Origin of the sequence: Pseudomonas sp. KK18 (assembly GCF_037094675.1) — a bacterium.
In the GTDB taxonomy this organism is placed as follows: Bacteria; Pseudomonadota; Gammaproteobacteria; order Pseudomonadales; family Pseudomonadaceae; genus Aquipseudomonas.
Window position 1 is genome coordinate 3,189,619 of record NZ_CP146605.1, and the last position, 54,114, is coordinate 3,243,732.

Here is a 54,114-nt window from a genome sequence, read left to right on the forward strand (position 1 = left end):
CCGACGAGGATGGCGATGATGCCCCACACCAGGTTCAGGCCGAACAGTTGCACGGCCAGCGCGCCGGTGACGATGGGCAACGGCGCGATGTTGCCGCCGAACCACAGGGTGAACAGGTCTCTTACCTTTCCGTGGCGATCTTCCGGGGGCACGTATCCAATCGTGTGTTTTTCGATAAGCGGGGCGGAGGATGTTGCAGTGGTAACCATGACGAGCTCCAAGGCAAGGTGAGTACGTTGACGTACTTCGCTGGGCGGCGCGTGTGCGTCGCTTTTGTTGTTGGAGTGATCATGTGCAATGGTCACAGGGAGGTAAATTAGTAAGTTTGTTGCTATAGACCTTAAAAATAATATCTCGCGGGTTTTTTTGCTCCGGTATGTTGCATGCACTTGAATCAGTGTGAAAAAGCCGATTTTCACGCACTTGTTTGGGGCGAAATCCCACGTTTATGGAGGTCCCGATGGCTGCCTATAACCTGCGCCAGCTCAGATATTTTGTAACCACGGCCGAGTGCGGCAGCGTGGCAGAGGCCTCGCGCAAGCTCTATATCGCGCAACCGTCGGTGTCGACGGCCATCAAGCAGTTGGAAGACAGCTTCGGTGTGCAGCTGTTTATCCGCCATCACGCCCAAGGGGTGTCACTGACGCCGAGCGGTGCGCGGTTCTATCGCAAGGCCCTGGAGCTGCTGCGGGTGGCCCATGAGTTTGAGCAGAACGCCCTGGCAGACAATGACGTGGTGGCGGGGCAGATCGATATCGGTTGCTTCGAAACCGTGGCACCGCTGTATTTGCCGCGGTTGATTGCCGGTTTCCGGGAGCGTTGGCCGGGGGTGGAAATCCGTCTGCGCGATGGCGAACAGCAGGAACTGGTGCAGGCGCTGACGGCCGGCAGTATCGATGTGGCGATGCTGTTTGAGCATGACCTGGGCAGCGCCATCGAGACCACGCCGCTGATGCCGCCGCAGCAACCCTATGCGTTGCTGCCGGCGGATCACCGGTTTGCGCAGCAGGCCAAGGTGTCGTTGGCGGACTTGGTGCTGGAACCGATGATTTTGCTGGATGTGCTGCCGAGCCGGACGTACTTCGTGAGTATCTTTGAAGAGCGTGGGCTGACGCCGAATATTGTCTTCAGTTCGCCGTCGATCGAGATGGTGCGCGGGATGGTGGGGCGCGGGTTCGGGTTTTCGATCCTGGTGACCAAGCCGTTTTCGCCGTATTCCTATGACGGGCAGAAACTGGTGTGCGTGCCATTGGCGGAGACGGTGACGGGGTCGGGGTTGTCGGCGGTGTGGTTGCGGCGGGCGCCGTTGACCAAGCCGGTGCAGTTGTTTGTGGAGTATTGCCGGGAAGAGCTGGCGCGGTTGTTAGGTTAGACACAGAACTAAAAATGTGGGAGCGGGCTTGCTCGCGAAAGCGGTGGATCAGTCAATACATCGGGTGACTGTCACACCGCATTCGCGAGCAAGCCCGCTCCCACATTTGGCCCGCGTTTCAGGCGCGAATCGAGTCGAGCATGCGCAACAACATGGCATCGCAAGCCTTCAGTTGCGCAACACTCACAAACTCATCCGGCTTATGCCCCTGGTCCATGCTCCCAGGCCCGCACACCACCGTCGGAATGCCCGCCGCATCAAACAACCCACCCTCGGTCCCGAACGCCACGGTGCCAAATTCCCGCGAGCCGCAAAACGCCGCAATCAGCTCCGCCGCCTGGCTGCGCTGGTCGGTAGCCAGCCCCGGGTACGCCGACAACTCACTGAAGCGAATCGCACTCTGCCGGCTCACCGCCTGCATCCGCGGCAACACCTGCTGCATCGCATAGGCTTGCAGCTCCTCGGCCACTTCACCCGGGTCCATCGAGGGCAGGGCGCGCACTTCAAAGTCAAAACGGCAATCGGCAGGCACGATATTCAACGCCTTGCCCCCGGAGATCACCCCGGTTTGCACGGTGCTGAACGGCGGGTCAAAGCGCTCGTCCTGATGCACCTTGAGGCGCTGGCCGATTCGCCCCAGCTCACCAATCAACTCCGCCGCATACTCGATCGCATTCACGCCCTGGGGCGCATACGCCGAATGGCAGGCCTCGCCATGCACTTCACAGCGCATGGCGAGCTTGCCTTTATGGCCCAGCACCGGCTTCAGCTCGGTGGGCTCGCCGATAATGCACAGCAGCGGTTTCACCGGCCATTGTTCCAGCACCTTGAGCAGCGAACGCACCCCAAGGCAGCCGACTTCCTCGTCGTAGGACAGGGCGATGTGCACCGGCATGCGCAAGTCTGCGCTTGCCAAGGCCGGCACCAGCGCCAGTACACAGGCGATGTAGCCCTTCATGTCCGCCGTGCCCCGGCCAAACAGCTTGCCGTCCCGTTCGGTCAACTCAAACGGCGGCAACGTCCACGGCTGGCCATCCACCGGCACCACATCGGTGTGCCCCGACAGCACAATCCCGGGCACATTCGCCGGGCCGAGGGTGGCGAACAGATTGGCCTTGCTGCGCTCATCGTTGTAGATCAACTCGCAAGGCACGCCGAACCCTGCCAGGTAATCGCGCACGAACTCGATCAGCTTCAGGTTGGATTCGCGGCTGGTGGTATCAAACCCCACCAGCGCCTGCAGCAGTTCCCGGCTGGTGCTCATCGGTCGTCTCCGGCCACGCCGTAGCCAGGGGAGCGGTCCGGGGCGAGGGCGCGGTCGATGTAGTCCTGCACCTGTGGACGGTAGGCGTCCCAGAGCTTTTGCAGCTCGGCGATCGGCTGCTCGTCGGCCCAATCCACCCGCAGGTTGATGATCGGCCAGGTCAGCTCGCCCACCACCACCAGCGCGGCGGAATGCACCGGCCCGGCTTCGCCCCCGGCGGCAATGGCCGCATGCATCGCGGCCAGCAGGCGGTCTGCCAGTTGGCCTTCGCCTTGCTCGTAGGCCTTGACCATCGCCTCGATCACCGCGCGGTCGGCGAGCATATTGCCGGCGGCCACGCACTGTTCGCCCGACACCGCATTGTGGGTGCCAAGGGTTTCGTTGCCGCTGAAATGCACCGTGCGCCCGAGGTGATCAATCGCCGTCAGTTGCCGGTATTGGCTGTAGCCGTTGCGGGTCAGGGCCTTGTCTACGGCATCGGCAGGGGCAAGGCCTTGCTCCAATAGATCGAGTACGTCCGGGCCGAGGGCGGGCAGGGTGATGTTCTGGGTCGAGACCGCACCCACGCCGGGCCGCAGCCATGGGCAGCGGGCGCCTACGGCGATGCTCGATGAGCTGATGGCAATGCCCAACTGGCCGGTTTCCGCGCAGCGGGCGACGATTGAAAAGGTCATGTCGTGCCTCCTTGGGTTACTCGGGGATAACTGCAATCACGTCGATTTCCATCAGCCACTGTGGCTGGCCCAGGGCCGAAACCACCAACCCGGTGGAGATCGGGAACACGCCCTTGAGCCACTTGCCGACTTCCTGGTACACCGGCTCGCGGTAGCGCGGGTCGATCAGGTAGGTGGTGGTCTTGACGATGTGGCTCAGGTCGCTGCCGGCCTCTTCCAGCAGTTGCTTGACGTTTTTCATTGCCTGTTCGGCTTGCGCGCGCGGGTCGCCAAGGCCGATCAGGTTGCCGTCGAAATCGGTGCCCACCTGGCCCCGTACATACACCGTGTTTCCGGCGCGTACGGCCTGGCACAGGTCATTGTCCAGGCTCTGGTTAGGGTAGGTTTCCTTGGTGTTGAACATGCGGATGCGAGTGTGAGTAGGCATCAAAAAAACTCCAGAAAAAAGTGATCAGGCGCTGACAGGTGAGGTGTGAACAACCGGTGCCGGTTCGCGGTACTCAAGGTATTGGCGCTGGATGGCGATATGGTCGGCCACGTACTTGGCGTCATGCCACACACCCCAGATAAACGACGAACCCCGGCGCGACTGCCATGGCAAACCGAGGAAGTAGATGCCCGACTCGCTGGCCACGCCGCGCTGGTGCTGCGGCTTGCCGGCGGCGTCAAATGCATCGACCTTCAGCCAGCTGTAATCCACGGCAAAGCCGGTGGCCCAGATGATTGAAGTGATACCGGCCTTGGCCAGGTCCAGTTCCAGGATCGGGTGCTTGATGCACTCGGCATCGGGAAACACACGACGCGCTTCGGGCTCTGGCGGCAGGTCGAGGCCGTTGCGCTCGATATAGGCATCCGCCGCATCCAGCAGGGCCAGGTAGTTCTCATCGCCGCGGGCCAGGTTTTCCACCAGGTTGGGCTGGAAGCTCGCAACGCTGCCGTTGAAGGATTGGGTCAGGCCGACCAGGGTCATGCCTTGCTGGGCCAGCTCGCGGAAGTCAATGGTCTTGCCGCCGTGGGCGCCGCTCACCGCAATGGTCACGTGCTCGCGGCCGGGTTTCATCGCGGCCTGGTCCCACTCACCCAACACGCCCAGCCACCAGCAGAAATCGCGGTTGCGATAGGCACGCGGTGGGCGGTCGTGAGCACCCACCGACAGGTACACCTGGCGCCCGGAGCGTTGCAGTTCGTCGGCGATCTGCACCCCGGAGGAACCCGCCCCCACCACCAGCACCGCGCCGGCCGGCAGTTGCGCGGGGTTGCGGTAGTCGGCGGAGTGGATCTGGTGCAGCGCGCTGTCTTGAGGGGCAATCGCCGGAATCACCGGCTTCTGGAACGGCCCGGTGGCCGCCACCACGCGGTTGGCTTCGATCACGCCTTCGCTGGTGTGGATGGTAAAGCCAGGACGACCGACATTGCGCACCACCGAGGTCACGTCGACGCCGGTGCGAATCGGTGCATTGAACTTGCGTGCATAGGCTTCGAAGTAGTCCGCCACGCGCTCTTTCGGCGCAAAGCCATCGGGGGCGACGTTATCGAAGGCCAGGCCCGGAAAACGGTCATGCCAGGCCGGGCCGTTGGCGACCAGCGAGTCCCAGCGGCCGGTGCGCCAGCGCTCGGCGATACGGCTGCGCTCCAGCACCAGGTGCGGCACGCCTTGCTTGCTCAGGTGCTCGCTCATGGCGACGCCAGCCTGACCGGCTCCCACCACCAGCGTGTCTGTTTTTGTTATTGCTTGAGTCATGTGTCTGTCCTTGCGTAATGCAGTTGGATTCAGCTTGGGCATGGCTTCAAGGCTAGGGGGAGGGCGGTTTTTAATAAAATATTATTAAGCTGGGAAGTGAGCATAAATATCGGATGCAGGCTCACCCTATCGGGTGATTTCGAGGATGGAGCGGGTGTGCAACCATCCTTGCAGTTCTTTCAGCGAGTGTTTGAAGTGGAAAACGACCGGCTTTCTTCTGCGCAATGGTTCGAACAGATGGCCCGGGTGACCGATAGCATCGGGCAATCGGGGTTCGCCGCGACCTTGTTCGAGGCTCTCGGTTATCTCCAGCCGATCCAGGCCACCACGCTGTATTTCTACCCGCGCGGCGGCATGCCCAGTGCGCTGTTCGAGCTGGACGGGCCATGGTTGCCACAAGGCAATGTGCGCCAGTACCTGTCGGGGTTTTATCTGCTCGACCCGTTTTACGGGGCCTGTGTGGAGGGCGTCAGCTCCGGGTGTTACGAGCTGGCCGAGGTCGCCCCCGATCACTTCGAGCTCAGCGAATACTTCCAGTCGTTTTACCGGCACTCCCATCTGGAGGATGAGCTGAACTACATCCTGCAGTCGAGCAACGGCTCGAGCCTGGCGGTGTCGCTGGCCTTTACGCAAAAGCTCGACGCCACCATCACCGGCCAATTCAAACGCATCGCGGCGTGGGTGCTGGCGGTGCTGGGCAAGCATTTCGTTGGCCTGGATGCCCAGGGGGCGCGTTTTGAAAACCTGCTGGAGCAGCGCATTCACTCGGCGCTGAACAACTTCGGCTCGTCGATATTGACCGAGCGGGAATGCCGGATCGCCCAACTGATCCTGCGGGGGCATTCCACCCGTTCGCTGGCCGAACGCCTCGACGTCTCGGAAGACACCATCAAGTCCCACCGCAAGCACATCTACACCAAGCTCGATATCGGCGCGCAATCGGAACTGTTTGCCCTGTTTATCGATTCGCTGGCCGAAGCCCAGGGAGTGCTGAGCAAAGATCCCCTCGAAAGCTACATGAGCAAGCACCGCTGAGCGGCGTTGCTCGCCCTTGCGTCATTACTAATAAGAGAGAAATACCATGAACGTACCCGCCCAACTGAACCGCCTGACCGAGGACTACCAGAAGTCGGATGCGGCCCACCACATCCATGCATTTGTCGATCAAAAAGCGCTGAATGCCGAAGGCCCGCGGGTGATGGTGCGCGGTGAGGGCCTTTACCTGTGGGACAGCGAAGGCAAGCGTTACCTGGACGGCATGTCGGGCCTGTGGTGCACCCAGCTGGGTTACGGTCGCAGGGACTTGACCGCTGCCGCTGCCGCCCAGATGGACCAGTTGGCGTACTACAACATGTTCTTCCACACCACCCACCCGGCGGTGATCGAGCTGTCGGAGTTGCTCTTCAGCCTGTTGCCGGGCCACTACAGCCACGTGATCTACACCAACTCCGGCTCCGAGGCCAACGAAGTACTGATCCGTACCGTGCGCCGTTACTGGCAAGTGGTCGGCCAGCCGCAGAAAAAAATCATGATCGGGCGCTGGAATGGTTATCACGGCTCCACGCTGGCGGCGTCTGCCCTGGGCGGCATGAAGTTCATGCACGAGATGGGCGGCCTGATTCCCGACGTGGCACACATTGACGAACCCTACTGGTACGCCCATGGCGGCGAGCTGACGCCTGCCGAGTTCGGCCGCCGCTGCGCCTTGCAGCTGGAAGAGAAAATCCTCGAGCTGGGCGCTGAAAACGTCGCCGGGTTTATCGCCGAGCCGTTCCAGGGCGCGGGCGGCATGATCTTCCCGCCGGAAAGCTACTGGCCCGAGATCCAGCGCATTTGCCGGCAATACGATGTGCTGCTGTGTGCCGATGAGGTGATTGGTGGCTTTGGCCGTACCGGCGAATGGTTCGCCCATCAACACTTCGGTTTCGAGCCCGACACCCTGTCCATCGCCAAGGGCCTGACCTCCGGTTACCTGCCGATGGGTGGCCTGGTGCTGAGCAAGCGCGTGGCCGATGCGCTGGTGGAGCGCGGCGGCGTGTTTGCCCACGGGCTGACCTATTCCGGGCACCCGGTGGCGGCGGCGGTGGCGCTGGCCAACCTCAAGGCGCTGCGGGACGAAGGCATCGTGCGCCAGGTGAAGAACGACACCGGACCGTACCTGCAAAAAATCCTCCATGAAGTGTTTGGCAATCACCCGATGATCGGCGAGATCCAGGGCACGGGCTTGCTCGCGGCCTTGCAGTTCGCTGAAGACAAGAGCACCCGCAAGCGCTTCGAGAACGAAAACGACCTGGCCTGGCAGTGCCGCACGTTTGGTTTCGAAGAGGGCGTAATCATTCGCTCGACGCTGGGCCGCATGATCATGGCACCGGCACTGGTGGCCACGCGCACTGAGCTGGACGAGCTGGTTGAAAAGACCCGCATCGCCGTGGATCGCACCGCACGGATCGCGGGAAAACGCTGAAGTGACCAGCGCGCCACTCCAGGCGAGGGGTGGTGCGCAACCTCCATCAGGCAACGCTGAACGGCATCGATGCCATCGAATGCCGCGACGCCCTGCACCCCCATTTCCAGGAGTCACCCATGAATACAATAACAAACGTGACCGATACACCCGCTCATCAATCCTCACCCAAAGCCGCCTCGTCCCGCCGCTTCCGTCAGCCGCTGGGTCTTATCGGGCTGGTGCTGTTCGGCCTGGCGTACATGGTGCCGCTGGCAGTGTTTACCACCTACGGCCTGGTAACCCAAATGACCAAGGGCCACTTGCCGACCGCCTACATGCTGACCCTCGCCGCCATGCTGCTGACGGCCTACAGCTATGGGCGCATGGTCCAGGCGCATCCCTATTCGGGCTCGGTCTACTCTTACACCCGCAAGGCGTTTGGCGCCTACTTCGGCTTCATCGCCGGGTGGACCCTGTTGCTGGACTACATCTTCCTGCCGTTGCTCAGCTATTTGCTGATCGGCATCTACATGTCCGAGTATTTTCCCGGGGTGCCGACCGCCGTGTGGGTGCTCGGCTCGATTGCCCTGGTGACCACGCTGAACCTGGTGGGCATCGAGTCCATCACCCGGGTCAACTGGATACTCATCGTCGCTCAGTTGGTGTTCATCGTGGTGTTCGTGGCGTTGTCGGTGCACACCCTGAGCGAGCAGTCCGCACCCGTGTCGCTGCTGGCGCCATTCCACCATGAAGGCTTCAGCGCGCCGCTGATCATGGCGGGCGCCGCGGTGCTGTGCCTGTCGTTTCTTGGCTTCGATGCGGTGTCGACCATGGCCGAGGAAACCCCCAACCCACGCCGCACCATCCCGTTGGCGATCATGGTGGTGTCGCTGTTCGGCGGCCTGCTGTTCCTGCTGGTTTCGTATTTCGCGCAAATGGTGTTCCCGCAATGGAACAGCTTCGTCGACCCGGATGCCGCCTCGGTGGATGTGATGCGCCGGGTGGGCGGCGAACTGCTGGTGACCGCCTTTACCGCAACCTATGTCGCCGGTTGCTTCGCCTCGGCGATGGTCTCCCAGGCCAGTGTGTCGCGGGTGCTGTTCGCCATGGGGCGTGACGGCGCGCTGCCCCGCGTGCTCGGCAAGCTGGTGACGAAAAAGCGGGTGCCCGCCACGGCCATCGTGCTGGTCGGCCTGTTCTCGCTGATTGCCTTGTTCATCACGCTGGATACCGTCGCCAACATGATCAGCTTCGGTGCGCTGTTTGCGTTCTCGGCGGTGAACCTGGCGGTGATCAAGCACTACCTGGTCGACCAGAAGTTGCGCGGCACCAGGAACTACTTGCTGTACGCGGTTGTGCCGGCGCTTGGGTTCCTCAGCACGATCTGGCTATGGAGCAGCCTTTCCAGCCTGTCGTTCACCATCGGCCTGTGCTGGATGGGGCTTGGGCTCCTGTGCCTGCTGGGCATCACGCGGGGGCTGCGCGTGAAGATGCCGGAACTGCAGATCGCCGAGTGAACCCCTCGTCTATCCATCGCCATTCATTGGGAGTACAACGTGTTCGACCTTAACTACTGGCAACAGCGTGTTGCCCGCCAGACGTTCATCAACACCGCCCTGATCGGTGGCCGCTCAGTGAATGCGGCATCCGGGGCGACCTTCGATGCCATTAACCCTGCGACCCAGCAGTTGCTGTCGCGGGTTGCAGCCTGCGGTGACGCAGAAGTCGACCTGGCCGTGCGCAGCGCACGCCAGGCCTTCGAGACCGGCCCCTGGCGACGGATGCCGCCGGTGGAGCGCAAGAAAATTTTGATCAGGCTCTCCGAATTACTGATGACCCACCGCGAGGAACTGGCGCTGCTCGATTCGCTGAACATGGGCAAGCCGGTGATGGACGCCTACAACGTTGACGTGCCCGGCGCCGCCAATGTGTTTGCCTGGTACGGCGAAGCCCTCGACAAGCTCTACGATCAAGTCGCGCCCACCGCTCACAACGCGTTGGCAACCATCACGCGTGAAGCACTGGGGGTGATCGCGGCGGTGGTGCCGTGGAACTTCCCGCTCGACATGGCCGCCTGGAAACTCGCGCCGGCGTTGGCGGCCGGTAACAGCGTGGTCTTGAAACCTGCCGAGCAGTCGCCGTTTTCTGCCCTGCGCCTGGCCCAGCTTGCCCTGGAAGCCGGTGTCCCGGAAGGTGTGTTGAATGTAGTGCCCGGCCTCGGCGACAGTGCCGGCAAGGCCCTGGGGCTGCACCCCGACGTGGATTGCCTGGTGTTCACCGGCTCCACTCAGGTGGGCAAATACTTCATGCAGTACTCCGCCCAGTCCAACCTGAAACAGGTGTGGCTGGAGTGTGGCGGCAAGAGCCCGAACCTGGTGTTCGAGGACTGCCAGGACCTGGACCTTGCAGCGCAGAGGGCCGCCTTCGGCATCTTTTTCAACCAGGGCGAAGTGTGTTCGGCCAACTCCCGTCTCTACGTGCAACGCTCCATCCATGACGAATTCGTCGAGCGCCTGATCGCCAAGTCGCGCGCCTGGATGCCGGGTGATCCGCTGGACCCCGGCAGTGCGGCCGGTGCCATCGTCGACAGTCAGCAAACCGCACGCATCATGCACGCCATCAGCCAGGCCCAGGGGGAGGGCGCCAGGCTGTTGTGCGGTGGCGAACAGTTGACCATCAATGGTTCAGCAAACTTCATCCAGCCAACCATTTTTGCCGGTGTGACCCGCGACATGGCCCTGTCCCGTGATGAAGTGTTCGGCCCGGTGCTTGCCGTCAGCACTTTCGACACGGAAGAGCAGGCGATACAGCAGGCCAACGACAGCCTCTACGGCCTGGCGGCCTCGGTCTGGAGTGATGACCTCAATCGTGCGCACCGCGTGGCCCGGGCGCTGAATGCCGGGACGGTGTCGGTCAACACCATCGACGCCCTGGATGTGGCGGTGCCGTTCGGTGGTGGCAAGCAATCCGGGTTCGGGCGTGATTTGTCGCTGCACGCTTTTGACAAGTACACGCAGCTGAAAACCACCTGGTTTCAGCTGCGTTGACTCAAGCGGTTATCCGGTCGTGTATTTATGCGTGCGCGGCCGGCACAACTACAGGCAAAATCAGCGCGAACTCAGAGGGCTTTGAACACCATGGTCACTATTCGCGTAATGAGCACTGCCGACTACGACGCCGTGCTCGAACTGATGCAGAAAACGCCTGGCATCTCCCTGCGCGATGCCGACTCCCGCGAGGCCACTGAGCGTTACCTGGAGCGCAATCCAGGCATGAGTTTCGTCGCCGAGGTCGACGGGGGGCTGGTTGGGTGCGTGATGTGCGGGCACGATGGCCGGCGCGGGTATTTGCAGCACTTGCTGGTGCTGCCCGCGTATCGGCGCCAGGGTATTGCGAACGCGTTGGTTGAGCGCTGCCTCACCCGCCTGGCGCAATTGGGCATCCGCAAATGCCACCTGGATGTGTTCAAGACCAACGACAGCGCTGCCCGTTATTGGCAGGGCCAGGGCTGGCAGCTGAGGACCGATATTGATCGCTATTCGTTTACCCGACCGGGTGACGAGAACGCCTGACGTCCATGGAGGGACAGATGCTCGAGATACGACGCGCCACGCTGGAAGATGCACAGGCAGCCCTCGACATTCGCCTGTTCGCCATACGCAGCCAATGCATCGGCGCCTATACGTCCGAGCAGATGATGTTGTGGACGCAAGGCGCAGCCAAGGACGGTTACGACACGCTGATGGACAAGCATTTTTACCTGGGCTGCCTAAACGGTGAACCTGTGGCCACCGGCATGCTGGATCTGGCGAACAACGAAATCGGTGCGCTGTTTGTGCTGCCCGGGTTTACCGGACGCGGGATTGGCAAACAGATACTGGCGTATCTGGAAGCGTTGGCGCAGGAATTGGGGATCGAGGAAGTGATCCTGGACGCGACGTTGAACGCGGCGGATTTTTATCGACGGTGTGGGTATGTGGGCGATGAGCAGGCGATCTACCACTCGCCATCGGGGTTGCAGTTGGCCTGTATTCCTATGCGCAAACACCTGCGCCGTTTGCGCTGACACGGAAAAACTGTGGTGAGGGCGCTTGCTGTGGCGAGGGAGCTTGCTCCCGCTGGGTCGCGAAGCGGCCCCAATAAAGCCAGCGCAATCTGACTGAAAGAACTCGCTGACCTTCTTGGGGCTGCTGCGCAGCCCAGCGGGAGCAAGCTCCCTCGCCACAGGTCATGTGTCGTCCTGGGTATTGAACTCCGTACGCAAACACCTGATCACCTCGCTCACCGAAGCTCCTTGAACCACCGGCGGCGTAGGGCTCTCACCAAACTCCCGCCAGATAAAAAGCGTCAGCTCCGCACCGTCGGTAGCCTTCTGCTGCGTCCCGAAATTCTGCAACACCCGATAGCGCTCATCCTGCCAGAACAGCGCTTCAACCCATCCATACACCGGTATGAAATGAAAGTGCAGCGGGAAGCCCGGCATATGCCCGAACCGGCTGATGTAAAGCCACTTGGGCTTCAACTGAGCCTCCATGACCCGCTGGGTTTTGGCCAGCAACCCACCCAACTCCGCGAGCGCCGCATCGGGCATCTCGGCCAGTGAGTCAACCGGCGCCTTGGCACCCAGCATCAGGTAGCCCGGCAGTGCGGATGACAGGTGATGATTGAGCAGCCAGTGCTCGGTCTCATGCACAACAAAGGATGGATCGATCTTCATCGACGGGCTTCCATGCGAAGAGGCTTGGCAGAATACCAAGAGTCATCGCCCTGTATCCCGCAAATGCAGCGGATCTGTCTCTATCGCGGCATTCACCTTATAGATACGGTTCATCCATACCTATTCAATGCCGAGAAAACCATGGACCTGACCGCAATCCCCTTTGGCACTACCGACTGGTCGACCCTCGAGCCGGTGATGCATCCCGGCGAAACCGGCAGTGCGTATTGGCGCACTTGCCAGTTCGGTTCAACCCGCGTGCGCATGGTCGAATACAGCGCCGGTTACCTGGCTGATCACTGGTGTTGGCGCGGGCATATCCTGCTGTGCCTGGAAGGTGAGCTGCACACCGAGCTGGAGGATGGCCGGCAGTTCACGCTGACTGCCGGGATGAGTTATCAGGTGGGCAATGACATGGAGGGGCATCGGTCATCGACTACCGTCGGGGCGAAGTTGTTCGTGGTGGATTGAGGCGTCAAGCCAGTCGCACAATCAACTTGCCGAAGTTGCGCCCCTCCAGCAGCCCGATAAACGCCTCAGGCGCTTGCTCCAGGCCCTCGACAATGTCTTCGCGCCACTTCAGCTTGCCCTGATCAATCCACTGCGCGGCTTCCTGCAAGAAGTCGTCCTGCTGCTCGTCAACAAACTCGGTCTGGATAAAGCCGCGCACTGTGAGGCTCTTGGCGAGGATGTCGTGCATAGTCGCCGGCAGTCGGTCGACCTGTTGCCCAGGCATCGAGCGGTCGTTGTAATGGGCGATCAGCCCACATACGGGTATCCGCGCAAAGTCATTGAGCAGCGGCCTCACGGCATCCCAAACCGCCCCCGAGACATTTTCGAAGTAAACGTCAATTCCATTGGGGCAGGCTTCGGCCAACTGCTGGGCAAAATCCGCCGCGCGATGGTCGATGACGGCATCAAACCCGAGTTCATTTTTCACGAATGCGCATTTCTCCGGCCCACCCGCGATACCCACCGCGCGTGCGCCCTTGATGCGGGCGATCTGGCCGACCACCGAGCCCACTGCGCCACTCGCCGCCGCCACTACCACGGTGTCACCGGGCTTGGGTTGGCCAATAGTGAGCAACCCCGAGTACGCGGTGAACCCCGGCATTCCAAGAACTCCCAGCGCTGTGCTGGGGTGGGCGATGCCCGGATCCAGAAGCCGCAGATCGAGGCCGTCCGAGAGCGCAAATCGCTGCCAGCCGGCATAGGCAAGCACGATGTCGCCCTCTTGCCACAACGGGTTTCGTGAATGTTTGATCCGCGCGACCGTGCCGCCCACCATCACCTCGCCGATGCCCACTGGCTCGGCATAGGATTTGGCCGCACTCATGCGCCAGCGCATGTAGGGGTCGAGGGACAGATAGAGGTTTTCCAGCAACACTTCGCCTTCGGCAGGCTCGGGAATCGCGCTGTACTCCACGCGAAAATCGCTGGGTTGCGGGCGCCCGTCGGGGCGGGCGGCCAGTACGATGCGTTGGTTCTGGAGCTGGGTCATGAGGCTCTTCCTGGTTGATAACGTTCCAGCAGGGTAGTCATGCTCAAGCTATCGAGGTAGGGTGATAGCTGTTGATTCAGAGTTAACCCAAACATGATATCTGACGCGTTTGAACCCTATCTGCTACGAACCTTTATCTCGGTATGCCAGCACGGCAGCCTGAGTGGCGCAGCCCAGCAGGCGGGCAGGGCGCAATCGGCCCTAAGCGCACAAATCCGCCGGCTTGAGGAGTTGCTAGGCCAGCGGCTGTTGCGCAGAACAGGTCGGGGCGTGGTGCCCACTACCGAAGGCGAACTGCTGCTCACCTACGCGACGCGCATTCTGGCCTTGGGCGAGACGGTAGCAGCGCGCCTGAAAGAGCGCACGGTGATGGGCAATGTGCGCGTCGGGCTCTCGGAAGACGTGGCGGTATCGGCGTTGCCGGCAGCGCTCGGCCGGCTGCGGCGCGCCTGCCCGCATGTACACCTGGAGGTCGTTGTTGATCACGGCGACGCACTCGCCGAACGTTGGAATGACGGCGAGCTGGACGTGGCCATTGGCGTCAGCTCATCGTTCAACGCCGACCCTGTGCACGCCTGGAACGTCGAGCTGTACTGGGTGTGCGCGATTGATGAAGAAATCGATGCGGCGCTGCCGCTGGATGTCATCGTGTATGCCGAACCCTGTGTCTGGCGGCGCTTGATGTTTGATGCCTTGCTGAACGCCGGGCGGGATTTTCGGGTCACGGTGACCAGCCCGAACATTGGCGTAATCACCGCAGCGGTGGAGGGCGGATTGGGTGTGGCCTTGCTGCCGGCGGAGAATATTCGGCCGGAGACCATGCGCATCATTTCCCTGGCTGAAAGCGATGGGCCTATTTTGAGTGTCAACTACGGCCTGTACGCCGTTCCACGGCAAAGCGACAGCATCCGCGCGGCAGTGGAACTGCTCACCGAGAGTTTTCACGCGATGACTCAACCCTTGCGATAAACCCCCGCCAACTCCCGCGCCAGCCCAATGAAATTCTGCAACGGCGCCGACGGATTGAACGCGCGCCGCACCAGGGTGATCGGTGCCAGCAACCTTGGCCGTGCATCGCTGATCCGGCAGTACACCACGCTTTCGCGATGCACGTCGCGCATCGACGCCGGCACCACCGAGATGCCTTCGCCGGCGGCCACCAGGCTGACGTTGGTCAGCATGCGCTCCACTTCAAAGGCAATCTTCGGCTCGAAGCCGGCGTTCTGGCAGGCCTTGATCAGGTTGGCGTACATCCCCGGCGCGCCGGGGCGGCGGACCAGGATGAAGCGTTCGTCCTTGAGGTCGGCCATGGTGATTTTTGGCTCGGCGCCCTTGAGCAGCGCATGCCCGACGGGCAGGGTCAGCAGCATTTCTTCGTTGAGCAATCGGTGGAACGTAAGGCTCTGGTGGTCGCCCACCGGTGCGCGGAGGATGCCGATGTCGATGCGTTTTTCGATGGTGTCTTCGGTGACTTCCCGGGCGCTGCCTTCGTTGATCGAGAGCTCCACGCCCGGGTATTGCTCGCGGTAGGCGCGGATGATTCGCGGGATCAGCGGGTGGGCGGCGGCGGAACTGGTGAAGGCAATGACCAACGTGCCTTCGATACCCTGGGCAGCGCGAGCCGCCTTGAGGGAACCTTGCTCGACGCGGGCGAGGATCACTCGCGCTTCATCGAGAAACACCAGCCCGCCGGCAGTCAGGTCGACGCCCTTGGGGTGGCGCTTGAACAGGTCGAATCCCAGCTCTTGTTCGAGGGCACGTATCTGTTGGCTGAGGGGCGGCTGCTGCATGTTCAGGCGAGCGGCAGCGCGGGTGAAATGTCGCTCTTCGGCCACCATGATGAAATAACGTAAATGCCGAAGTTCCATGGTGGTATATCCCGTGACAAGACTTTATTATTTGTGGCCTGAATGCGCCTTGGCGACCAATATGCCGAAAGTGGCCTGATCCGACAATAACAATAAATAAAAAGACCATGGAGCATTGATGCCAACCCGACTTGCCAATAATGCTACCTTGCCTATTTTGATTGCCATTGCACTCGGCATGGTAGTAGGGCTGTTTTATCCGGGCGTGGCAATCGAGATGAAGCTGCTCAGTGACGCCTTTATAAAAGTGGTCGGGTTACTGATGCCATTTCTGTTGTTTGTGCTGGTGTCGACCGGTGTCGCAGGTATCAAGCGCGAGCCCCACCATCGGCATGTAGTGGGGCGGATCGTGGTGTATTTCCAGCTGATGTCCCTTGCTGCATTGGTGTTGGGAATGTCGACGGGGTGGTTGTTCAGCCTGGATCATACGGCAGTGGCTAACCTGGATTTTGATCATCTGACACCGCCTGCCGCGCCCGAAACGCTGTTGCACGAGCTGTCGATGACCTCGATTTCGTCCAGTCTTTACAAGGTTTTCACCCAAAGCCTGGTGCTCCAGGTGATGCTGGTGGCGGTGCTGTGCGGCCTGCTGCTGGGGCGTGGCGGCCAGGTCGCAAACCGCTGCCTCGGTTGGCTGGAAGCGGCGGTCGCCGGGTTGTTCTGGTTGCTGCGGTTTATCCTGAAGTTCGCACCGCTGGCGGCGTTTGGGGCGATGGCATTTGTGGTGGGAAAGTACGGTTTAAGTTCGGTGCTGCCGCTCTTGAAGTTCATTGTTGTTATTTACCTGGTTTGCGCGGTGTTCGTCATTCTAGTGTTCGCCACGATTACCCGCCTGCTCGGCGTTAAATTGAGTAGGCTAATTGCTTACTTGAAAGAAGAGTTGTTGTTGGTAACGTTCACCGGCTCTTCAGTGGCCGCACTTCCAGGTTGCGTCAGCAAACTTGAGGCGCTGGGCTGTGATCGCCAATTAGTGCGCCTGGTGTTGACCACCGGGTATACGTTCAACTTGGCCGGTACCAATCTTTACCTGACCACTGCCATTATGTTCCTGGCGCACCTCGCCGGGGTGGAGATTGCCGTGCCCGAGTTGCTGGCGGTGCTGGTGATCTGCCTGTTTACCTCGCTGGGGTCTACCAGTGTCGCGGGCTCGGCGCTGTTTACCCTGATTGCTACCTTGAACATCCTGCAACTGGTGCCACTGGAAGGGGTGGGTTTGTTGTTGGGAGTGGAACGGCTGATGAAGTGTCGGTCGTTGACCAATGTGCTGGGCAATTGCGTGGCGTGCCTGGCGATATGCGGGTGGCAGAAGTCGATTGACCATGAGGTGTTGAAGCGGGAACTGAGTCACTGAGCCGAACATGCTTTCCAGACCCAAACGCGGTCAAATGTGGGAGCGGGCTTGCTCGCGAATGCGGTGGGTCAGCCAATAAATCTGCTAACTGATACACCGCCTTCGCGAGCAAGCCCGCTCCCACATTCAGATCGCATTTCAGCCCTTGGCGTTGAGCAACTTGTCGAAGGCCTTGTCCAGGTTGCCTTCAGCACCTTTCAGCTTCTCACGACGCTCCTTCAACCAACTCTGGTCCGCGTCGAGATTCTTGCGCGCCTCCACCAGCATCCGCTTGACCTCTTCCGGCTGCGGCCCACCCGTACCCTTGCGAGTCTTGACCATCGTGGTCGGCGACAGCGCAGCACGGAAACCGGCCTCATCCAGCGGCAACGTATTCGGCGTCCATTTGTATTTGTCCGCGGCCTGGGTGTACAGCTTCTGCGCGTCCGCATACGCGAAGGTCTTCGGCGTGGTGCCATTGCTGCGCGCCTCGGTGACGATCAACGAGGCGAAGCTGTGGCCAATACGGAACGGCACCTTGAACTGACGCTCCAGGGTGTCGGCCAACTCCATGGACGTGGTCCATTCCGACTCCAGCTCATCCAGCGCTCGCTGCGGGTTGATCTGCAGCGCATCGAGCACGGCATCCATGCTTTTGAACATGTCATCGGTGGACTGGAACAGTCCCAATGAATCGAACGCAAACTTGTAGTCGGTCATGCCGGTGGTGACGTTATGCGCGCGCAAGGTCACGGTTTGCGCCAGGCCCACCACGTCGGAGGCCGATTCCCGGGTGCGCATCAACAACCCCGGGTTGCGTTTTTGCGGCATCGCACTGCTGGTGTAGGTGGACTCTTCGTCCAGCAGCAACCAGGGGCGGATCTGATGGTACTGGGTATGGATATCGCCAATCATCGCGCCGATGCGGATCGCCGAAGACGCCGCGAGGTTCGCCGCCTCGATCGGGATGTCGTAGGTCGACACCTGGCTCGAATCCAGGGAGTTTTCCCGCACGCCGTCGAACCCCAGCAACTCGGCCAGGCGTTCGCGGTTCAGCGGGTAAGCGGAGTTCGCCAGTACCGCGGTGCCCATCGGGCTCAGGTTGAGGCGGGTGTAGAGTTCACGGATGCGTTGGCCGTCGCGATCAAATGCGGCTTCGAACGCCAGCAGGTAGTGCGCATAGCTGATGGGCATGGCCTGCACGCCGTTGGTGTAGGCGGGCACCAGGGTGTCGATGTTCTTGTCGGCGATGTTCAGGATACGTTGGCGGGTGGCGTTCAGTGCCTCGCTGTAGGCCAGCACCTGGGAGCGCAGTTTGGCCAGGCGGTAGGTGGCGAGCATGTCCTGGCGGCTGCGGCCGGAGTGGATCAGCGACGCTTCCGGACCGATCTTGTCGGTCATGATTTTTTCCAGTTGCAACACGTCTTCCGGGCGCTTGCCATCGGGCTGGTCGGCCTGGTCGATGGCAAAGCGCACGCCGCCGGCGATCTTGTGGCCCATGTCCGGCTTGACGATGCCTTCTTCGGTGAGCATCACGATCGAGGCTTTGTTGATGCGGTTCAACCAGGCGAACTGGGTTTGGGTCGGGTCGCCCTTGGCCTTGTGGGCGCTTTGCGAGGAGCCCGGCGTGGCGCCGACTTTGGCCGCCTGGGCGGCGCATTCTTCGGTGGTTTTGCAGGGCAACGCGCCGGTGTCGGCGGCGTAGGCGCCGTAACTGCTGAACAGGGCAAAGGCGACGGCCAGGTGGATCAGGCTTTTTCTGCTATTCATGTGCAACGCTCCGGGAAAAATCACAGCAAGGGCAGGGTGTAGCTGACGATAAAGCGGTTCTGGTCGATATCGCTGCCGCTGCCATTGCTGCGATACGTGCCATTGCGCCATTTCACTTCAAGGTTCTTCAGGGCACCGCTCTGGAACACGTAGCCGATATCGGTGTTGCGCTCCCACTCGGTACCTTCCAGGGTTCGGGTACGCACGAAGTTGTCACCCTTGAGGTAGCGGGTCATGAAGGTCAGGCCGGGGATGCCGAGGGCGGCGAAGTCATAGTCGTAGCGGGCCTGCCAGGACTTTTCCTCGGGGTTGGCGAAGTCCGGCGAGATCATCACGTAGTTGACGAGGTAGGAGTCGGTACCGTCCAGGTGGGGGAAGCCGGTGGTGCCTTTCATGCGCTGGTAGGCGGCGCCGAACGAGTGGCCGTGGAGGCTGTAGGTGAACTTGGCACCGAAGGCCTGGTTGTCGATGTTGCTGTTGCCTTCCTTGCTGGAGTCGGCGTAACGCAGGTCGGTCTTGAACGACTGCGCGTCACCCAGTGGCAGGGTATGGACCAGGTTGAAGATGTGTTGCTTGTAGTTGTTCTCGAGGTTGGCGTAGTGGTAGCCGGTGACCAGGGTTTTGGTCCAGCTGTAGCTGGCACTGGCGAAGTCGAATTTATCGCTGGGCACGGCACCCTTGATGCCTTTGCCGTCGACTTCGATGTCTGCATGGCCGCTGTCGTTACGCAGGGTGTTGCTGGTCAGGCGCCCGGCATCGAAGGTCAGGCCGGCGATGTCCTGGCTGGTCAATTGAGTGCCGCGAAAGGTCTGGGGCAGCAGCCGGCCATCGTTGGGCAGTACGGTCGGCAGCTTGGGGATCAGCGTGCCGAATTTGAGCACGCTTTTGGAGATCCGCGCCTTGGCGGTGGCGCCCATTCGACTGTAGCTGTCCGGTGCGCCATCCTCGCCCACGGGAAGCAGGCCGGTGTTTTGGCGGTCGGGGCTTGAGTCCAGTTTCAAACCCTGCAGGCCAATGGCATCGAGGCCAAAGCCCACCAGGCCTTCGGTGTAACCCGACTGGTAATTGAGGATCAGCCCTTGGGCCCACTCATCGCGTTTGGACTGGCTCGCGTTGGGCTGGCGGTAATCGCTGTTGAAGTAGAAGTTGCGAAATTCGAGGTCGGCCTTGCTGTCTTTGAAAAAGTCAGCTTCGGCAAAGGTTGGGAAGGCGAGGGTCAAACCGAGGGTGGCCGAAGTCAAGCCCAGGGTAATGGGGGATTTGTTCATTGTTATTCCCGTTGTCTGCTGCTTATTTTTAGAATTATCTGGCCGGACGGCGACAGGGAGACGCGTCCGGCTTGCGCAGGCTAACGAGTTGTATTGCAGATTGAAAATATATAGAAAGTGTTGATGCGAGACGAAAAAAGTATGAAGCGGGCGCCCGATTTTTCAGGCACTGAAGGGCCAATGTGGGAGCGGGCTTGCTCGCCAAAGCGGTGGATCAGTCAATACATCCGGTGACTGTCACACCGCGTTCGCGAGCAAGCCCGCTCCCACGCAAGCCCGCTCCCACATTTTGATCTGCGCTTTAGTGCATCTTGCTGTGATCCATGGTTTCCGTCGCATTCAACGCACGGGCTTGGGCCTTCACTTCGATCGACTGCTTTCCACCCTTGGCATTTTCCACGGTGACGGTCAGCGGCACCTGGTCGCCTTCCTTGATCTGGGCGGTGAGGTCGATCAGCATCACGTGATAGCCATCCGGGTCGAGCTTGACGGCCTTGCCGGCGGGCAATGGCACCGAGTCCACCGGGCCCATGCGCATCACGTCGTCCTTCATGGTCATCTCATGGATCTGCACGGTCTTGGCGACCGGCGACGCCACGCTGAGCAGTTTGCTGTCGCTGTCGGCGGTGACGGTCATGAACGCACCGCTGGACGGTTGGCCCGGTACCGAGGCGCGTACCCAGGCGTCGGTGACCACTGCCTGTGCACTGGCGTGGGCGGCGAGGCCCAGCAGGGAGAGACCGAGGGCGAAGCGCTTGAGGTGTTGAACGGCAGTCATTAGCAGACCTCCATGACGGTGAGCAGGTCTTCTGCGCACTCTTTGGCGTTAAGCGAGGCAGACAAGCCCAGGCGCAGGGTGCCCCGGGTGTCGAACACAAAGCTGGTGGCGGTGTGGGAGAGGGTGTAGCTGTCGCCGGCGGGGATCTTTTCATAAAAGATCCCGAATTCCTTGGCGGCCACGGCGATTTCTTCCGGGGTGCCGTACAGCGCCTGGAAGCTGGGGTCGAAGGCCTTGACGTAGGCGTCCAGTATCTTGGGCGTGTCGCGTTCCGGATCCAGGGTGATAAACACCACCTGCATGATCTTGCCGTCGCGGCCCATCAGTTTTTTCGCCTGGGCCATGCGCGCCAGGGTGGTCGGGCACACGGCCGGGCACTGGGTGAAGCCGAAGAACACCACTGGCATCAAGCCGCGGAAGGAACTCAAGGTGACGGTCTCGCCGTCAGTGTTCTTGAGCTTGAAGGTACGGCCCATGATCTTGTCGCTCAGATCCTTGCCGTACTTGAAGTTCAGTTTCGGGCTGTTGTCACAGCCGGCCAGCAGGCCCAGGCCCAGCAATCCCATGCCGGAGAGGACTTTGCGGCGGGTGAATAACGTACTCATCAACTGTGCATCCTGTGAAGCGCCTGGGTACCACGAAGCGTTAAATCAGGCGAGGAGAGCGTGGCATTCTAACAACCTGGGCCTCTGGGCGTAATCTGCGACGTTCTGTCACAGGCCCTGCCGGGCAAGACCAAATGTGGGCGCTGTCGAGCTTGAGCGAGGCTGCGAAGGGATCGGCTCGGTATTCCTGCAAGACCGTGGCGCCTGCATCGCAGCCTCGCTAAAGCTCGACAGCTCCTACAGGGGGAATGGTAAAGTCGCCGCCATGAAACTCTCCCGCCCGGACCGTTCACTCATTGCCTGGACCCTGTATTTTTGCGTCCTGTTCAATGTGTTCGTCTGCGGTTTGGGCCATGGGCAGATGATGGGGCTTGAGCTCAATGGCCTGGGCGGTCAGTTCTGCTCAAGCCTGGGTACCAAGGCGCCGGCCTCGGATGCCGGCCTGGGCAATCCGACGGCCAGCAGCTGGTCGAACTTCTTCGCCTGCCCGGTGTGCTCCGCCGTGACCCTGGGCATCGTCTTCCTGTTTTGCCTGGCCTGGCTGTTGGGCCTGGGGCAAAAGCCGCGCCCGGCCCATGAGCGGCGCAACAAGGCCCCTCCGCGGTATTCCTGGCCTTCGGCCAACCCTCGTGCTTCCCCTGCATTCTGACGTGTGCCCCGGGCTTCCTGATACCAGGAGGCGTTCTATCGTCACGAGTGTGAGTGCGTTCCATGAGCTCTATCCTGCCTTCCGGCGCTGCCCGTCTGGTCAGCAAGGCGTCGCGCCGTCCGTCCCGCGGCGACGTGCTGCTACCGTCTGTCGAATACCCGAGTAACGCCCGCTGTTTCGTCCACCTGGATGCACGGTTGCTGCCTTACTGGCACACCTTGTTCGACATCTGCCCCGGTTTGCTCAAGCTTGACCCGCCGGAGGGCTTGAACCTGTTTCGCAGTTTCATGACTTGGGCTTACCGCAACCGTCCCTCCCTGGACTGGACCTACCATGTAAACGTGTGCCGTTGGCTGCTCGGTTCGGTGTATCGCACGCAGATCGATGAAGAGCCCATCGAAGCATTCATGACGGCGGCTGCGGCCCGTTGGGTCAGCGATGACACCAGCCAGGTCCGGGGCGTGGTCCTGGCCTGGCAAGGTTCATCCCTGCAAGTGGTGGACTGGAAGCAGGGCAGCGGCGTACCGCTGCAGAACTTGCCGCCGCTGCCCGGAGATTTCGCCTGGTGCGCGCTGGATAGCCAGGGAAGGTTCAGCGGGTGGTTGCCGGTGCCTTGAGGTTCCGCTCGATCCACTGGGCAACAACGGTTACCGGATCTAAAAGTTTGCCTTGTGTAAGTTAAAGCGCTCACCGTATTATCCAAGTGTATTCTTGGTTATATGCCAAGAGCCTGATTTGCCCTACAGCAGACAAGGAGGTTTGGATGAGCGTCGAGCTATGGTTGCCGGGAGGTACCGCAGGGCTGTTCCTTATCACTCAGGCCCTGGGTTTGAGTGTCTGGCTGACCCTCGCCGTGGTCAACAATTTGCAGGCCTTTCGCAGCTCGGTCGGTGCGGTGGGCGCGACCATGGCCATGGCGCCACTGCACCAGGCTCCGGCCATCGACATACTCCTGTTAAGGCGCGCTGTGCGTTCCCACCACCTGCATCAATTGGCACTGCTGATTGTGTTGGCGCTGCAGGTGATCGCGGCAGTGGCGGCATGGACCGGCAGCTACCAGTTGGTCCTCGGTGATGGCCTCTCGGCCGCGCGGCCATGGCTCAATCTCGCCCTCAGCGGCTTCTCGGCTTTCGTTTTCGCGATGCTGCTGGGTGGCTTGTGGTTTGGCTACTGGATTCGCCAGGAGGGCTTGCAACTGACGCACTTGGTGCTGGCGATCTGGGCGCTGTTGGCGTTCGCTCTGTTCAACCTGCAATGGGCCTGACTTCGGCCTGAGGCTGCGATGGACTGCGCAGCAATGGTGAGTCCTGAACCGTTGGTGTATCCGGGACACTGCGGCGCTGGAATTACGGTTGCTGCGCAGCCCATCGCAGCCTCTTTCTTACGGGTGGCGGGGCTGGATGCTGTAGGCGCAGCGTCGATCCCCAGAGATCAAATGCTCGCAGCGTTCCACCACATTCTCATCGCCCAGCGCAGCCTGGAAAATCTGCAACTCCGAGCGGCAGAAACCCTGGCATTTGCGGGCGGCCACGCAGATCGGGCAGTGGTTTTCCACCAGTAGCCAGCCTTCGTCCAGCGGCTCCATCTGCGCCATGTACCCGGCGCGCTCACGAATCTGCACCAGGATCGCGACTTTCTCCTGCAAGCTCGATGCGGCGGAGCAGGCCTGGATGTATTCGTGCTTGGCGGTCGCCTCCATGCTGGCGATGACTTTTTCCACGCCTTCACTGCCAAAAATCACTTCGATGGACTCGATCAGGTGCAAGGTCAGCACGCTATGGGAATCCGGGAATTTACTCTGTGCGGTCTCGGTCAGGGTCCACTTCAAGGATGGCCGGCCGGCACCCGAGATGGGGGCTGATACGCCGACGATCAACTCCGCGACCTGCAACTTCTGGATTTGCTGGCGGGCGGCTTCGGAGGTGATGTCCAGCAGCGCAGCCAGGTCCGTGGTTTTCAGTGGGCCACGGGTCTTGAGCAGGAACAGGATGCGGTCCCCGGTGGATGCCTGGCTGTCGTCGGTGGGTGTGGCGTTCATAGATCGGGAATAACCATGGAAGTGACTGGGCCATTTGACCACAGCACGCACGTTGGGGCACCCCTTGATCCGCGTGAAGGTACGGTTCCCGTTGATTTGTATCGAAAGCGTTCTGCTGGCCCATTCCGGATTGTCCCCTCGCTACCATCGACCGCCTGCCGAACCCATGAGGGAAAAAGGAATGCGTGAGACCCCCGAAAGCCTGACCACACCACCCGAGGGATACAGCGACTGGCTGACCGACCTCAAGGGGCGAATCCACTCCGCCCAGCAACGCGCCACCCTGGCGGTAAACCGCGAGCTGGTGTTGCTGTACTGGCAAATCGGCCAGGATATTCTGACCCGGCAAGCGCGGCAGGGCTGGGGGAGCAAGGTGATTGAGCGGCTGGCGCAGGATTTGCGTTCGGCGTTTCCGGAAATGAAGGGTTTCTCGCCGCGTAACCTGAAGTACATGCGCGCATTTGCGGAGGCGTGGCCGGACTCCGAATTTGTGCAACAGGCTGCTGCACAATTGCCCTGGGGCCATAACCTGGTGTTGCTGGACAGGCTGCCCGGGCCCGAAACCCGTCGCTGGTACATTGCCCAGGCCATCGAGCACAACTGGTCGCGCAACATCCTGGTGATGCAAATCGAGGGTCGCCTGCTGGAGCGCAGCGGCAATGCGGTCAGCAACTTTGACGGGCTGCTACCCAAGGCGCAATCCGACCTGGCTCGCGAATCGCTTAAGGATCCTTACCGTTTCGACTTCCTCGGCCTGACCCTTGACGCGCAGGAACGTGAAATCGAAAACGCCCTGGTCAAACATGTCACCGATTTTCTGCTGGAGCTGGGCGCCGGTTTTGCCTTCGTGGGTCGGCAGGTGTTGCTGGACGTGGGAGGCGAGGAGTTTTTCGTCGACCTGCTGTTTTATCACCTCAAGCTGAGGTGCTACGTGGTCATCGAACTCAAGGCCGGCAAATTCAAACCCGACCATCTGGGGCAGCTGGGCTTTTACCTCGCGGCGGTAGATGCCCAGCTCAAGCACCCACAGGACAGCCCCACCATCGGCCTGCTGCTGTGCAAGAGCAAGAACGAAGTAGTGGCCGAATACGCCCTGCGTGACAGTTCGCGCCCCATTGGTGTTGCCGAGTATCAACTGGTGGAATCTCTGCCTGCAGAGCTGCAAACCAGCTTGCCGAGCATCGAACAGATTGAGCGAGAGCTGGCAAGTGATCCCCCTTCCATGGCGAGTGCTTCGTAGGACAGTGCCGACAGACTGGACATTGGCAATCGCGTCGGCACAATAAGCGCCTTGAAAGGAACTCACCCTAGGAAAGCCATGGCCCGCCGTATTCATTCTGCCTATCCAATGTTGTTGCTCACTGGCGTGCTGATGGGCGCGGGGATGCCTGCCAGTGGCGCGTCCTTTGATTGTAAAAAGGCCTCCACCACGGTGGAAAAGGCTATTTGCGCCAGCCCTGAATTAAGCGAACTCGACACTACGCTGGGCCTGTACTACAGCCAGGCAATGGCCAAACTGGCACCCGACCAGCGCGACGAATTGCGCCGTGGCCAGCGCACGTGGTTGCAGACTCGCAACGCGTGTGCCGGTACCCCGGAACAATTGCCCGGCTGCCTGCAATCCCAACTGAGCCAGAGAGTGGTCGAGGTGGGAACCATCACCCACAAAGAAACCGCAGCCCTTGACGCAATCATTGCCAGTATTCCGTACCATCCGGCCCAGGCAGTTGAAGGGCTTCGGCGCTACCCGATGAACGATCTGGCCGCCGCCTGGCTGGTCTACCTGCAGCGTTTTGAACCTGACAGTGGCGTGACGGAGAATGAGGCCGAGGAGAATCGCAAGCAGGTTCTCATAGCACTCAAGGAAGACAGTTTTCCCTGGTCGATCTGGCAGGACCTGCAGAATGATCCTGCTGTCAGCCGTGACCGGGTGATGTTGACCTTGCTGCGCATGATGATCGAGCGCCAACAGTATGAGATGTACGCCGACCAACGCCCGTATGTGCACTGTTTCGTTTTCAGCCGGCAGGGTGAGGTCGCGTATGAGTCGTTCGGGTCGTTGTACGGCTCCACCCGCGACAGCTTTGCGCCGATTTGTGCCCCTCAGGGTGATCTGTTTGCACAGCCGGCCTGGAAGCGGCTGGACGATTCGTTTACCGAGCCTTTGTCCACTGCATCGCAGAACGAAGGCACCATCCGCTTTGCCAGCTACGCCGACTGGAACACGCTTTCCCTCAAGGCCACCGCGTCGCCTCGGCTGTTTCTCCAGCCAGGCGCCGCAGGCAAGACCCAGGATCCTGAATTAACGCTGCGCAACTGGGGCGCTGATAAACAATGGCCCGCCAAGCAACGCCAGCAGGCGCTGGCGGCCATTGAACCGGCGCGCCAAGTCACGAGCGAATGGTTGCAGCGCGAGCGGGGCTTCTCTGCTGTTGATGCCCGGCAAGCGTCCCGGGAAATCGTTCGGCAGTGGTTGAACTTGCGCCTGGACTTTATCGGTGGCCCAAGCGAGCTCTAATTTCTCAACTTCCCGATGCAGGAACGGTTTTCTTGCCGCTCTTGTTGGCGGGATGCTGGGTCGAGGTGCCTTTGTGGCGGATGCTCTTCACGCTTTTTGACGGCGCGGGTGCTTTGGTTTCAGCGCCCTTGTTGCCGCTGCTATCGGCCCCTGAAGGGCTGCTGGGATAGGTGCCGGGTGGCAGCGCCGAACCGGGTGGGCTGTTGCCGCTCAAGGCGGGTGCCTCGGGGGCGGTGTTGTCGCCGAAGGCTGCGTAGGCGGGGGCATACAGAACGAGCGTCAAGCTGGCGGCGAGTACGATCCTTTGGGAAATGCTGGTCTTCATGACTCAATCCCTCTTGGCGATTGGGACCGAAGCCCGGACCACATCCGGGCTTCGGCGACGCCTCAATCAAGACTTCTTGGAGCCTGGGGCGTGGCCATGAGCCCCGCCTTTTTTGCCCGCTTCAGAAGCCTTTGCGCGGTCATTGGCGACATTGCCGCCTGAACCCTGGCCGCCGCTTTTACGCGTGGTTTCTTGCTGATCCTTGTGACCAGCGCCTGAGGTGGTTTTTCCACTGTTAGCCATTTTCAAAACCCTCAATGATGAGCGAATCAATGGTGTTGCCTAATTGGGAATCCGCCAGCCAAATCAAAGTTTGAAAAAGTTTCCAGCCATGCGACGAATGGACATCACGCCGCCATTGGCTTGGCCCCAGGCGCCTTCTTGTGCGCGGCTTTCATCGCTTCCATCTCTGCTCCAAGCTCTTCGAGCAATGCCTTGCCCAGCAGCTTCCTGGCCTGCGGGAACATCTCGCTTTCTTCTTCCTCGATGTGGTGTTCCAACAGTTCCTTGACCACTTTGACTCGCCCGGAAAACTCGGTCGTGGAGGGTGAGGTCTGCTTCAGGTCTGGCAGTACGAGGGAGTCGACGGTGCGGTGTTCTTCCTTGGCTTCGTGGTACATGATTTCCTGATCCTTGCCCCCAGCCTTGCGAAAAGCCGGATAGAGGATTTCTTCCTCAAGGCGGGTGTGAAGGCTGATTTCCATTTCCAGTTTCGCCAGTAGCTCGGTGCGCTTTTTGACGCCGCGTTCAGTAGACTCACTCAGCTGGTTCAGGATGGCTTTGACGCGTTCGTGGTCGGCCTTGAGAAGATCAATGGCATTCATGGGTGACACCTCACGGGTAGCGAAAGGGCGGGTCGAATTGCCCGCCTGTGCAGACCTCTACAGCATGAGTTGTACCAAGTTGAACAAAATATTTATCTGCTTATAAAATAATAGGTTATGTGCGATAAAAAGCGGCTCTGGTCGTGCAGGTTGCACGGTCGAGTGGTGGCTTGCATGCATTAAACAATGCCTAGCCGCCGCTGACTTTCCAGTGCTTGATGTCGTCGGCAAACACGATCTGCTCGACCTCATGGGCAATCCCGTAAGCCAGTGACTCGTGAGCGGCGATGACTTTTTCCTCGGCCGAGAGGCACTTGAAAATATCCAGGTGGGTTTCGGCGCTGGCGGTTTCCAGTTCGTAGATTTTCACGTAGCGCGCCAGGTCGTTGTCCAGGCTCGACAGGTATTCCCGCAGGCGCTGGTGGTCTACCGAGTTCTGGTTGAAGTACCAGTTCATCGGATGGATCAGGAAGCGCGAGTGTGGCGTGGTGATCCGGCGGTTTGCCGCCAGGAACATGATGATGCCCATGGACTCGATATTGCCCGCATTGATCGCACACAACGGCACCGGCAGGGACTTGAGGAAGGTGTAGAGGGTAAAACCGAAATTGGTGCTGCCGCCGGTGGTCGACAGGTTCAACAGCAACGAACTGGCGCCTTGCTCGATGGCGTCCAGGCAGCAATCACGAAAGCGCTCGGTGGTGCCCTGATCGATCTGGCAGTGAAAGTGGATGATGTGCTCGGTCATCCCGGGCCTCCGAGGGGTAAAAGGTAGTGTCCATTTGAGTCTAGAAGGTTACGGCCCGTGTGCCGCAACCGTTGGGCGAGAGCCATCCGTTGCAATTTTAATGAACCCTCGGGCGCGTTGCTTGACCTAACGCATACGACCTCAGGAGGATGAATCATGCAAATCGAATATGTCTGGATTGGCTTGGCGGTGATTCTGGTGCTGCTGGAACTGTGGGCGATCAACAGCGTTCTGCGCAGTGGCAGTGGCTGGGAGACCAAGGGTTTATGGCTGGTGGTACTGATCTTCATGCCGCTGTTGGGGCTGATCCTCTGGGCGCTGTTTGGACCCAAGGGTGTGAACCGGGCGACACATGCCACTGAGCATGGCAAAGGCTAAGACAGAATCGAAAAAAAACAGGCGCCCGAGGGCGCCTGTTTGCATTGGCGGGCGTCAGGCCGCCAGTGTCTTGGCAATGGCCTCGTTGAACGCCGGCAAATCGTCGGGCGTGCGCGAGGTTATCAGGGTCCAGCCATTGGCCGGGCATTCCTTCACCTGCGTATCCACCCAGTTTGCTGCGCCGGCATTGACCAGGTCAGTGCGCACGCTTTTGTAGGAGGTGAGGGTCTTGCCGCCGATCACGCCGGCATCAATCAGGGCCCAAGGGCCATGGCAGATGGCGGCTACGGTTTTCCCGGCCTTGACGAAGTCGTTGATCAGCCGCAGTGCATCGGCGTCCTGGCGCAAGGTGTCGGCATTGACGGTGCCCCCGGGGATGACCAGTGCATCGAAGTCACTGCCGTGCAGGTCCGAGAGCTTGGCGTCGGACTCTACCGTCCTGTCTTTCTCGGTGTCCTTGAGAAAGGTCTGGGTGCTGCCACCTTTGCTGGAACCGTGGGTCACCGTGGCGCCGAAACCACGCAGGGCTTCCAGCGGCTTGAGCAACTCGTCGCGCTCGATACCGGTGTTGGAGGTGATGATCAGAATCTTCTTGCCGTGCAGTTGCGAACTCATGGTCGAGTGTCTCCTGAGTGGGTCAATGATTAATTGGCGTGCTGGGACTGCAACTCCTTGGCCATCTTCAGATGGGTTTCGAGAGTCGGCAGGGTCTTCTCGGCAAAAGCCTTCAGTTCGGCGTTATCCGAGGAGTCGGCTTCTTTTTTGAACAGGGCCACGGTGTCTTCGTGGGCCTTTACCTGGTTGTCGGCGTAAGCCTTGTCAAAGGACTCTTCACGGATTTCCAGGATCATTTTCTTGGCCTTGTCGGTGAGGCTGGCATCGTCGGGCACCTTGATGTCGAGCTTCGTCGCCAGGGCCGTCAGCTCCTGGTTGGCCTTGGTGTGGTCGGTGATCATGTGCTGGGCAAACGCCTTGATATCAGCGGCACCGCTCTTTTCCAGCGCCAGTTTGCCGGCTTCTACTTCGGTGATGCCGCCCTGGGCTGCGGCGTCAACGAAGTCATTGGAAGTGGCGGCCATGGCCACACCCATCGAGCCTGCGGCCAGCGCGAAGGTCAGTCCCATTTGTTTCATCAGCAAGTGCTTCATGATGCTTCTCCTGAAGAGTGGCGCGATGCCGTTACCTGACTGTTGAGCGGGTGCCTGAGCAAAAGGTTTAAATTAATTTGCGCTTATTTCTCCGGGCCGCAGCCCACGCAATTTCCTTGAACTATCAAAAAATCATGGGCTCTGCTGCATAACGGCTCCGCGCTGGAGCCTGATCTTTTAACAGCAGGAGAATCACCATGGGCACTGAAAAAACCACTGACAGAACCCCCAATGCAATCAGCTCCGAACAGGCGCAGAAAGGTCGCCAGCTTGACGAGAAGGACAGTTCCTTGCAGCGCCCAAACCCCAAGACTGAAACCGTTGATAAGGTGATCACGCCGACGTCCATCAAGGACACACAACGGCAAACCGACCAGATCAACGAGCAAGCCGCCAAGGCCGAGCGCAAGCTGGGTCAGTGAAGAACGGAGGCAGTCATGGGGCGATCCATCAGCGCCGGGGAACTGGGTATTGAGCTCAAGCCCGGTGATGACAACGCACTGTTCAAGTGGTTTGTCGCCAGCTTCCTGATGGGCAAGCGCATTCAGGCGCAGATCGCGGCGCAGGCCTATCAGGTGATTGTGGTGAAGCATGGCCGGGACACCCCGCGCAAACTGCAACACTGCACCTCTCGCGAACTGGTGGCCATGCTCGGTGAGGCGCATTACGTGCGTTACGACGAAAGCACCGCGCAACGCCTGCTCGACCTCAGCAGCAAGTTGAATGCGGAGTACGCGGGCAGGATCAGCCATATCCACGATGCCAGTGCCGACCGTGGGGAGTTTGAAAAACGCTTGAATGCGTTCGAGGGCGTCGGGCCGAAGACGGTGGAGATTTTCATGAGGGATGCGGCGTCGGTGTTGTTTTGATGCCGATTTTTCTCGGTTGTGCCGGTTGGAGCCTGCCTCGTGAGCAATGGCCAAGATTTCCCCGGCAGGGCACTCATCTGCAACGTTATGCCGCGTGCTTGAATGCGGTTGAAATCAACAGCTCCTTCTACCGTCCCCATCGCCCGCAGACCTACGCACGATGGGCGCAGTCAGTGCCGTCGGGCTTTGGTTTTTCGGTCAAGCTGCCACGGCACATCACCCATGAATTACGTCTGCGGGACTGCGATACGGCATTGGATGAGTTCCTTGCACAGTGCCTGCAATTGGGCGACCGCCTGGGCTGCCTGCTGGTGCAATTGCCGCCTTCTTTAAGCTACGACCCGATCATTGCCGGCGGCTTTTTCACAGCCTTGCGTCAACGCTTCGCTGGCCCTGTGGTGCTTGAGCCGCGGCACGCCAGCTGGGTGCAGGCCGACAGGCTTTTGCAGGATTACCAGATAGGACGGGTCGCCGCCGACCCGCCGGTGATCGCTGATGGGGATGCACCGAAAGGTTGGCAAGGCGTGCGTTATTGGCGCCTGCATGGTTCGCCGCGTATCTATCACAGCGCTTACGAAACCGAGCGTTTGTGCGCGCTGGCCGAGGTATTGAGAGCCTCCCTGGAGGAGGGCATTCCGACCTGGTGTATTTTCGATAATACGGCCAGCGGTCATGCGCTGGTCGATGCGCTTGCCCTTCAAGCGATGCTTGCCCCTCAGGCATCCACTTGCATCACCTCCAGCCCCAGGCATTCATAAGCCTCGACGCTGCCCGGCGGCACGTGCCACTCGGTAATCAGGGTATGAATGCGGCTGCACGGTGCCACTACGAATGGCTCCACGGCGCCCAGCTTGTCGGCCAGGGTGACTGCCACCACGTGGGAGGCGCTGTCGAGCATAGCCTGTTTCACCGCCACTTCCTCGAAGTGCAACGAGCTGATACCGACCTGTGGATGCAGTGCGCACACACCCGTGAACAGCAGGTCGGCCTTGATGCCCTGGATCAGCCGCAATGCTTCATGCCCGCTGGCGGCCATGGTCACCGGGTTGAGTTGGCCACCGGCAAGGATCACCGTCACATTGGGATGTTCGGACAACGCGATGGCAATCATCGGTGAGTGCGTGACGGCGGTCAGCTTGATGGAATGCGGTAGTGACTGGGCGATTTGCAGGGTGGTGGTACCGGAGTCGAACAGCACGATCTGGCCGTCCTCCACGCGATCGGCGGCGAGTTGCGCCAGGTGGCGTTTGGTCGCGGTGGTTTCGCCAAACCGGGTGAAGAAATCCTTGCCGGTGTCCTTGGGCCGTGGCAGCGCACCTCCATGCACGCGTTGCAGCAGACCGGCGGAGGCGAGTTCGCCAAGGTCGCGGCGAATGGTGTCCTGGGAAACGGCGAAATGCTCCACCAACTCCGAGGCAGTGACTTTACCGTCGCGCTCCAGCAGCAACAGGATTTTCTGTTTGCGCAGGGAGGGCAGGTCGATGGCAGCATGGCTGTTATGCATGTTTTTGCTCGTTGATGCGTGTTTATGCGAGATTAATCAGCATTAGGCGCAAACGCAATGGGTTGGGGTGTCGGTGATGCCCTGCCGAGTGAGCTGAGCACCATGGAAAAACCACACCCGGTCCGGTACCAAATCCCATGGTTTCGATTCGCGAGGTGATGCAGGAGATTTTGCTGCCGCCAAGCTTTCCAACAGGGCATTACTGAGCAAAAAAATCGTAAAAAAGTAAAAAGAGTTGTCCACGAAAACCGTGGGTATCTCTGTGGATAACTTCGCTTGAGCCCGGCGGGTATGGCGATTTAACCTGCGGTTAATATTTGATCAGTCACTGTTTATGGCCAGTATGGGCAGGCTTTGCGCCTTGACAGGCACCGGCGAAACCGGTGCCGAAATGCAGATTTACGAGTCGTTTGGGCGCCCGGTGGAGGGCCCGGCAACCTGAGTGGCGCGCTTCGATTGCATCAGGCTGTCCAACGCCTGGCGATAACTGCTGCCGGCCAGTCGCATGCTGTCGTTATGAGTGGCACCGGGTACCAGCAACAGGTGTTTCGGCTGTTGGGCGGCGTCAAACAGTTGCTGGCTGAAGCGCGGTGGCACGAAGGCATCGGCGAGCCCGTGAACCACCAGCAGCGGCATGTGGATATCAGCGATCTTGTCAATGGAATCGAACTTCTGCGACAGCAGCCAGCGCACCGGCAATGACGTATTGGCTACTGCTGTGGCCACATCTGCCAGGGAGGTAAAGGTGGACTCGATGACCAGTCCGCGCACTGGCGGCGGCACCTGATTGTTCGCTGCCTGCTTGCCCAGTTCCACCGCGAGGTCGATGGCCACCGCGCCACCCAGGGAGTGCCCGTAGATGAGGCGCTTGGCAGGATCGGGTTGCAGCACCTGGAAGCGTTCCCAGGCAATGCGCGCGTCTTCGTACACGCTGGTTTCCGACGGCAGGTCGCCTCGACTCTGGCCGAAGCCGCGGTAGTCGATGGCCAGTACGGAAAAGCCCAGGGCCCGCAGCTGTTCGATGCGAAACAGTTGGCCAGTGAGATTCCAGCGCACGCCGTGCAGGTAGAGAATTGCCGGCGCGTCCTTCTGTGCCGCTGGCCACCACCAGCCATGAATATTCTGCCCTGCCTTGAAACTCGCGGGTTTCAGGTCGAATTCCTGCACATCACGCGGCAACCCGCTGTACCAGCTGGCAGTGCCTGGCTCCACGCGAAACAGCAACTCGCGTTCCTTGTGTTGCAGCACGGCGCAACCCACGGGCAGGCCGATGATCAGGGCGGCCATGCACAGCAGGGGAAACCAGCGCAGGCCGAGACGGGACAGAAAACGTGAAGACATGAAGGTTCCAGGACACAGGCGAAGCACGGGTTTTAACAGATGCCCTGGCCGCGCAGGAAATATTCAGACGGTCGTCACCGGACATTGCTTGCAAAGTATTACATCGCCTCATCCAGCACAGAAAAGAAGTGACCGGCCAAGGGGGAAGAATGGCTGGTGTTCCAGTTGAGGTAGAGCCCGATGCTGGAGGACGCGGCGGTGAGGGGCACAAACGCCACCTTGTCACGGGGCATCGAACGGGCAATGGACTGCGGCACCAGCGCCACACCAAACCCGCACGCCACCAGGCCAATCAGGGTGGGTAATTGATCGGCTTCCTGGACCACCCTTGGAGAGAAGCCCGCAGCCTCGCATAAAGCGATCAACTGGTGGTGATAGCCACTGCCCAATGCCTGGGGCGTGAACACAAAATCGGCGCCGGCAAAGTCCTTCAGCTCGATAGCGGCGTCATCCGCATTCGGATGGTCTGCGGGCAGCGCCAGCAGGATCGGTTCATCCAGCAGCAGCCGGGATTCGATGTTATCTGCCTGGCCTGGCAGGTAGCGCAAAAAAGCGATATCGGTATCACCACTCAACAAGGCCTTGGCCTGGTTGGCAGAGGGCATTTCCTTGATCACCAACTGAACCCTGGGGAACGCCAGGCGAAACTGCCTGAGGGTATCCAGCAACCACGGATAGCCGGTGATCGACACCGAGGTGATGGTGAGCGTGCCGGCGGTTCCCTGGGACACCTGCCGGGCTTGCTCAATGCCTTGCTGCAATTGCCCGAGGACGGTGTAGGCCGTCTGAAGAAACGCCGCCCCGGCTGGCAGCAGCTTCACGCCACGACGGTCACGCTGCAGCAGGGCAAACCCCAACTTTGCCTCCAGGCGATTGATCGCCTGGCTCAACGCTGGCTGCGCCATATGCAGGCGCTCCGCAGCCTGGTGAAAGTGCAGCGCTTCGGCAACGGCAACGAACTGGCGCAACAGGCGGGTTTCGATCATCTGGGCTGTTCCTTCAGGTAGATGGCGGTGTGGGGCTTGATACGACGCAGGTATCAATATCGCTGTTTTTCAGTATTAAACAGGACGGCCACGGGTTGTTAGGGTGGAGTGCCTATCAGGAGAACGCGACGATGGACTTTACAGGTAAAACCGCAATCGTGACCGGTGCCGCCCGTGGCTTGGGGTTCAGCTATGCGCGCGAGTTGGCGCGACTCGGCGCGCAGGTGGTAATCAGTGATATCGGTGCCGACACCCTCGGCGATGGGGCTGATCCCCAGGTGGTACAGGCGGCCGCGCTGGCGCTGCAGGGTGAAGGCCTGCGGGTGGTTGGCCACGCGGGTGACCTGTCCGGCGAAGCGGGGTGTCGAGCGCTGATCGAGTGCGCCATCACGCATTTCGGGCAGCTCGATATCCTGATCCACAATGCTGGCTGGGTCGGCTATCAGCCCATCGAGGCCGCCGACGAGGCTTTCATCCGACGGGCCATGGACGTCAATGTCTATGCACCGATCTGGCTGTGCAAACACGCGTGGCAGCACCTCACGCGATCTGCCGCACCCCGCATTGTGCTGACCACCTCCGACCGTGCGATGTACACGCGCTACGTCCAGCCCGGCCTGGCGGCCTACAGCGCGGGGAAGATGGCGCAACTGGGGATCATGAATGCCTTGAGCGGGGAAGGGGCGGAGGCCGGGATCCTGGTCAATGCCATCTCACCCGTGGCCAAGACCCGCATGTGGGGCGTGACCGGCGAGCCGCACAACCTCAAGCCGGAATGGGTCACGCCTGGGGTGATCTTCCTGGCTTCGGCTGCGTGCCAGGACAGCGGCTATATCCTGCGTGCCAGCAACGGCCAGTTCACCGCCACGCGGTTCGCTGAAAATCCGGGGGTCGAGTATCCGGTTGACCTGGCGCGGGTCAACGCCTCGGACGCTGCGCAAGTCGCCGCGTCATGGCAAGCCATCAAGGACTGTTGACGGTCACGCCAGGTAAAGCGTCAGGCCCTGAGCTTCGTAGGGTTGCAGCAGGGCACGCGGCGTACTGGCCAATGCGACGATCGCGCTGACGTGTGTAAGCTCCACCACCTGGTAGGGCGACGCGGTGTTGAGCTTTTCCGAGGTGGCCAGCACGATGGTTTCTGCGGCCGCGTGACACAACGCGCGCTTGACCACTGCCTCTTCATAATCGCCGGTAGACAGGCCGGCATTCGGGTGCACGCTGCACACCCCCATGAAATACAGGTCGGCATTGACCCGGCCGATAGCCTCCAGCGTGGCCGCCCCCACCCCCACCAGTGAGTGGCGAAACAGCCGCCCGCCGAGCATGATCACTTCAATCTGCGGATGATCCACCAGGGCCATGGCAATCGACGGGCTGTGGGTGACCACGGTGGCATTCAGGTCCGCCGGCAAGTGATGGGCCAGTTGCAGGCACGTAGTACCGCCATCGATAAACACCACTTGGCCGGGCTGCACAAGTTGTGCAGCCGTCCGGCCAATGGCGATTTTTTCCTCGGGTACCAAGTGTTCCCGTACCGAAAAATCAGCCATCGCGGGGGATGCCGGCAAGGCGCCGCCGTGCACCCGCAGCAGCAAACCTTCCTTGGCCATTTCCCGCAGGTCACGCCGAATCGTGTCCTCGGAAACCTCCAGTGCCTGGCTCAACTCCTTGGCAATCAGCCGGCCGTCGCGGCGCAGCGTATCCAGCAGGTGTTGTTTACGTTGTTGGGTCAGCATCGGAAGCTTCCTGCACGTTTTTTCTTGACTGTGCACGATTTTGCACGACATGCTGAATAACACAAGACAAAAAGGTCCTGCCATGGAAAACAGTCCCGTCCGCATCCACGCCGAAGAACTGCTCTCGGATAATTGGTATGTGCTGAAAAAGTACACCTTTGACCTGCGCCGCCGCGACGGCAGTTGGCAGTCCCAGACCCGGGAGATCTATGACCGGGGCAATGGCGCGACGATCCTGCTGTACAACCGCGAGCGGCGCACGGTGTTGCTGATTCGCCAGTTCCGCATGCCTACCTACGTTAACGGCTACCACGGTTACCTGATCGAGTCTGCCGCCGGCCTGCTGGACAACGCCAGCCCCGAGGAACGCATTCGCCTGGAGGCGGAAGAAGAGACGGGCTACCGTGTGGGCCATGTAGAAAAGATCTATTCGGCCTTCATGAGCCCGGGCTCGGTGACCGAGCGCATTCACTTTTTCATCGGCGAATATCAGCCTGGCGACCGAGTCAGTGATGGCGGCGGGCTGGAGGATGAAGGTGAGGATATCGAAGTGCTGGAGTTGGGATTCGAGGAGGCCCTGGCCATGGTGGACAGTGCCGAGATCGTCGACGGCAAGACCATCATGTTGTTGCAGTACCTTGAATTGCGGATGTTGAAAGAGGGCTGGTGATGTCGCGTCGGTTATCGCTTGCGCTGGCGGTATTGCTGGCGGGATGCAGTGGTGTGAGCGCTGCGCAAACACCCGTCGGTGATGGTGGTGTTCCCGCGTTCTATACCTGGGCGGACAAGGTGCCCGCGTCACCCGGGCGGATGCTGCGCAGCGAGCCGTTGACCGAAAAGCAAAGCCTGGCCGAGGCGGGGCAGAATATTCGCATCCTGTACACGTCCACCGACGGTCTCGATACCCATAAACGGATTGTCGTTTCCGGTGCGCTGTTCCTGCCCAAGGGCACACCGCCGCCGGGTGGCTGGCCGCTGATGGCGTGGGCCCACGGCACGGTGGGGAGTGCCGATATCTGCGCGCCGTCGTTCGCCGGTCGCAGCCCGCGGGATACGCGCTATCTCAATTATTGGCTGGCTCAGGGCTACGCGATTGTCGCTACCGATTACCAGGGGCTTGGGACGCCTGGCCTGCATCCGTATGGTTTGACCAGCCCGCTGGCCTATGGGGTGCTCGACAGCATTCGCGCGGTAGGGGCGGGTGGTTTCGAACTCTCCAAACGTGTGGTGGTGTTTGGGCAGTCACAGGGTGGCCGTGCTGCGTTTGCCACGGCGGTCTATGCGAAAGACTATGCGCCCGAGTTGGATATCGTGGGGGTGGTGGCGACCGGTACGCCTTACGCGGCCACCCATAAAACGGGAGGCAGTGCCGAGTTGGAAAAGGCCCGCAGTTCGGTGGTGCCGACCTTTGCCTATAACTTGCTGCGGCTGAGTACTGTCACGTTGTTTGATCCTGGGTTTGTGGCTGCGGATTACTTGAGCGAGCGTGCAGTGCCTGCGTTTGAGAGCAGCCGGCGGGATTGTTTGCATGCCATTGAGCAGCGGGTGATGGCTGATGGGCTCAGCTTCAATGACAGTTTCAAGCGGTCGCCGAAAGAGGCGCTCGACAAGGTTTATCGTGAGTCGGCGTATCCGACATTGAAGACGGATATTCCGGTTTTTGTCGGTACGGGGGGGCGGGATCAGGATGTGTTTGTGCCTGGGCAAAAGGCGCTGGTCAGGGATGCGTGCAAGGTCGGGGACCGGATTGAATGGCATTTTTATCCTGAGCTGGATCACTCCGCTACGGTCAATGGTTCGCTCGTGGACTCGACGCCGTTTGTGCGTAAGGCGTTTGCGGGGGAGGTGATTGGTGGGAATTGTGGGGGGTAGTTTTTTGGGGGGGTATATCCGTTATTCAGGTAACGGCGACTTATGGTTTCGCTCTTACAGCGAGTCACTTTGCAAAAGCCGGAATGCCGGCCCAGCCCAAAGTAAGTAAAGGGAGCTGCCTCCGCCGCTTTATGTGGGAGCGGGCTTGCTCGCGAAAAACCTGAAAGCGCCACGTTGAATCAGGATACCCACGTCATCGTTAACGACCTTCGCGAGCAAGCCCGCTCCCACATTTGGACCGTGTCCGCCTTTGATTTTGCGGTTGCTTCACCCCACTCAAGTCGGCTGGTAGGCCGCTGTGAGAGCGCAACCCGATAGCGGCCATAACCGCAGCAACGGATATGCCCCCAACCCCATCACCCCAATTTCACATTCATGATAATCCGCGCGGTAAACACCAATTTCCCCTCCGCATCCAGCATCTCCACCGGCACCACCTTGTCACCCGCCGTTTGCCAGTCGATACCTTCGCCATTGGCCGTCGCCGTCACGCTGCTCTTGGCCTTGGCCAGATACTCCACCGACATCCCCTTGGGAATCCACCGCGCACCCGCCGGCACGGAAACGTCCGTCATCGTACCCGCCGCCAACTCCGCAGCGTTGCACATGGCAATGGCGTGCACCGTTCCCAGGTGGTTGGTGATGGCCTTGCTGAACGGCACTTCCACCGAGGCAAACCCCGGACGCAACTGGGTCATCAACGGATTGATGGTGCTGAAGTAGGGCGCCATCTGGCACGCCAGTTTGCTGAACGCTTCGGGGCCAACGCTGTTGAACATGCTCAGGGCCTGACTCATGGTGCTGCCTCGCTGATTAAATGAATTTTACGGAATATTGTTCCGTTACAGAATAATGTTCTGTAGCGGAACAGTATTCTGCCCATGGGAAATCTGTCAAGCTGCCTGGGCTTATTCTTCTTCACTGACTGAGTTCCTGTTCAGCATGCACACCCCGGATCTGCTTCAGCGTTGCTTCCCTGGCCGAAGGGCCGAATTGAAGCGCGATATCTTCAAGGCAGCCCTGGACCTGTTCAACGAGCAGGGCCTTGAAGCCACCACCATCGAGATGATCCGCGCGCGCTGCGATACCAGCGTCGGCGCCATTTATCATCACTTCGGCAACAAGGAAGGCCTGGTCGCCGCGCTGTTTTTTACCGCGCTGGAGGATCAGGCCGAATTGCGTGGGCGCTACCTTGAATCGGCCAAAACAGCGAAGGAGGGGGTGTACGCACTGGTCCACAGCTATGTCGATTGGGTGGACAGCGAACCGCAGTGGGCGCGCTTCCAGTACCACGCGCATTTCGCGGTGACCAAGGGCCCGTTCGCCGCTGAACTGGAAAGCCGCAACCAGGCGCGCAACGCGTTGCTGAAGGAATGGATGGTGCTGCCTGGACGGGGTGATCAGCTCAGCCAGGTGCCCGCCGAACTCTTGCCATCACTGATCATCGGCCAGGCCGACAGCTACTGCCGTGCCTGGCTGGCCGGGCGCTCGGCCAGCAGCCCTCGGGTGTACCGGGAAACCCTGGCCGAGGCAGCGTGGCGCTCGGTAGGCGGCGCTTAGGGCGTCGCGTGCATCACGCACAGGGTGCGGGCGTTATCGCCACCCGATAGCGCTCGTCAAAATCATCCGCCAACTGTGCCAGCGTCACCTCTCCCAAACGCTGCAGCAGCAACGCCTGGGCATCGTCAAACGCCTGGTTCAGCGCCGCATTGACGGCCTGTTCCACCAGGCATTGCGGATGATCGGTGGACAGGCCGACGGCAAAGATCGACGACGTGCCAAGGGCATTGTGGATGTCCAGCAGGGTGATTTCACTCAGCGGCTTGCCCAGCATCCAGCCGCCCTGATGGCCTTTTTCCGAACGCACATAACCTTTCTCCTTGAGCAGGCCCAGGGTGCGGCGTACCACCACCGCGTTGGTACCAAGCATCTGCGCGATGGTCTCCGAGGTGGCGCGTTCCTCGTGGCGGCCCATGTGGATCAGCACATGGAGCATGCGCGAAAGCCGGGTGTCGTTTCTCATCTGCAAGCCTCTGGATTTCCTGCCCGAAAGTATCGTTCGTAACGATTGGAGTTGCGAGACGCTTGACGAGGTATTTTTATGTAACTTATGGTGTGTCGTGAGTGCCCGGCAACCGATGCAAGGGCCACCAGAGAGGTCATCTTCATGGTTTACGACGTTATTATCGTCGGCGGCAGCTACGCTGGAATGTCCGCCGGGCTGCAACTGGCGCGGGCTCGGCGCAAGGTGCTGGTGATTGACGCCGGGCAGCGGCGCAACCGGTTTGCGGCCACTTCCCACGGTTTCCTCAGCCAGGATGGCCAGCCGCCGGAGCTGATCGCTGCCGAAGGGCGAGGGCAGTTGATGGAATATCCGACGGTGACCTGGGTGCAGGACACCGCCGTTGAAGCGATTCGAAACCAGGATGGCTTCGTGGTGCAAACCCGTTGCAACGGTGAGTTCAACGCTAAACGCTTGATTCTCGCTGCCGGCGTGGTGGATGAGTTACCCGAGGTCGAGGGGTTGAAGGAGCGCTGGGGCAAGCATGTGTTCCATTGCCCGTATTGCCACGGCTATGAACTGGATCAAGGCCGCATCGGCGTGCTGGCGACGTCGCCACTGGCCATGCATCACGCGATGCTGCTGCCGGACTGGGGCACCACCACGCTCTTTACCAACGGCGCATTTGTGCCGGATGCCGAGCAGCAGGCGCAACTGGATCGGCGCGGGGTCAGCGTCGAAAGCTCGGCGGTGCGGCGGATTGTCGGTGAGCGGGCGGATGTGGAATTGGCAGACGGGCGGATGATCGCGCTGGACGGTATTTTCACCCTGTCCCGTACGCGCATGGCCAGCCCATTGGCCGAGCAGTTGGGCTGTGAGTTTGTCGAAGGGCCGACCGGGCCCTACCTGCTGACCAACGAGACGCGCCAGACCACCGTGCCCGGTGTGTTTGCCTGCGGCGATGCCAACCTGGCCGGCGGCTCGGTGGCGCTGGCGGTCGGCGAGGGTGTGCGCGCCGGGGTGGGCGCGCACTTTTCGATGATCTTCAACTGAGGTCAGCGCACCAGGCACGGCCGCTTGTTATCGAACGTCCAGCCCGGAATCATGAACTGCATCGCCACGCTGTCATTGCGCGCACCCAGGCCCATGCCTTTGTACAGTTCATGGGCGTGGGCCACGGCGTCCATGTCGATGTCCACGCCCAGGCCCGGTTTGGCCGGCACCTTGATGTGGCCGTCGACAATCTTCAGCGGAGCCTTGGTCAACCGCTGGCCGTCCTGCCAGATCCAGTGGGTGTCGATGGCCGTGATTTCCCCCGGCGCGGCGGCGGCCACCTGAGTGAACATCGCCAGGGAAATGTCGAAGTGATTATTGGAGTGCGAGCCCCAGGTCAGGCCCCATTCGTGGCACATCTGCGCCACGCGCACCGAGCCCTGCATGGTCCAGAAGTGCGGGTCGGCCAGGGGAATATCCACGGACTGCAACTGGATCGCATGCCCCATTTCCCGCCAGTCGGTGGCGATCATGTTGGTGGCGGTGGGCAGCCCGGTGGCACGGCGGAATTCGGCCATGACTTCGCGCCCGGAGTAACCGTTTTCCGCGCCGCAAGGGTCTTCAGCATAGGCCAGCACATGATGCTGGTCGCGGCACAGGGCGATGGCTTCTTTCAGTGACCAGGCGCCGTTGGGGTCCAGGGTGATGCGCGCATCGGGGAAGCGTTCGGCCAGTGCAGTCACCGCCTCGATTTCGTCGCCGCCGCGCAGTACGCCGCCTTTGAGCTTGAAGTCATTGAAGCCGTATTGCGCCTTGGCCGCCTCTGCCAGACGCACGATGGCTTCGGGCGTCATGGCCTTTTCATGACGCAGGCGGAACCAGTCTTCGGCATCGCCTTCGCTGCGATAGGCCAGGTCGGTTTGCTGGCGATCACCGATGTAGAACAGGTAGCCGAGCATCTTCACCGCGTCGCGCTGCTGGCCTTCGCCGAGAAGGGCCGCCACCGGGACTTCGAGGAATTGGCCGAGCAAATCCAGGAGTGCCGCTTCCATCGCCGTGACGGCATGGATGGTGATGCGCAGGTCAAACGTCTGCAAACCCCGGCCCGCCGAATCCCGCGCGGCGAAGGTCTGGCGCATGGCATTGAGAATGCTCTGGTACTGGCCGATGGGCTTGCCGATCACCAGGCTGCGGGCGTCTTCCAGGGTCTCGCGGATGCGTTCGCCGCCGGGTACCTCACCGACGCCGGTACGGCCGGCGCTGTCGGTAAGGATCACGATGTTGCGCGTGAAAAACGGCCCGTGGGCACCGCTGAGGTTGAGCAGCATGCTGTCGTGACCGGCCACCGGGATGACTTGCAGGCCGGTCACGACCGGGGCGCTGTTGGCGTGGTGCTGGTGTTCTGTGTTCATCGTGTAGTCCTTATTTGCTCAAGACGGGTGCGGGTTGCAGCACGCTGCTGGTGGTCGGGCCGGGCAGTGTCCTGGCGAAAAACACCAGGATGGCCGCAAGGATCGAAGTGCCCGCCAGGCCATACAAACCGCCCTGGATCGAGCCGGTGGTCTGTTCCAGGAAACCAAAGGTGGTGGGCGCGACAAACCCGCCGAGGTTGCCGATGGAGTTGATCAATGCGATCACCGCTGCGGCGATGCGTGCATCCAGGTAACCCTGGGGAATCGGCCAGAACAGCGAGGACGCCGACTTGAAGCCGATCGCCGCGAAGCAGATGGCGATAAAGGCAAAGATCGGCCCGCCGGTAGTGGAGAGGAACATGCCCACGGCGGCGATCAACAGTGCCGCAGCGACCCAGGCTTGCTGGAACTTGAATCTGCCCGCCAGTGCCGCGAAGGCGTACATCGCGATGATCGAGATCAACCACGGGATGGAGTTGTAGAAACCCACCTGGATGTCGCTCAGGTCGCCCATCTTTTTAATGATGCTCGGCAACCAGAAAGTGGCGGCATAGATCGTCAGTTGGATGCAGAAATACAGGGCGCAGAACAGCATGATCTGACGGTCCTTGAGCAGCTTGCCCAGGGTCGGCTTGACCGTGGTGGCGGCGTCACGCTCGCGCTGTTCGCGGTCGATCTCGCCCACCAGCGCATCCTTTTCTTCAAGGCTGAGCCACTTGGCGTCGTGGGGCTTGGAGTCCAGCCAGAACCACACGAAAAAGCACAGCAGCACCGACGCCATGCCTTCGATGATGTACATCCACTGCCAGCCATGCAGGCCCAGCCCGGTGATTTGCAGCAGCACGCCGGACAAGGGGCCGGAGATCAGCGAGGCGAGGGCCGAGCCGCTGAGGAAGATTGCAATCGCCTTGCCGCGTTCGACGCCGGGCAGCCAGCGGGTGAAGTAGTAGATCACCCCGGGAAAGAAGCCGGCTTCGGCCACGCCCAGCAGAAAGCGCAGGATGTAGAAGTGGGTTTCGTTCTGGATGAAGGCCATCAATGTGGCGGTGATGCCCCAGGTGAACATGATGCGGGTCAGCCAGATGCGCGCGCCGACTTTTTGCAGGAGCATGTTGGACGGCACTTCGAACAGCGCGTAGCCGATGAAAAACAACCCGGCGCCGAAGCCGTAGGCGGCCGCACCAATGCCCAGGTCGTGCTCCATATGGGTACGCACAAAGCCGATGTTGACGCGGTCGATGTAGTTGACGATGAACATGATCACGAACAGTGGGAGCACATGGCTCTTCACCTTCTTGATCGCGCGGGCCAGGACCGGGTCGGTGGCAGGCGCAGCTGTCGCAGGGCTGGAAGGGGTCACGGGTCAAACTCCCACTGATTATTGTTGTGCGGGGACGTATTTGGGTTGTCAGAGATGTCTGACAACTTGATAGACATCATACAACTGCAATTTCAGAGATGGCAACCCTCTGTAGGAGCGAGCTTGCTCGCGAAAATCGTCAACGATTACGAGGTTTGGTGCAATGTTTGCGCTGCGACGGGTTTTTTCGCGAGCAGGCTCGCTCCTACAGGTATTTGTTTGTTGTCATACAAGTAAGGGCTTGCAAGAATGCTAGTATTGCCAGGCGCCCCTGAACGGAATTCCTGATGCAAAACCCCAGCTCGGCACCTCATCGCAAGCGCTCCCCGGGCCTTGCCCACGACATCGTCACCGCGTTGACCCAGCAGATTCTCCTGGGACAGATGGCGCCGGGTGAGAAGCTGCCATCCGAGTCCGCTATCGTGGGCGAGTACGGCGTCAGTCGCACGGTGGTGCGCGAAGCGCTTTCCAAATTGCAGGCCGCCGGGCTGGTGGAAACCCGCCACGGTGTCGGCACCTTTGTGCTGGAGCGCGACGAGCGCCACGGCCTGCACCTGACCCACGACACCGCGGCCAGCGTGCGCGGCATTCTTGAACTGCGCATGGGCCTGGAAACCCAGGCAGCCGCCCTGGCAGCCTTGCGCCGTACCGATGAACAACTGCAGCAGATGCGCCAGGCACTGGATGATTACCAGGATTCACTGGCCAATAACGACAGTGCCGTTGAGCCTGACGTGCGCTTCCATCGCCTGATCGCCCAGGCCACCGGCAACACCTATTTCACCGACGTGATTTATCACCTGGGCCACTCGGTAATCCCACGCACCCGGATCAATGCCGAGGAACGCGGCGACGCGGACCTGATGGAGCTGGGGCGCCTGGCGAACCTTGAGCACGAGGCGATCCTGAAAGCCATCCGCCGCCAGGACCCGGACGCGGCCCGGGCCGCCATGCTGTTGCACTTGAGCAACAGCCTGGAGCGGATGACAGGAGAGTAGGCGGGGCTATTTGCTGTCCAGGAAGTCCAGCAGCGCGGCATTGAACAGCGTCGGGTCCTGCAGGAATGCGAAGTGGCTGGTGTTCGGCAGAATCAGCAGGCCCGCTCCCGGAATGGTCGCCGCGATGTATTCGGTGTGTTCTCGCTTGATCGCCTCATCGTGGTCGCCGTCGACAATCAGGATCGGAGTCTTGATGGACGCCAGTTGCGCGTCGGTCCAGTTGGGTTGGCTGGCCCACATATGGCTGATCTGCTCGACGAAGGCGTCGTACTCTTTTGGCGTCGGCGAGTGCCTGGCGTACTCCTGGCCGGCGCGCTCGATGAAGGCGGCGAAGGTCGGGTTTTTCTCTACGCCATCCTTGACCCCGGAGGTCTGGGTGTTGGCGGCAAAGGCAAACACCTTGCCAATACGGTCGGGATGGCGCAGGGCAAGATCGATACCGATGATTGCGCCGTCGCTCCAGCCGACGATATCGGCGCGGGGGATTTTCAGGCTGTCGAGTACGGCGACCACGTCATCGGCCATCAAGTCGTAACCGAAGGGGTTCTCGTCCCGGGAACTGCGCCCGTGGCCACGGCTGTCGAGGCTGATGACCGTGTGTTTGGCGGCCAGCGCCTTGACCTGGTTGCCCCAGTAATCGGAATTGGACAGGCCACCGTGCAGCAGGATCACCGGCGAACCATGCCCGGTCTTGGTGTAGTAGACCTTGATGCCATTGACGGCGGCATAGCCGGTCTTGGCCCCCGCAATCGGCGCCGGGGTGGGCGGAAGGGTTTCCCAGCGTTCCGCGGCCTGAACCCCGGAGAGGGACAGCAACAGGCAGGCAGCTGCCAATAAGCGACGTGACATGGCGATTCCTTTTTTGTGAGCAGGTTGAGGTCATCCGGCCAGATGTGCGCTCGACTCTAGCACCGTGTCTGCCTTGGGAAACACGCATTTTTTCCTATCAAAAACGCCCTTTGGAAAGAGAAAAATACAGTTATATCAATGGAATAAATTTGTCTTTTGCAGCGGGTGAGCTAAAGGTTTCAACTGGTGGTTTTTTCGGTCATTCCCGGCAGGGGCATTTTCTTCAATACCGTGATCCGTCTTCCCCTTAAGGTTCAGTCCGTACCCGCACAACAAAAAGGAACTGCAATGAGCTTGATCATTTCCATGGCCGCCTTCGCCCTGGCCACGTCCATCACCCCGGGACCGGTGAATGTGGTGGCCCTCAGTTCAGGCGCGCGCTTTGGGTTTGCCGCCAGCCAGAAGCATGTGGCCGGGGCCGCGTTGGGATTCACCTTGCTGCTGGTGCTGATTGGCCTGGGGCTGCATGAGGTGCTGGTGCGCTGGCCGCTGCTGACGCAGTTTATTCAATGGGGCGGGGTGGCCTTCCTGTTGTACATGGCCTGGAAACTGGCCGTGGACAATGGGCGCCTGGACGCTGAAGGCACGGCCACGGCGCCCTCGATGCTCTACGGCGCGATCATGCAGTGGCTCAACCCCAAGGCCTGGTTGGCGTGTGTGGCGGGCATGGGATTGTTCGTGGCCGACGGCGATGCGCAGCAAGTCTGGCTGTTCGCGGTGCTCTATCTGGTGATTTGCTACCTGTCGGTGGCGTGCTGGGCCTATGCCGGCACATTTTTGCGGCGCTACCTGAATAATCCGCAGGGCGTGCGTCTGTTCAATCGCTCGATGGCGGCGTTGCTGGTGGCCAGCGTGGGATATTTACTGCTCGCCTGAATCAGCCGCGATACTGCCCGGGCGTCGCCGCCAGGTGCTGTTTGAACGTGCGCTGGAAATGCGCCTGATCAGAAAAGCCGGCCGCCAGTGCGACGTCGGCGATCAACTGGCCGCTGCGCAACTGGGTACGGGCAAACTGAATACGGCGATTGACCAGGAATGCGTGGGGCGTCATGCCGTAATACTGCTTGAACGCACGAATCAGGTACGACGGCGACAGTTCAGCCGCCTGGCAAATGTCTTCGAGCTTCAGGGCCTCGGTGCAATGTTCGCGGATATAGTCGGCGGCCCGCTCCAGCTTGTGATTGACCTCGCGCACCGGGGTCTCCGACGGGTTGAGGCGTTGTTGCACCTCGGTGAAAAAACTCACCACCGCACTCTGCTTGTGCAGGTGTTCGGCGTGGTTGTCCACCAGCACCTCATACAGCTCGTTCAGCCCGCGGTACAGCGCGACATCCGTGGTGTGGGTGGCGGTGAACGGACGAAAGTCCTGGTCCTTGCTGAAACCCAACTGGTGCTGCAGGTCGGTCAGCCAGGCCGTATCGATATACAGCATGTGATAGGACCAGGGCAGATCATCAATGGGGTTGCAGGCGTGGACATCCCCGGGATTCATCAAGACCACGGTGCCGGTGCTGATCTTGAAGGTCGATGCCCCATGGATGTACAGGCTCTGCCCGGCCGTGATCGCGCCGATGGAAAAGTGCTCGTGGGCGTGGCGGGTGTAGCAGACCTTCCGCCCGTCGGCGATGGTGCGAGCCTCAATGAACGGCAGGCGTTCGTCGCGCCAGAAGGACGGGGCAGTCGGTTCGAGGGGCGATCGCATCACTACAAGCCTCACCGGGAAACAATGCAGTGAATGATTACACAGAAACCGGCCTGCAACGTTTCATTTCATGGTTTCGGGTTCCATTCTGCGCAGGAAACCGATCCGCGGATCTACGCCGTTGATGGTGTCTGCCAGGGAAAGGGGTTGCTTCGCCGCCGCTCGCGCCTCATCGGCGCCTGTCAGCAAGTTCAGCAAGTGCGAGAGAAAGGGCAGATCTTCCATGTCAGTCCGGCTCCGTGCGGGTCGCCCACGTTTTATGGGCAACCGGAGTCCTCATCCTCGGATGGCCCCGGAAGGAACAACATACGTACCTTCCTGACGGGAGGTAGCCCGAGTCGACTGCCGTTGCAAGCGCTACGGCAGTCTGGCGTTTGGGCTCAAAAATCCCAGCGGGTCGCCAATTGCAGGCTGCGCGGCTCGCCGTAGAAGCCGGTACCGAAGTTGCCCAGGCCGGTGTAGTACTTTTTGTCGAACAGGTTTTTCACGTTCAACGTGGTGCTCAGGTGCTCGTTGAAGCGGTAGCGCGCCATGACGTCCACCAGGAAGTAGCTGTCCTGGATAATGCGTGAGTTTTGTCCGAAATTCACCGAGTCGTTGGGATCGGGCTGGAACACATTGCCGAAGAACTCGCTCTGCCAATTCACGCCGCCACCCACGGTCAGGTTCTCCAGGGCGCCGGGCAGGCGATAGCTGTTGAACAACCGCACCACTTGCTGGGGCGTGGTGGTTTGCAGCACGGAGCCGTAGACGTAATCGCCGTTGGCGTCACGGCTGTGCTGGTAGGTGTAGCCCGCCGATACGTTCCAGCCGTCCAGCACTTCACCGGCCAGTTCGACTTCAAAGCCCTTGGTGGTGGCGCCGGCAATCGGGCGATACACCGAGTCGGTCTCAAACCCGGAAACGTACTGCGCAACGTTGTCCTGTTCGATGCGGAATGCGGCGAAGCTGGCGTTCAGGCGGCCGTCGAAGAAAGCGGCCTTGAGCCCGGCTTCGTAGGTGTCGCCTTCAATCGGATCGAGCAACTTGCGGTCGGCGTCCTTGCTGTTTTGCGGTTTGTAGATCTTGGTGTAGCTGGTGTACACCGACCAGATGTCATTCAGGTCGTAGACGATACCGGCATAGGGCGTGACGACGCCGGTCTGGCGGTAGGTGAAACGGTTGTCGGCCTTGGTCGGGTCGTAGAAGTCGGTGTTGTCGGTGCCGCTGAAGTTGCTGACGCGGGTGCCAAGGATCACCGACAGGTCATCGGTGGGTTTCAAGCGCGTGGCCAGGTACGCGCCGGTCTGGCGTTGCACGATGTCGTTCTGGCCGCTGCGGGGAATGTCAGGCTTCGGGTATTCGCCGCGCCAGTCGTAAATGCTGCCGCCCACGGGCGGGTAGATCGAGCCGTACACCGGCACGTCCTGTTTCGAGCGGGTGGCCATGAAGCCCATGATCAATTCATGCTCGCGCCCGAACAGGCTGAAGGGGCCATTGAGGTTGATGTCCAGGGTGTTTTGCACCTGGTCACCCTTGTATTTGCCCATGAACATGTACATCCCGTTGCCCGTGACCGGGTCCGGGTTGCCGCCGCTGGCGGAGGCGAGCAGGGTGTCGTGTTGGCTGCGCTTGCGGTCGAGGCTGACTTTCAGCGACCAGTCGTTCGCGAGCTTTTGTTGCACCGAGGCAAACAGGGTCTGGTTCTGGAAGTCGCGGCGGCTCCAGTCGGCGGCCGGGTTGAAGGACCGCGAGAAGTCGGTGCGTGAACCGTTGCTGAAGTACATCGGGAAGCCGGTCCAGCTGGCGCCACGGGAGCGGGTGTCCTGCTGGTCGACGCCGAAGGTCAGCAGGGTGTCCGGCGTCAGGTCGGCTTCGAGGATGCCGTAGGCGATATCCTTGGTGTTCTGGTAGTGGTCCAGGTACGACTGGCGATCCTGATACACGCCGACGAAGCGCCCGCGCACGTTGCCGGAGTCGGTCAAAGGCCCGGAAATATCGCCTTCGGTGCGGTAGTTGTCCCACGAGCCGAAGGTCTGGGTGACCGAGGCCTTGAAGTCCCGGGTGGGCTTTTTGCGAATCAGGTTGACCGTGGCCGAAGGATCGCCGGAGCCGGACATCAGGCCGGCTGAGCCCTTGATGATTTCCAGGCGGTCATACACCGCCATGTCGGTGCTGGTGGTGCCGTAGTCATACACGCCGTCGTAGGTGGAGTTGACCCCGTCGTACTGGAAGTTGGTGATCGGCAGGCCGCGGCTGGAAAACTCCCAGCGTTCGCTGTCGTAATTCTGCACGCTCACGCCCGGTGCACGGCGCAGGGTGTCGGCGATGCTGGTGGAGCCTTGGTCGTCCATTTGTTGGCGGGTGATCACTGTTACCGACTGCGGCGTCTCGCGCATCGACAACGCCAGGCCGGTGGCCGAGGCCATGGCGCCGGTAGTGTACGAGTGCGTGTCTTCGGTGGTGGCGCCCAGGCCTTCGCCGGAGATGGTGGTGGCGCCCAGTTCCAGGGCGCCGGTGTTGGCCGGGACCAACTCCAGCACGTAGCCGTTGTTGCCCTGGGGCACGGCCTGCAAGCCGCTGCCTTGCAACAGCCGTTGCAAACCGCTGGCTGGGGTGTAGCTGCCGTTGAGGCCGGGGCTGGTTTTGCCGCTGGCCAGGCTGTTGTGGCCGGCGAAAAAGATCCCGGACTGCTCGGCGAAGCTGTTCAGCACGTTGACCAACGAACCCGCGGCGATGGTGTAGTGGCGGGCCGTTTCCTGAGTCGACGGCGACTCGGCGGCTTGCGCGTCGAGCGCGCCCAGGCACAGCAAGGTAGCGGTAACGGCCAGCGCCAGCGGGCGCAAAGTGAAGCGAGCGGGTTGCGACATGAACATTCCCTTTGGATCAAATCGATCGGCGAATTGAAAGCATCTGCAGGGTTTACCGAACGAGTTTTGGAAAAGGGAACTGACGGCTGAAAGTTTTTATGCGCCTGGGTGTTTGGGCCTGACCGTGACCCACCAGGGCATGAGCGTGTCGACCTGAATCGGCAGCGCGGCCTGTAGCAGGCGCAGTGCGTGGTCGCTGTCTTTGAGGGGGAACGAACCCATTACCGGCAATTGCGCCACGGCTGGATCACAGCCCAGGTGGCCGGGGCGAAAACGATTGAGTTCGGCGACCAGTTGGCCAAGCGGCAGGTTGTCGGCCAGCAGTACGCCACGGCTCCAGGCCTCACGGGTGGCGGATGCGGGTGAATGGAGATTGAACCCATCGCGGGTGAAGGCCACTTGTTGCCCGGCCTCGATGATTCGTTGTTGCTGGCTGGCGGCGGTGCGCACTTCGACCCGACCTTCAAACACATTGAGCACGGTGCTGTCGCCGTCCTGCAACACGCTGAAGCGGGTGCCCAGGGCGCGCAGGCGGCCCTGTTGGGTCTCCACCAGGAACGGGCGGTTCGGGTCCTTGGCGGTCTCGATCAGCACTTCGCCGAAGCGCAGGAGCAGCAAGCGCTGGACCCGGTCAAAACGTACATCCAGGGCGCTCAAGGCGTTCAACCACAGGCGACTGCCATCGTCCAGCAGCGCTTCGCGGGTTTCACCGCCGGCGGTTGCGTAATCCGCACTCCAGCCTCCCACCAACCGGGGCAGGGCGGTGTTGCGCCAGGTGCCCCAGGCCAGCGTTGAACCGGCACACAGCACCAGCAGGGTCTTGAGCGTCTGGCGCCGAGAGCTGCGCAACGCACGGCTGGCGCTGTGGGATTGCTCGGCCAACGGCGCAAAGCGTTGGCTGACCCGCTCTACATAACCCCAGGCGGCCTGGTGTTCCGGACTTTGCCCGAGCCATGCCTGCCAGTGCTGGGCAGCCTCTGGCTGATCCTGCAGGCGTACGTACCATTGGGCCGCTTGCTCAAGGCTGGCATGGCTGAGCTTTCCGGGGCTGTTCACTCCACGAGCATCCCGTCCAGTTCGGCTTCCAGCACCGCACAATGCAGCAGCGCCTGGGCCAGGTATTTTTTCACCATCCGTTCGCCTACCCCGAGCTGTTCGCCGATCTGCTTGTAGGGCGTACCGTGCAACTGCGCCAGCAGGAACGCTTCGCGCACCTTGTGGGGCAGCCGCGCGAGCATGGCGTCCACTTCGTACAGGGTTTCGACAATGATTGCCCGCTGCTCCGGCGACGGTTGCAGGGCTTGCGGCCGGTCCGCGAGGCTTTGCAGCCACGCTTGTTCCAGTTGGCGCCGACGCCAGTGATCAATGCACAACCCCCGGGCGATGGTGGCCAGGTAGGAGCGCTCCCGCGTCTCATCGGCGCCGGCCGGCGGGCGCTTGAGTACCCGGATGAAGGTGTCATGGGCCAGGTCCGCCGCATCCCAGCGATTGCTCAGGCGCCGGCGCAGCAGCCCCAGCAGCCAGGAATGGTGATTGCCGTAGAGGTCGCTGAACGAGGTGGACGGGGTCGACACAGTATCCATGTGGCGCAGAAGCCTTGGCGTAAATAAGAATTGGTCGCGATTAAACCAAAGGGCCGGGCACTGCGCAAATGATATTGGTTTGCTTTTGCGGCGCTGTCAGCGCCCACGCTTTTCGGCAATCCATGCGGTGGCCAGGTCGATAAAGGCCCGCAGTTTCGGTTGGCTCTGGGTTCGGGCGGGGAAATACAGGTACAGCCCGCTGCTTGGCGGTACGAAAGATTGCAGCACGGGCTCCAGTGCGCCTGAAGCCAGGTCCTCCATGACCTCGAAATCACTCACGTACGCCAGGCCCTGGCCGGCCCGCGCGGCGGCGATCATCAGGTTGCGGTCATTGACGATCAACCCGCCTTGAACGCCGACCGTAAATTCCCGGCCCGCCCGCTCGAATTCCCAGCGGTGTGCCATGCCCGAGGTCAGGAAGCGATAACCGATGGTTTGATGGGTCGTGAGCGCTTCCGGCGTTGTCGGCTTGCCGGCCTTGGCAAAGTAGGCGGGAGAGCCCACCACCGACCAGTTCAGGTCCGGGGTCAGGCGCACGGCAACCATGTCTTTGTCGATGGATTCCCCCAGGCGAATACCGGCGTCGAAGCCCTCGGTCACCAGGTCCACCGTGGCATCGTCGAGGGAAATATCCAGCACCACATCGGGGAAGGCCTCGCGAAAACGCGGGATCAACGGCTCGATCAGCAACTTGCCCGACAACCTTGGCACCGTCAGCCGCAGGGTGCCCATGGGCCGGTCGCGGTAGCCACTGAGGGCCGCCAGCGCTTCGTCAATCTCCCCGGCGGCGGGGCGCAGGCGGCTGTAAAGCGTCATGCCGGCCTCGGTCAGCGCCACCCGGCGCGTGGTGCGCTGGAACAGCACCACACCCGTGCGCTTCTCCAGGGTCTTCACCGCATGGCTGACCGCCGTCGGTGTTACGCCGAGGCGTGCAGCGGCCTGGGTGAAGCTCTTCAGTTCGGCCACGGCGAGAAATTCGGTCAAGCCATTGAAGGGATCAAGGTTCATCAGTCAGCCATTATGAAATTCTGTTTCAGAGTGCTTGTAGCACGAGACGGTTTTTCAGGCTAATGCCTCAGCGTACTTTGGCTTCACATTCACTCCATCAGGTACGGATCATGACAACGGCACATTCCTTCAAGCGTGTTTGGCTGGTAACCGGGGCTTCCCGGGGCATCGGCGCGAAAATCGTCGCGGCAGCACTGGCCCACGGTGATGCGGTGGTGGCCACGGCCCGCAACGCCCATACCGTCACCCAACGCTTCGGCGAGCAACCCGGGCTGCTGGCGGTGCAGCTGGACGTGACCGACGAATCCCAGGCTGCCGACGTTGCCCGTGCCGCCATTGAGCACTTCGGGCGCATTGATGTGTTGGTCAACAATGCCGGTTTTGGCCTGCTGGGCGCGGTGGAGGAGGCGTCTGCCGATGAGGTTCGCCGCTTGTATGAAACCAACGTGTTCGGGCTGCTCAATGTCACTCGCGGTGTATTGCCGTTCATGCGCCAGGCGCGCAGCGGGCATGTGATCAATATTTCGTCGGTGGGCGGCTTCCGTTCGGGTGCGGGATTCGGCACGTACTGCTCGACCAAGTTTGCCGTTGAAGGGTTGAGCGAGGCGCTGCACGCAGAGCTGGCACCCTTGGGCGTCAAGGTGACGGTGGTGGAGCCGGGTTATTTCCGCACCGACTTCCTGGATGGCAACTCCCTGGTGGAGTCGCCCCTGATCATCGACGACTACGCCGCCACGTCCGGCGAGGTGCGCAAGCTGGCCAAGGTCTACAACCAGCAGCAACCGGGTAACCCGGAGCTGCTGGCAGTGGCCATGATCAAGCTGGTGGACGCGCCGCATCCGCCGATGCGCCTGGCCCTGGGCACCGACACGTTGCAGGCGATTGAGGACAAGCTGGCCTACGTCAAGGAAGAGACCGACACCTGGCGTGAATTGTCGGCCTCAACCGATTTCTGACACCCAATGGCGTAGCAGCTGTCGAGCCGCCGCTTCGCTGGGGCTCGACAGCTGCTACGGTGGTTCTACTGCTAGGGGCCGGGCACCAAAAACGCCGCCTCCAGCAGCTGCCGGGTGTAGGCATGCTGGGGG

Annotated in this window: 61 protein-coding genes (2 of these 61 cut by a window edge); 27 read left to right on the forward strand and 34 right to left on the reverse strand. The window is 60.9% G+C overall.

The features are described 5' to 3' along the window. Positions 1 to 209 carry the 5' end (the start) of a cytosine permease gene (locus V6607_RS14545; protein ID WP_003210161.1) on the reverse strand. It extends 1,207 nt beyond the left edge of the window, so the window shows 209 of its 1,416 coding nt (coding positions 1-209); it begins with the start codon at positions 207 to 209; the stop codon falls past the left edge of the window. A gap of 251 nt (positions 210 to 460) precedes the next feature. Between V6607_RS14545 and V6607_RS14550 the strand changes: the two genes are divergently transcribed. Next, on the forward strand, positions 461 to 1,372 hold the full coding sequence (locus tag V6607_RS14550) for a LysR substrate-binding domain-containing protein (RefSeq protein WP_003210159.1): 912 nt from the start codon (positions 461 to 463) through the stop codon (positions 1,370 to 1,372). A gap of 118 nt (positions 1,373 to 1,490) precedes the next feature. Here V6607_RS14550 and argE read toward each other — a convergent pair whose 3' ends face one another. From argE to V6607_RS14570, 4 genes are read right to left on the reverse strand one after another with little or no spacing between them, the layout of a single operon-like run. Further along, entirely contained in the window at positions 1,491 to 2,636 is a 1,146-nt protein-coding gene (argE, locus tag V6607_RS14555; RefSeq protein WP_102606138.1) for an acetylornithine deacetylase, read from the reverse strand. After that, complete coding sequence (locus tag V6607_RS14560; RefSeq protein ID WP_338743958.1) at positions 2,633 to 3,310, reverse strand: DUF1028 domain-containing protein; 678 nt, start codon at positions 3,308 to 3,310, stop codon at positions 2,633 to 2,635. Before V6607_RS14560 ends, argE begins: the two co-directional genes overlap by 4 nt. A gap of 16 nt (positions 3,311 to 3,326) precedes the next feature. Further along, a complete protein-coding gene (locus tag V6607_RS14565) occupies positions 3,327 to 3,737 on the reverse strand; it encodes a RidA family protein (RefSeq protein WP_003207327.1) in 411 nt (136 codons plus the stop codon). Positions 3,738 to 3,761: 24 nt separating this feature from the next. Beyond that, entirely contained in the window at positions 3,762 to 5,051 is a 1,290-nt protein-coding gene (locus V6607_RS14570) for an NAD(P)/FAD-dependent oxidoreductase (protein WP_134326380.1), read from the reverse strand. A 195-nt stretch (positions 5,052 to 5,246) separates the two neighbouring features. On the opposite strand from V6607_RS14570, the gene V6607_RS14575 reads away from it, so the two are divergent. From V6607_RS14575 to V6607_RS14600, 6 genes are all read left to right on the forward strand, one after another. Next, entirely contained in the window at positions 5,247 to 6,086 is an 840-nt protein-coding gene (locus V6607_RS14575; protein WP_134327660.1) for a helix-turn-helix transcriptional regulator, read from the forward strand. A 46-nt stretch (positions 6,087 to 6,132) separates the two neighbouring features. After that, entirely contained in the window at positions 6,133 to 7,515 is a 1,383-nt protein-coding gene (locus V6607_RS14580) for an aspartate aminotransferase family protein (RefSeq protein ID WP_134326381.1), read from the forward strand. Between the two features lie 119 nt (positions 7,516 to 7,634). Then, entirely contained in the window at positions 7,635 to 9,014 is a 1,380-nt protein-coding gene (locus V6607_RS14585) for an APC family permease (RefSeq protein WP_134326382.1), read from the forward strand. Positions 9,015 to 9,053: 39 nt separating this feature from the next. After that, a complete protein-coding gene (locus V6607_RS14590; RefSeq protein ID WP_134326383.1) occupies positions 9,054 to 10,544 on the forward strand; it encodes an aldehyde dehydrogenase in 1,491 nt (496 codons plus the stop codon). A gap of 27 nt (positions 10,545 to 10,571) precedes the next feature. Continuing rightward, positions 10,572 to 11,069, forward strand: coding sequence for a GNAT family N-acetyltransferase (locus V6607_RS14595; RefSeq protein ID WP_134326384.1), 498 nt, complete (start codon positions 10,572 to 10,574; stop codon positions 11,067 to 11,069). Positions 11,070 to 11,086: 17 nt separating this feature from the next. Next, a complete protein-coding gene (locus V6607_RS14600; protein WP_134326385.1) occupies positions 11,087 to 11,563 on the forward strand; it encodes a GNAT family N-acetyltransferase in 477 nt (158 codons plus the stop codon). Between the two features lie 162 nt (positions 11,564 to 11,725). Here V6607_RS14600 and V6607_RS14605 read toward each other — a convergent pair whose 3' ends face one another. After that, positions 11,726 to 12,214 (reverse strand): HIT family protein, encoded by a 489-nt coding sequence (locus V6607_RS14605; RefSeq protein ID WP_003207341.1) that lies wholly within the window; start codon positions 12,212 to 12,214, stop codon positions 11,726 to 11,728. A 141-nt stretch (positions 12,215 to 12,355) separates the two neighbouring features. On the opposite strand from V6607_RS14605, the gene V6607_RS14610 reads away from it, so the two are divergent. Beyond that, complete coding sequence (locus V6607_RS14610) at positions 12,356 to 12,685, forward strand: DHCW motif cupin fold protein (RefSeq protein ID WP_003207343.1); 330 nt, start codon at positions 12,356 to 12,358, stop codon at positions 12,683 to 12,685. Between the two features lie 4 nt (positions 12,686 to 12,689). Here V6607_RS14610 and V6607_RS14615 read toward each other — a convergent pair whose 3' ends face one another. Then, positions 12,690 to 13,715 (reverse strand): NADP-dependent oxidoreductase, encoded by a 1,026-nt coding sequence (locus tag V6607_RS14615; protein WP_338743959.1) that lies wholly within the window; start codon positions 13,713 to 13,715, stop codon positions 12,690 to 12,692. Positions 13,716 to 13,808: 93 nt separating this feature from the next. Between V6607_RS14615 and V6607_RS14620 the strand changes: the two genes are divergently transcribed. After that, complete coding sequence (locus V6607_RS14620; protein WP_134326387.1) at positions 13,809 to 14,684, forward strand: LysR family transcriptional regulator; 876 nt, start codon at positions 13,809 to 13,811, stop codon at positions 14,682 to 14,684. On the opposite strand, the gene V6607_RS14625 is transcribed toward V6607_RS14620, so the two are convergent. Beyond that, positions 14,669 to 15,583, reverse strand: coding sequence for a LysR family transcriptional regulator (locus tag V6607_RS14625; RefSeq protein WP_102368851.1), 915 nt, complete (start codon positions 15,581 to 15,583; stop codon positions 14,669 to 14,671). The genes V6607_RS14620 and V6607_RS14625 overlap by 16 nt on opposite strands. 118 nt (positions 15,584 to 15,701) lie before the next feature. Between V6607_RS14625 and V6607_RS14630 the strand changes: the two genes are divergently transcribed. After that, complete coding sequence (locus tag V6607_RS14630; protein WP_102606145.1) at positions 15,702 to 16,934, forward strand: cation:dicarboxylase symporter family transporter; 1,233 nt, start codon at positions 15,702 to 15,704, stop codon at positions 16,932 to 16,934. 138 nt (positions 16,935 to 17,072) lie between these two features. On the opposite strand, the gene V6607_RS14635 is transcribed toward V6607_RS14630, so the two are convergent. The 4 genes from V6607_RS14635 to V6607_RS14650 all read right to left on the reverse strand — a co-directional run bounded on the left by V6607_RS14635 (position 17,073) and on the right by V6607_RS14650 (position 21,334). Continuing rightward, a complete protein-coding gene (locus tag V6607_RS14635; RefSeq protein ID WP_003207353.1) occupies positions 17,073 to 18,683 on the reverse strand; it encodes an argininosuccinate lyase in 1,611 nt (536 codons plus the stop codon). 20 nt (positions 18,684 to 18,703) lie between these two features. Beyond that, complete coding sequence (locus tag V6607_RS14640) at positions 18,704 to 19,951, reverse strand: OprD family porin (protein ID WP_008435327.1); 1,248 nt, start codon at positions 19,949 to 19,951, stop codon at positions 18,704 to 18,706. 301 nt (positions 19,952 to 20,252) lie between these two features. Beyond that, complete coding sequence (locus V6607_RS14645; protein WP_134326388.1) at positions 20,253 to 20,729, reverse strand: copper chaperone PCu(A)C; 477 nt, start codon at positions 20,727 to 20,729, stop codon at positions 20,253 to 20,255. Next, on the reverse strand, positions 20,729 to 21,334 hold the full coding sequence (locus V6607_RS14650) for an SCO family protein (RefSeq protein WP_003207358.1): 606 nt from the start codon (positions 21,332 to 21,334) through the stop codon (positions 20,729 to 20,731). Before V6607_RS14650 ends, V6607_RS14645 begins: the two co-directional genes overlap by 1 nt. 265 nt (positions 21,335 to 21,599) lie before the next feature. On the opposite strand from V6607_RS14650, the gene V6607_RS14655 reads away from it, so the two are divergent. The 3 genes from V6607_RS14655 (at position 21,600) to V6607_RS14665 (ending at position 23,247) form a co-directional block, all read left to right on the forward strand. After that, complete coding sequence (locus V6607_RS14655) at positions 21,600 to 21,983, forward strand: DUF2946 domain-containing protein (RefSeq protein ID WP_003207359.1); 384 nt, start codon at positions 21,600 to 21,602, stop codon at positions 21,981 to 21,983. A 62-nt stretch (positions 21,984 to 22,045) separates the two neighbouring features. Then, the gene (locus V6607_RS14660; RefSeq protein WP_134326389.1) at positions 22,046 to 22,600 is read left to right on the forward strand and encodes a putative natural product biosynthesis protein; all 555 of its coding nucleotides are present in this window, start codon (positions 22,046 to 22,048) and stop codon (positions 22,598 to 22,600) included. Positions 22,601 to 22,746: 146 nt separating this feature from the next. Further along, positions 22,747 to 23,247: a DUF2165 family protein gene (locus V6607_RS14665; RefSeq protein ID WP_134326390.1), complete on the forward strand. Its 501-nt coding sequence runs from the start codon at positions 22,747 to 22,749 to the stop codon at positions 23,245 to 23,247. A gap of 117 nt (positions 23,248 to 23,364) precedes the next feature. On the opposite strand, the gene V6607_RS14670 is transcribed toward V6607_RS14665, so the two are convergent. After that, complete coding sequence (locus V6607_RS14670) at positions 23,365 to 24,021, reverse strand: metalloregulator ArsR/SmtB family transcription factor (protein WP_134326391.1); 657 nt, start codon at positions 24,019 to 24,021, stop codon at positions 23,365 to 23,367. Positions 24,022 to 24,202: 181 nt separating this feature from the next. On the opposite strand from V6607_RS14670, the gene V6607_RS14675 reads away from it, so the two are divergent. Both V6607_RS14675 and V6607_RS14680 read left to right on the forward strand, forming a co-directional pair. Beyond that, positions 24,203 to 25,261 (forward strand): PDDEXK nuclease domain-containing protein, encoded by a 1,059-nt coding sequence (locus V6607_RS14675; RefSeq protein WP_134326392.1) that lies wholly within the window; start codon positions 24,203 to 24,205, stop codon positions 25,259 to 25,261. Between the two features lie 78 nt (positions 25,262 to 25,339). Further along, positions 25,340 to 26,539: a lysozyme inhibitor LprI family protein gene (locus V6607_RS14680; RefSeq protein WP_134326393.1), complete on the forward strand. Its 1,200-nt coding sequence runs from the start codon at positions 25,340 to 25,342 to the stop codon at positions 26,537 to 26,539. Between the two features lie 4 nt (positions 26,540 to 26,543). Here the strand turns inward: V6607_RS14680 and V6607_RS14685 are convergent, their stop codons facing one another. From V6607_RS14685 to V6607_RS14695, 3 genes are all read right to left on the reverse strand, one after another. Then, a complete protein-coding gene (locus V6607_RS14685) occupies positions 26,544 to 26,864 on the reverse strand; it encodes a hypothetical protein (RefSeq protein WP_102606266.1) in 321 nt (106 codons plus the stop codon). Between the two features lie 347 nt (positions 26,865 to 27,211). Next, positions 27,212 to 27,688, reverse strand: a complete 477-nt coding sequence (locus tag V6607_RS14690) for a hemerythrin domain-containing protein (RefSeq protein ID WP_008435010.1) — start codon at positions 27,686 to 27,688, stop codon at positions 27,212 to 27,214. Between the two features lie 190 nt (positions 27,689 to 27,878). Then, complete coding sequence (locus V6607_RS14695; RefSeq protein ID WP_102368860.1) at positions 27,879 to 28,436, reverse strand: ATP-dependent Clp protease proteolytic subunit; 558 nt, start codon at positions 28,434 to 28,436, stop codon at positions 27,879 to 27,881. Between the two features lie 156 nt (positions 28,437 to 28,592). Here V6607_RS14695 and V6607_RS14700 point away from each other — a divergent pair, with 156 nt between their 5' ends. Continuing rightward, positions 28,593 to 28,814, forward strand: coding sequence for a PLD nuclease N-terminal domain-containing protein (locus tag V6607_RS14700; RefSeq protein ID WP_003207401.1), 222 nt, complete (start codon positions 28,593 to 28,595; stop codon positions 28,812 to 28,814). A 54-nt stretch (positions 28,815 to 28,868) separates the two neighbouring features. On the opposite strand, the gene V6607_RS14705 is transcribed toward V6607_RS14700, so the two are convergent. Together V6607_RS14705 and V6607_RS14710 are read right to left on the reverse strand one after the other, a co-directional pair. Further along, positions 28,869 to 29,429, reverse strand: coding sequence for a type 1 glutamine amidotransferase domain-containing protein (locus tag V6607_RS14705; protein ID WP_003207402.1), 561 nt, complete (start codon positions 29,427 to 29,429; stop codon positions 28,869 to 28,871). 29 nt (positions 29,430 to 29,458) lie between these two features. Further along, on the reverse strand, positions 29,459 to 29,962 hold the full coding sequence (locus V6607_RS14710) for a DUF4142 domain-containing protein (protein WP_134326394.1): 504 nt from the start codon (positions 29,960 to 29,962) through the stop codon (positions 29,459 to 29,461). A gap of 197 nt (positions 29,963 to 30,159) precedes the next feature. On the opposite strand from V6607_RS14710, the gene V6607_RS14715 reads away from it, so the two are divergent. From V6607_RS14715 to V6607_RS14725, 3 genes are read left to right on the forward strand one after another with little or no spacing between them, the layout of a single operon-like run. Then, positions 30,160 to 30,384, forward strand: coding sequence for a hypothetical protein (locus V6607_RS14715; protein WP_134326395.1), 225 nt, complete (start codon positions 30,160 to 30,162; stop codon positions 30,382 to 30,384). 15 nt (positions 30,385 to 30,399) lie between these two features. After that, positions 30,400 to 30,831 (forward strand): hypothetical protein, encoded by a 432-nt coding sequence (locus V6607_RS14720; protein ID WP_003207407.1) that lies wholly within the window; start codon positions 30,400 to 30,402, stop codon positions 30,829 to 30,831. Further along, positions 30,831 to 31,589, forward strand: a complete 759-nt coding sequence (locus V6607_RS14725; protein ID WP_134326396.1) for a DUF72 domain-containing protein — start codon at positions 30,831 to 30,833, stop codon at positions 31,587 to 31,589. Before V6607_RS14720 ends, V6607_RS14725 begins: the two co-directional genes overlap by 1 nt. Here the strand turns inward: V6607_RS14725 and V6607_RS14730 are convergent. The 3 genes from V6607_RS14730 to V6607_RS14740 all read right to left on the reverse strand — a co-directional run bounded on the left by V6607_RS14730 (position 31,547) and on the right by V6607_RS14740 (position 34,662). Next, a complete protein-coding gene (locus V6607_RS14730) occupies positions 31,547 to 32,335 on the reverse strand; it encodes a DeoR/GlpR family DNA-binding transcription regulator (protein WP_102368864.1) in 789 nt (262 codons plus the stop codon). The genes V6607_RS14725 and V6607_RS14730 overlap by 43 nt on opposite strands. Before the next feature lie 399 nt (positions 32,336 to 32,734). Then, positions 32,735 to 33,676, reverse strand: coding sequence for an alpha/beta hydrolase (locus V6607_RS14735; protein WP_003207412.1), 942 nt, complete (start codon positions 33,674 to 33,676; stop codon positions 32,735 to 32,737). Positions 33,677 to 33,774: 98 nt separating this feature from the next. Next, positions 33,775 to 34,662 (reverse strand): LysR family transcriptional regulator, encoded by an 888-nt coding sequence (locus V6607_RS14740; protein WP_134326397.1) that lies wholly within the window; start codon positions 34,660 to 34,662, stop codon positions 33,775 to 33,777. 131 nt (positions 34,663 to 34,793) lie between these two features. On the opposite strand from V6607_RS14740, the gene V6607_RS14745 reads away from it, so the two are divergent. Then, entirely contained in the window at positions 34,794 to 35,639 is an 846-nt protein-coding gene (locus V6607_RS14745) for an SDR family oxidoreductase (protein ID WP_134326398.1), read from the forward strand. A 3-nt stretch (positions 35,640 to 35,642) separates the two neighbouring features. On the opposite strand, the gene V6607_RS14750 is transcribed toward V6607_RS14745, so the two are convergent. Beyond that, on the reverse strand, positions 35,643 to 36,398 hold the full coding sequence (locus V6607_RS14750) for a DeoR/GlpR family DNA-binding transcription regulator (RefSeq protein WP_134326399.1): 756 nt from the start codon (positions 36,396 to 36,398) through the stop codon (positions 35,643 to 35,645). Positions 36,399 to 36,480: 82 nt separating this feature from the next. Between V6607_RS14750 and nudK the strand changes: the two genes are divergently transcribed. Continuing rightward, complete coding sequence (gene nudK, locus V6607_RS14755; protein ID WP_087692406.1) at positions 36,481 to 37,068, forward strand: GDP-mannose pyrophosphatase NudK; 588 nt, start codon at positions 36,481 to 36,483, stop codon at positions 37,066 to 37,068. Then, positions 37,068 to 38,270 carry a lipase family protein gene (locus V6607_RS14760; RefSeq protein ID WP_177437399.1) on the forward strand — a complete coding sequence of 401 codons (1,203 nt, stop codon included), beginning with the start codon at positions 37,068 to 37,070 and terminating at the stop codon, positions 38,268 to 38,270. Before nudK ends, V6607_RS14760 begins: the two co-directional genes overlap by 1 nt. A 356-nt stretch (positions 38,271 to 38,626) precedes the next feature. Here the strand turns inward: V6607_RS14760 and V6607_RS14765 are convergent, their stop codons facing one another. Beyond that, positions 38,627 to 39,067, reverse strand: a complete 441-nt coding sequence (locus tag V6607_RS14765; RefSeq protein WP_134326400.1) for a hotdog fold domain-containing protein — start codon at positions 39,065 to 39,067, stop codon at positions 38,627 to 38,629. A gap of 145 nt (positions 39,068 to 39,212) precedes the next feature. Here V6607_RS14765 and V6607_RS14770 point away from each other — a divergent pair, with 145 nt between their 5' ends. Continuing rightward, positions 39,213 to 39,830, forward strand: coding sequence for a TetR/AcrR family transcriptional regulator (locus V6607_RS14770; RefSeq protein WP_134326401.1), 618 nt, complete (start codon positions 39,213 to 39,215; stop codon positions 39,828 to 39,830). Positions 39,831 to 39,843: 13 nt separating this feature from the next. Here V6607_RS14770 and V6607_RS14775 read toward each other — a convergent pair whose 3' ends face one another. Continuing rightward, the gene (locus V6607_RS14775; RefSeq protein WP_008435227.1) at positions 39,844 to 40,293 is read right to left on the reverse strand and encodes an Rrf2 family transcriptional regulator; all 450 of its coding nucleotides are present in this window, start codon (positions 40,291 to 40,293) and stop codon (positions 39,844 to 39,846) included. A gap of 144 nt (positions 40,294 to 40,437) precedes the next feature. Between V6607_RS14775 and V6607_RS14780 the strand changes: the two genes are divergently transcribed. After that, complete coding sequence (locus V6607_RS14780; protein WP_134326402.1) at positions 40,438 to 41,325, forward strand: NAD(P)/FAD-dependent oxidoreductase; 888 nt, start codon at positions 40,438 to 40,440, stop codon at positions 41,323 to 41,325. 2 nt (positions 41,326 to 41,327) lie between these two features. On the opposite strand, the gene gudD is transcribed toward V6607_RS14780, so the two are convergent. Beyond that, the gene (gene gudD, locus V6607_RS14785; protein WP_134326403.1) at positions 41,328 to 42,677 is read right to left on the reverse strand and encodes a glucarate dehydratase; all 1,350 of its coding nucleotides are present in this window, start codon (positions 42,675 to 42,677) and stop codon (positions 41,328 to 41,330) included. Between the two features lie 10 nt (positions 42,678 to 42,687). After that, on the reverse strand, positions 42,688 to 44,037 hold the full coding sequence (locus V6607_RS14790; RefSeq protein WP_134326404.1) for an MFS transporter: 1,350 nt from the start codon (positions 44,035 to 44,037) through the stop codon (positions 42,688 to 42,690). Positions 44,038 to 44,324: 287 nt separating this feature from the next. Between V6607_RS14790 and V6607_RS14795 the strand changes: the two genes are divergently transcribed. Then, a complete protein-coding gene (locus V6607_RS14795; RefSeq protein ID WP_008435219.1) occupies positions 44,325 to 45,035 on the forward strand; it encodes a FadR/GntR family transcriptional regulator in 711 nt (236 codons plus the stop codon). A gap of 6 nt (positions 45,036 to 45,041) precedes the next feature. Here V6607_RS14795 and V6607_RS14800 read toward each other — a convergent pair whose 3' ends face one another. Then, positions 45,042 to 45,884, reverse strand: a complete 843-nt coding sequence (locus V6607_RS14800; protein ID WP_134326405.1) for an alpha/beta hydrolase — start codon at positions 45,882 to 45,884, stop codon at positions 45,042 to 45,044. A gap of 288 nt (positions 45,885 to 46,172) precedes the next feature. Between V6607_RS14800 and V6607_RS14805 the strand changes: the two genes are divergently transcribed. Further along, complete coding sequence (locus V6607_RS14805) at positions 46,173 to 46,760, forward strand: LysE family translocator (RefSeq protein WP_134326406.1); 588 nt, start codon at positions 46,173 to 46,175, stop codon at positions 46,758 to 46,760. Between the two features lies 1 nt (position 46,761). On the opposite strand, the gene V6607_RS14810 is transcribed toward V6607_RS14805, so the two are convergent. From V6607_RS14810 to V6607_RS14835, 6 genes are all read right to left on the reverse strand, one after another. After that, positions 46,762 to 47,586, reverse strand: a complete 825-nt coding sequence (locus V6607_RS14810) for an AraC family transcriptional regulator (protein WP_003207444.1) — start codon at positions 47,584 to 47,586, stop codon at positions 46,762 to 46,764. Between the two features lie 63 nt (positions 47,587 to 47,649). After that, positions 47,650 to 47,811, reverse strand: coding sequence for a hypothetical protein (locus V6607_RS14815; RefSeq protein ID WP_166742159.1), 162 nt, complete (start codon positions 47,809 to 47,811; stop codon positions 47,650 to 47,652). 155 nt (positions 47,812 to 47,966) lie between these two features. After that, positions 47,967 to 50,435 carry a TonB-dependent receptor gene (locus tag V6607_RS14820; RefSeq protein WP_166742160.1) on the reverse strand — a complete coding sequence of 823 codons (2,469 nt, stop codon included), beginning with the start codon at positions 50,433 to 50,435 and terminating at the stop codon, positions 47,967 to 47,969. Between the two features lie 96 nt (positions 50,436 to 50,531). After that, a complete protein-coding gene (locus V6607_RS14825; protein ID WP_134326408.1) occupies positions 50,532 to 51,491 on the reverse strand; it encodes a FecR domain-containing protein in 960 nt (319 codons plus the stop codon). Next, positions 51,488 to 52,018 (reverse strand): sigma-70 family RNA polymerase sigma factor, encoded by a 531-nt coding sequence (locus V6607_RS14830; protein WP_134326409.1) that lies wholly within the window; start codon positions 52,016 to 52,018, stop codon positions 51,488 to 51,490. Before V6607_RS14830 ends, V6607_RS14825 begins: the two co-directional genes overlap by 4 nt. A gap of 96 nt (positions 52,019 to 52,114) precedes the next feature. Continuing rightward, positions 52,115 to 53,026, reverse strand: a complete 912-nt coding sequence (locus V6607_RS14835) for a LysR family transcriptional regulator (RefSeq protein ID WP_134326410.1) — start codon at positions 53,024 to 53,026, stop codon at positions 52,115 to 52,117. A gap of 110 nt (positions 53,027 to 53,136) precedes the next feature. Here V6607_RS14835 and V6607_RS14840 point away from each other — a divergent pair, with 110 nt between their 5' ends. Beyond that, on the forward strand, positions 53,137 to 53,982 hold the full coding sequence (locus tag V6607_RS14840; RefSeq protein WP_134326411.1) for an oxidoreductase: 846 nt from the start codon (positions 53,137 to 53,139) through the stop codon (positions 53,980 to 53,982). Between the two features lie 71 nt (positions 53,983 to 54,053). Here V6607_RS14840 and V6607_RS14845 read toward each other — a convergent pair whose 3' ends face one another. Next, positions 54,054 to 54,114 carry the 3' end of an ABC transporter ATP-binding protein gene (locus V6607_RS14845; RefSeq protein WP_134326412.1) on the reverse strand. Its footprint extends 1,544 nt past the window's final position, so the window shows 61 of its 1,605 coding nt (coding positions 1,545-1,605); the start codon falls outside the window, past its right edge; its stop codon occupies positions 54,054 to 54,056.

Coding starts and splice junctions, on each gene's coding strand:
- V6607_RS14550 (WP_003210159.1), top strand. CDS start 461: ATGGCTGCCTATAACCTGCGCCAGCTCAGATATTTTGTAACCACGGCC.
- argE (WP_102606138.1), bottom strand. CDS start 2,636: ATGAGCACCAGCCGGGAACTGCTGCAGGCGCTGGTGGGGTTTGATACC.
- V6607_RS14560 (WP_338743958.1), bottom strand. CDS start 3,310: ATGACCTTTTCAATCGTCGCCCGCTGCGCGGAAACCGGCCAGTTGGGC.
- V6607_RS14565 (WP_003207327.1), bottom strand. CDS start 3,737: ATGCCTACTCACACTCGCATCCGCATGTTCAACACCAAGGAAACCTAC.
- V6607_RS14570 (WP_134326380.1), bottom strand. CDS start 5,051: ATGACTCAAGCAATAACAAAAACAGACACGCTGGTGGTGGGAGCCGGT.
- V6607_RS14580 (WP_134326381.1), top strand. CDS start 6,133: ATGAACGTACCCGCCCAACTGAACCGCCTGACCGAGGACTACCAGAAG.
- V6607_RS14585 (WP_134326382.1), top strand. CDS start 7,635: ATGAATACAATAACAAACGTGACCGATACACCCGCTCATCAATCCTCA.
- V6607_RS14595 (WP_134326384.1), top strand. CDS start 10,572: ATGCGTGCGCGGCCGGCACAACTACAGGCAAAATCAGCGCGAACTCAG.
- V6607_RS14600 (WP_134326385.1), top strand. CDS start 11,087: ATGCTCGAGATACGACGCGCCACGCTGGAAGATGCACAGGCAGCCCTC.
- V6607_RS14605 (WP_003207341.1), bottom strand. CDS start 12,214: ATGAAGATCGATCCATCCTTTGTTGTGCATGAGACCGAGCACTGGCTG.
- V6607_RS14610 (WP_003207343.1), top strand. CDS start 12,356: ATGGACCTGACCGCAATCCCCTTTGGCACTACCGACTGGTCGACCCTC.
- V6607_RS14615 (WP_338743959.1), bottom strand. CDS start 13,715: ATGACCCAGCTCCAGAACCAACGCATCGTACTGGCCGCCCGCCCCGAC.
- V6607_RS14620 (WP_134326387.1), top strand. CDS start 13,809: ATGATATCTGACGCGTTTGAACCCTATCTGCTACGAACCTTTATCTCG.
- V6607_RS14625 (WP_102368851.1), bottom strand. CDS start 15,583: ATGGAACTTCGGCATTTACGTTATTTCATCATGGTGGCCGAAGAGCGA.
- V6607_RS14630 (WP_102606145.1), top strand. CDS start 15,702: ATGCCAACCCGACTTGCCAATAATGCTACCTTGCCTATTTTGATTGCC.
- V6607_RS14635 (WP_003207353.1), bottom strand. CDS start 18,683: ATGAATAGCAGAAAAAGCCTGATCCACCTGGCCGTCGCCTTTGCCCTG.
- V6607_RS14640 (WP_008435327.1), bottom strand. CDS start 19,951: ATGAACAAATCCCCCATTACCCTGGGCTTGACTTCGGCCACCCTCGGT.
- V6607_RS14645 (WP_134326388.1), bottom strand. CDS start 20,729: ATGACTGCCGTTCAACACCTCAAGCGCTTCGCCCTCGGTCTCTCCCTG.
- V6607_RS14650 (WP_003207358.1), bottom strand. CDS start 21,334: ATGAGTACGTTATTCACCCGCCGCAAAGTCCTCTCCGGCATGGGATTG.
- V6607_RS14655 (WP_003207359.1), top strand. CDS start 21,600: ATGAAACTCTCCCGCCCGGACCGTTCACTCATTGCCTGGACCCTGTAT.
- V6607_RS14660 (WP_134326389.1), top strand. CDS start 22,046: ATGAGCTCTATCCTGCCTTCCGGCGCTGCCCGTCTGGTCAGCAAGGCG.
- V6607_RS14665 (WP_134326390.1), top strand. CDS start 22,747: ATGAGCGTCGAGCTATGGTTGCCGGGAGGTACCGCAGGGCTGTTCCTT.
- V6607_RS14670 (WP_134326391.1), bottom strand. CDS start 24,021: ATGAACGCCACACCCACCGACGACAGCCAGGCATCCACCGGGGACCGC.
- V6607_RS14675 (WP_134326392.1), top strand. CDS start 24,203: ATGCGTGAGACCCCCGAAAGCCTGACCACACCACCCGAGGGATACAGC.
- V6607_RS14680 (WP_134326393.1), top strand. CDS start 25,340: ATGGCCCGCCGTATTCATTCTGCCTATCCAATGTTGTTGCTCACTGGC.
- V6607_RS14685 (WP_102606266.1), bottom strand. CDS start 26,864: ATGAAGACCAGCATTTCCCAAAGGATCGTACTCGCCGCCAGCTTGACG.
- V6607_RS14690 (WP_008435010.1), bottom strand. CDS start 27,688: ATGAATGCCATTGATCTTCTCAAGGCCGACCACGAACGCGTCAAAGCC.
- V6607_RS14695 (WP_102368860.1), bottom strand. CDS start 28,436: ATGACCGAGCACATCATCCACTTTCACTGCCAGATCGATCAGGGCACC.
- V6607_RS14700 (WP_003207401.1), top strand. CDS start 28,593: ATGCAAATCGAATATGTCTGGATTGGCTTGGCGGTGATTCTGGTGCTG.
- V6607_RS14705 (WP_003207402.1), bottom strand. CDS start 29,429: ATGAGTTCGCAACTGCACGGCAAGAAGATTCTGATCATCACCTCCAAC.
- V6607_RS14710 (WP_134326394.1), bottom strand. CDS start 29,962: ATGAAGCACTTGCTGATGAAACAAATGGGACTGACCTTCGCGCTGGCC.
- V6607_RS14715 (WP_134326395.1), top strand. CDS start 30,160: ATGGGCACTGAAAAAACCACTGACAGAACCCCCAATGCAATCAGCTCC.
- V6607_RS14720 (WP_003207407.1), top strand. CDS start 30,400: ATGGGGCGATCCATCAGCGCCGGGGAACTGGGTATTGAGCTCAAGCCC.
- V6607_RS14725 (WP_134326396.1), top strand. CDS start 30,831: ATGCCGATTTTTCTCGGTTGTGCCGGTTGGAGCCTGCCTCGTGAGCAA.
- V6607_RS14730 (WP_102368864.1), bottom strand. CDS start 32,335: ATGCATAACAGCCATGCTGCCATCGACCTGCCCTCCCTGCGCAAACAG.
- V6607_RS14735 (WP_003207412.1), bottom strand. CDS start 33,676: ATGTCTTCACGTTTTCTGTCCCGTCTCGGCCTGCGCTGGTTTCCCCTG.
- V6607_RS14740 (WP_134326397.1), bottom strand. CDS start 34,662: ATGATCGAAACCCGCCTGTTGCGCCAGTTCGTTGCCGTTGCCGAAGCG.
- V6607_RS14745 (WP_134326398.1), top strand. CDS start 34,794: ATGGACTTTACAGGTAAAACCGCAATCGTGACCGGTGCCGCCCGTGGC.
- V6607_RS14750 (WP_134326399.1), bottom strand. CDS start 36,398: ATGCTGACCCAACAACGTAAACAACACCTGCTGGATACGCTGCGCCGC.
- nudK (WP_087692406.1), top strand. CDS start 36,481: ATGGAAAACAGTCCCGTCCGCATCCACGCCGAAGAACTGCTCTCGGAT.
- V6607_RS14760 (WP_177437399.1), top strand. CDS start 37,068: ATGTCGCGTCGGTTATCGCTTGCGCTGGCGGTATTGCTGGCGGGATGC.
- V6607_RS14765 (WP_134326400.1), bottom strand. CDS start 39,067: ATGAGTCAGGCCCTGAGCATGTTCAACAGCGTTGGCCCCGAAGCGTTC.
- V6607_RS14770 (WP_134326401.1), top strand. CDS start 39,213: ATGCACACCCCGGATCTGCTTCAGCGTTGCTTCCCTGGCCGAAGGGCC.
- V6607_RS14775 (WP_008435227.1), bottom strand. CDS start 40,293: ATGAGAAACGACACCCGGCTTTCGCGCATGCTCCATGTGCTGATCCAC.
- V6607_RS14780 (WP_134326402.1), top strand. CDS start 40,438: ATGGTTTACGACGTTATTATCGTCGGCGGCAGCTACGCTGGAATGTCC.
- gudD (WP_134326403.1), bottom strand. CDS start 42,677: ATGAACACAGAACACCAGCACCACGCCAACAGCGCCCCGGTCGTGACC.
- V6607_RS14795 (WP_008435219.1), top strand. CDS start 44,325: ATGCAAAACCCCAGCTCGGCACCTCATCGCAAGCGCTCCCCGGGCCTT.
- V6607_RS14800 (WP_134326405.1), bottom strand. CDS start 45,884: ATGTCACGTCGCTTATTGGCAGCTGCCTGCCTGTTGCTGTCCCTCTCC.
- V6607_RS14805 (WP_134326406.1), top strand. CDS start 46,173: ATGAGCTTGATCATTTCCATGGCCGCCTTCGCCCTGGCCACGTCCATC.
- V6607_RS14810 (WP_003207444.1), bottom strand. CDS start 47,586: ATGCGATCGCCCCTCGAACCGACTGCCCCGTCCTTCTGGCGCGACGAA.
- V6607_RS14815 (WP_166742159.1), bottom strand. CDS start 47,811: ATGGAAGATCTGCCCTTTCTCTCGCACTTGCTGAACTTGCTGACAGGC.
- V6607_RS14820 (WP_166742160.1), bottom strand. CDS start 50,435: ATGTCGCAACCCGCTCGCTTCACTTTGCGCCCGCTGGCGCTGGCCGTT.
- V6607_RS14830 (WP_134326409.1), bottom strand. CDS start 52,018: ATGGATACTGTGTCGACCCCGTCCACCTCGTTCAGCGACCTCTACGGC.
- V6607_RS14835 (WP_134326410.1), bottom strand. CDS start 53,026: ATGAACCTTGATCCCTTCAATGGCTTGACCGAATTTCTCGCCGTGGCC.
- V6607_RS14840 (WP_134326411.1), top strand. CDS start 53,137: ATGACAACGGCACATTCCTTCAAGCGTGTTTGGCTGGTAACCGGGGCT.